This window comes from Actinomadura sp. NPDC023710, assembly GCF_040639875.1.
In the GTDB taxonomy this organism is placed as follows: Bacteria; Actinomycetota; Actinomycetes; order Streptosporangiales; family Streptosporangiaceae; genus Spirillospora; species Spirillospora citrea.
Map to the genome: position 1 here is coordinate 1 of NZ_JBFAGB010000036.1, position 56,890 is coordinate 56,890.

A 56,890-nucleotide genomic window follows, 5' to 3' on the forward strand; every position below is an offset into this window, starting at 1 on the left:
GCCCATCTCGGCGGCGTCGCGGCCGCGATCCGCGGCCGTTACCGGGAGGCCGCGGAACGGTTCGGGCACGCCGCGCGCCTCGGGCCGGTCCGGAACGCGTCGACGGGCGCGGGGTCAGACGCGCCAGGACTGGACGAGCGCGTCCAGCGTCACCTGGTCGTAGACGATGCCCTGGGCGCTCAGCTCCTGGGCGACCAGCTCGCCGTCGCCGTGGTGCTTGGCCAGCAGCCGGTACACCGCGTACGGGAACCAGTGGTTGTCGCTGATCCGCTGGATCTCGGCCTCGTCGCAGCGGTAGCCCTCGGCCCTGACCTCGGCGAGCGTCGCGGCGACGTCGCCGTGGCGGCGTTCGAGGATGTCGATGACGAGGGACCGCAGGTTCTCCGGCGGGGGCCCGGCGGGCGCGGCCTCCTCGGAGGCGGCGCGGTAGGAGCTGCGCCCGTTGAGGCTGCCGCGCGACGCGGCGCTGACCACGGCCAGCTCCGGCTCAGGCTCGGGGGCCGGCGCGGGCGCGGGCTCGGGGGCCTCGGTCGCGGCGGGGGCCGCGGCCGGAGCGGAGGCGGCCGGCGCGGCCGGGGCGGCCTCGCGCGCGGGCGCACCCTTGGCCTCCGCCCTGCCCGGGGTCCCGGACTCGATCGCCTTGCCGGAGTACCCGGGCACCTGGATCTGCGGGAACGGGCCGGTGTTGCGCAGCGGCATCAGCGTGATCTGGTTCAGCGTGACCGGCCCGGCGATCGCGCGCGTCTGCGGCTCGGGCTGCTTGGCCTCCTCCTCCTCGGTCTTCTGCGACACGTACCGGTGCAGCGTCCGCAGCAGGACGAACAGGCCGAGCATCGACACGATCGGCGGGACCGCGGCGGTCGCCTGGAAGGAGAAGGTCTTGTGGCCGACGTGGCCGACGTTGAAGATGAGGCTGGCCGTCCAGCCCGCGAGGGCGATGGTCAGCGGCAGGCAGAAGTCGAGCCAGCTCATCAGGGCCCGGCGCTTGATGACGAAGGCGTCGATGGCCAGCAGGAACAACCCGAGTTCACCGACGATGATGAACAGGTCGACCAGCAGGGGGAACGACTCGGCCTTCCAGCCCCGCAGGCCGTGTTCCAGGGCCCAGTGGTAGAGACCGGCATAGGACTGGGCGAAGCCACCGGCGGTGGCGGTCAGGACCGCGGCCGCCATGAAGGCGATGGCCCCCCACCGTGTGATGACCTGTGCCCGGTTGGCAGCGCTCATGCGGCGTGTGCTCCCAGATTTCTCACAACTAAAAGTGATCGGTGGGAGACTATCCATTCCTTTGCCGTTTCGTGGGCGATTCGCATCACGTCTCGGTCCCGTTCCCCGCGAAACGGCGGGGCGCGCCGGGGGAACCTCGCAAAAAACCGCAGGCGGGAGCCACCGCAGCGTCATAGCGGGAGCCCCCCGCCAAGGCGCGCCGGCGCCTTGGCGGGGGGCCGGGATTCCGCGGGAGCGGTGACGGAATCCGGCCGCGGAACCCCGGTCAGGGCACCTGCAGGACGAAGTCGAACTTCGCGGTGCGTCCGCTGGGACCGGTCTGGACCTTCATGAGCAGCGCGGGGTCGTAGAGCATGTCGGAGCTGTTCCGGGGCTCGTTCGGGAAGTACAGCTGCGTCGTCAGGATCTGCCGGTAGGGGGCCTGGGCCTTGACGTGGATGTGCCGGGTGCGGCCGGGGTAGAGGCCGGGCACGATCGTCGTCAGGGTGAATCGTCCCGACGCGTCCGTGTATTGATGTCCACGTAGCGTATAGCCGTAATTGTCGTAATTGCCGTAATAGTCCGCCTGCCAGAAGTCGAGCAGGGCGTGGGCCACCGGCCTGCACGACGTCGAGTAGACGATTCCGGACACGGTGAGGGGCGTCCCCGGCATGCCGGGCGTCACGATCGACGCGCGCTCGGGGGAGCCGGGCTTGAAGTAGGGGCCCTCCATCTGCGAGTGCGTCGGGGAGTCGTCCCCGTCGTCGCACTTGGGCGTGGGGGTGAGCGGCTGCTGCTCCGTGCGGGCCTGCGCGGGCGCGGCCACCGCGGACACGGCGGTGGGCAGCGCGAGCGCGCCGATGCCCGCCGCGCCCGCGGCGACGATGAAGTTCTTGCGGCTGAGGCCGTTCTCCTGGCCGTCGCCGGCACCGGGGTGGCCGGTGCCGGTTTCCTGCTCGTCCGCTGGCATGGGGTTCCTCTCGGGGGTCGTCCGGGATCTTCCGGTTGGCGGGGCTCCCTGGGAGTCGAGTCCGCGACATGTATAAGCCTCCGGGGAGGGGGCGGTCTTGCCGCTGCGTGCCGTGACTTTGGCGGCGAGTGCCAAAGCCCGCCCGAAGCGTCGTGCTGACTCGCTCATTGACCTTCCTGACGCGCCGTAGAAGCCTTGCGGGTGGCGTCCGAGACCCGCCCGCCGACCGGAGGAGCGTCATGCCCACGCTCGTTGACACCTCGGACCACCCTGCCCGCGACCAGGCGGACTTCTGGCGCCACCTGATCAGCTCGGCCTTCGGGCCGTTCCACGTGCAGCCGCGCCTGCCCGGCGGGTTCGCCGCCCGGCTGAGCGGCCGGGCGCTGGGTCCGGTGGAGACCGGCGAGGTGTACGCGCCCGCGCACGCGGTGCGGCGCAGCGCCCGGCAGATCGCCCGCGACACCCGCGAGTGCTACAAGCTCGGCCTGGTGCTGCGGGGCTCGTGCGTGCTGCGGCAGAACGGCCGCCGGGCCGTGGTCGGGGCGGGGGACGTGGTGTTCTACGACCTCACCCGTCCGGTCGAGATCTCCTTCGACGCCCACCACATCTTCACCGTCGTGATCCCGCACAGCGCCGTCCCGCTCCCGCAGGAGCGCCTCGCCGCGTTCGGCGGCACCCTGCTCGGCGGGCGGGCCCGGACCGGGCGGCTCGTCTCGTCCTTCCTCGGCGCCCTGGCCGAGAGCGGCGCCGAGGACGCCGGCGGGGGCGACGCCGCGAACGGCGCCGGGCCCGCCGCGGGGGACGGGGCCGCGGCCGACGACCTGGTCGGCACGGCCGACGGGATCTACGCCCGCCACCTCGGCGGCGCGCTGGTCGAGCTGGTCACCGGCGCGGCCGGCGAGTGGCTGGGCGCGCCCTCGTGCCCGTCGCCGGAGGGAGCGGAGATGCTGCGGGCGATCGAGGAGTGGATCGAGGCGCGCCTGCACGACCCGTCGCTGAGCCCCGCCGCGATCGCGGCCGCGCACCACATCTCCGTCCGCCAGCTCTACCGGGTGTTCGCGCCGACCGGGACGACCGTCGCCCGGTACGTCCGGACCCGCCGCCTGGAGCACTGCCGCCGCGAACTCGGCGACCCGTTCCTCGGCACGCAGCGGATCGGCGCGATCGCCAACCGCTGGGGCCTGCCGGACGCCGCGGCCTTCAGCCGCGCGTTCCGCGCCGCCTACGGGCAGACGCCCAGCGCCTACCGCGCCCGCACCACCGGCATCCGGCGTGACGCCTAGCGCCGACGAATCCCGGCCGGGTGCGAATCGATTCCCGTATCAAGGGAACGCGAAGAGGAGGACCAGCAACGCGATGGAGGACGCGAGGGGGGCGCCGCCATGCCACGCCGGGAAAGCCGCGCCGTGGTGAACTGGAGACGATGCCTACCGGCGTCGAATAGTCAGGCAGTCTGAGGAGCCGCGCCATGTCCTTGACCATGCAGCCGGGCCCGCTCGCCGGTTCGCCCGGCGACGAGGTCAACTTCACGATCGATGGGCCGGCGCACCGGTTGTTCATGCACGACTTCCCGCGCCGGGTACGTGCCCGGTTCGCGGGGGAGACGGTGCTGGACACCGAGCGCGGGAAGTTCTTGCACGAGACCGGGCTGCTGCCCGTGCTGTACGTCCCCGAGGAGGACGTGCGCTCCGACCTGCTGGAGGAGACCGCCCACACCACGCACTGCCCGTTCAAGGGCGACGCCGTGTACTGGACGGTACGCGTGGGCGACCGGGCGGCCGAGAACGCGGTCTGGGGATATCCGGATCCGAAGCCGGAGTCGGCGTGGCTGCGCGGGCACATGGCCTTCTACTGGGGCCGGATGGACGCCTGGTTCGACGAGGACGAGGAGGTCCACGGCCATCTGCGCGACCCGTTCCACCGCGTCGACGCCCGCGCCACGTCCCGGCGTGTGCGGGTGCTGCTCGACGGCGAGGTCGTCGCCGAGACCGGGCGGCCGAAGCTGCTGTCGGAGACCGGGCTGCGCAACCGGTACTACATCCCGGCCGAGGACGTCCGCCGCGACCTGCTGACCCGCAGCGAGAAGCGGACCTTCTGCCCGTACAAGGGCGAGGCGACGTACTGGTCGCTGGCCGGCGCCGAGGACGCCGCCTGGTCGTACGAGGAGCCCCTGGAGGACGCGGCGAAGATCGGCGGATACCTGTCCTTCGACCACGAGGCCCTGACGATCGAGCCCCTGCCGCCAGGGCCGGCCTGACGCCCAGGGCCGGCGGCGCGTGGACGCCGGAGCGTAATGCACTCGCGGAGCGGCGGTCTCCTGCCGCATGATTTCGGCATGGTCGATACCTCCCTTTATGCGGCGTTCGTTGTCGCCGCCCTCGCGCTCTGCGTCACGCCCGGCCCCGACATGATGTTCATCGTCGCGATGGGCGGGCGCGGCGGCCCGGGCACGGGCCTCATGGCCGCGGCGGGGGTCGCCACCGGCGCACTGACCCACGCGGTCGCCGCGACACTGGGCCTCTCCGCCCTGTTCACCGCGCTGCCGGCGCTGTACCACGTGCTGCGCTGGGCCGGTGCCGCCTACCTGCTCTACCTCGCGATCAAGTCGTTCCGGGACCGCGGCGAATCCGGCGAGGAGGACGCGGCCCCCGTCGGCCCGGGGCGGCTCCGCGCGTTCTGGCAGGGCGTCGTCACGAACCTGCTGAACCCCAAGGTGATCCTCTTCAACATCGCCTTCCTGCCGCAGTTCGTGAACCCCTCCATGGGGCATCCGATGGTGCAGCTGCTCGTCCTCGGGGTCACCCTCGTCCTGATCGGCCTTGCCGTGGACGGCTGCGTCGGCCTGCTCTCCGGCCGCCTCGCGAACCTGCTGCGGCGCAGCCGCCGCGTCGCCCGCGCCCTGAACATCTTCAGCGGGACCGTCTTCACGGGGCTCGCCGTGCGCCTTATCGCCGTCCCCAAGTGAGGGCCTGCGGGTTTACAGTTCAGGTAACCCTGAGCAAAGGAGGCGGCTGTTGGTACCGTACGCGGCGTCCTCTCCGCCTTCCGCGTTCTGGTCGGCGCTCGAACCCGAGCAGCGCACCGCTCTGCGCAACGCCGCGCGTCCTCGCACGTTCCCGGTCAAGGCGCCGCTCGTGTACCAGGGCGACGAGTCCGACCATGTGATCATCATCGAGCGGGGCTGGGCGAAGGTGACCTCCGCGACCGAGGACGGCCACGACGTGGTGCTGGCCGTGCGCGGCCCCGGCGACCTGCTCGCCGAGAGCGCGGTGCTCGGCGGGCGGCCGCGCGCCGCGACCGTCACCGCGCTGGCCCCGATCCGCGCCCTGGTCGTCCCCGCGGCACGCTTCACCGGGTTCCTGGACGCGCACCCGGACGTGTGGATGCTCGTCACCGGCACCTTCGTCCAGCGCATGGACGACTCCGACCGGCGGCTGACCGCCCACATCACGAGCCGGGGCCCGGAGCGCCTGGCGTCCCTGCTCGCCGACCTGGCGGAGCGCTCGGCCCACCACGCCCCGCCCGCCGAGGACGGGTCGATCGAGATCGGGCCGCCGCTGTCGCAGGAGGAGCTCGGCAGCTGGATGGACGCCTCCCGGGAGACCGTCGCCCGCGCGCTCAGCGGGCTGCGCCGCGAGGGCCTGATCCGCACCGGCTGGCGCAGGATCACCGTGGTGGACCTGGCCCGCCTCCGCGCGTTCGCCAAGGAACAGGACTGACGGCCCGCCCGTCCTCCCGCCCTAGGATCTCGGGCATGAGCGGTGACGGCTACCACCATGGCAACCTGAGGCGCGCCGTACTCGACGCCGCCATCGAGGCGATCGCCGAGGCGGGCCCGGCGACGTGGAGCCTGCGCGAGCTGGCGCGCCGCGCCGGGGTGTCGCACGCCGCGCCCGCCCACCACTTCGGCGACAAGGCCGGCGTGCTGACGGCCGTCGCCGCCGAGGGGTACACGCTGTTCGCCGACGCCCTGGAGGCCGCCGGGAGCGACCTGCACGGCGTCGGGCTCGCCTACGTGCGGTTCGCCGTCGAGCACCGGGTCCACTTCGAGGTCATGTTCGCGCCCGCGCTCTACCGCCCGGACGACCCGGAGGTGGCCGCCGCCCGAGACCGCGCCGGCCGGGCCCTCGCCGAGGGCGTCCGCGGCGCCGCGCCCGGCCGTGCCGCGGGGGACCGGACGGCCGGGATCGCCGCCTGGTCGATCGTGCACGGCTTCGCCCACCTGTGGCTGAGCGGCGCCCTGCGGGACCTCGGCGACGACCCCGTGAAGGCCGCCGACCCGGTCATCCGCCTCCTGTTCGAGCGGCCCGGGTCAGCGTGACGCGGCCTTCTCCTCGATCGCCGGCCGCTCGCCGTCGGATTCGACCGGGCGGCGTTCGGGGACGGCGGCCAGATCGGCCCGGAAGCGGCGGTTGAGGGCGGCGCGCATGCGTCCCATGGCGGTGCGGCCGCGGGGGCTGTCGATGCCGTCGACGGGCGGCGGGACGTCCAGGTCGGCGGCGGGGGCCGGGCGCGGATCGGTGATCGCGGCGATCGCCTCGTCCGGGAGCGGGCGCTCGACCTCGCTGAACCTCCCGTCCGGCGACTGGCGGATGACGCCGGTCTCCAGGCCGTGCTGGGCCAGGCCGAGGTCGCGGTGTTGCAGGCCGACGCAGATCCGGTAGGTGACGACGTAGGCCAGCACCGGTCCGAGGATGATGAGGAAACGGAAGAACCACGTCGTCCAGAACAGCGAGACGTCGAACTTGTGGGAGAGGACGTCGTTGCCGCCCGCGAGCCACAGCGCCCCGTAGAAGACCACGCCGCCGACGCCGATGCCGGTGCGCGCCGGGACGTCGCGGGGCCGGTCCAGCAGGTGGTGGATCTGCGAGTCGCCGGTCACCCAGCGTTCCAGGAACGGGTAGACGGCCAGGCCGGTGAAGAGCAGCCCGGGCACCACGAGGGCCGGGACGACCACGCTCATCGCGACGGTGTGGCCCCAGGCGCTGATCTCCCAGGACGGCATGATCCGCAGCGCGCCCTCCAGCCAGCCCATGTACCAGTCGGGCTGCGACCCGGCGCTGATCGCCCCGGGGTCGTAGGGCCCGAACAGCCAGATCGGGTTGATCTGGAAGAACGCGGCCAGCAGCGTCGTCACGCCCAGCACCCACAGGAAGAACGCCGTCGTCTTGGCGATGAAGACCGGGAAGAACGGGTAGCCGCGGACGGTCGTGTTCGAGCTGCCCTTGCCCGGGAACTGCGTGTGCGTCTGCCGCCAGGTCAGCACCACGGCGTGCAGCGGGATCAGCGCCGCCAGGATGCCGGGGATCAGCAGCACGTGGATGACGTACAGGCGCGGGATGATGTCGGTGCCCGGGTACTCGCCGCCGAACAGGAACATCACCGCGTACGAGCCGACCAGCGGGATCGACGCGAGCACGCCTTCCAGGATGCGCAGGCCCGTGCCGGAGAGCAGGTCGTCCGGCAGCGAGTAGCCGAACAGGCCGTTCAGCATCACGAGCATGAACATGGCGATGCCGATCAGCCAGTTCAGCTCGCGGGGCTTGCGGAACGCTCCGGTGAAGAAGTTGCGCAGCATGTGCACGAGGATCGAGCCCATGAAGATGAGCGTCGACCAGTGGTGGATCTGCCGGACGAGCAGGCCGCCCCGCACGTCGAAGCTGATCTTGAGTGAGGAGGCGTACGCCTCGCTCATCTCCACGCCCTTCAGCTTCGTGTACGAGCCGTTGTAGACGACCTCGTGCATGCTCGGCTTGAAGAACAGCGTCAGGTACACCCCGGTCAGCAGAATGATCACGAAGGAGTACATGGCGATCTCGCCGAGCAGGAAGGTCCACTGGTCCGGGAAGGCCTTGCGCAGCGCCTTGCGCGCGAATCCGGTGGTGCCGAACCGCTCGTCCAGCGCCCGAACCGTGACGTCCACTCCCTTGGGCGGCCTCCGTGTGCCGGCCCGCGCCCCGCCGGGCGCCGTCGTTCCCGCCATCGTCCGCATCCCTCCGTCGCGCTCTGGGCAGTCGCGCTTCTGGGAAAAAGACCGACCTCGGCCGGAAAATGTGACATTCCTGGATGTGGACCGCGTCACACGGCGGGGCGTTGACGCGCCGTCTCGGGCGGGCGGGGGTCAGGGCGCCGGGACGGCGAGCCTGCCGCGGCGCAGGTAGCGCGGACGCCAGCGCGCCCGGTAGCAGAGCCGGATCGGCGGCGGGAGCAGCCCCAGCACGGCGCGGCGGGTGCCGTCCGGGGCGCCGTCGAGCAGCCAGGGCAGGAACACCCCGAGTCCGCGAAGCCCCAGCCCGCGGCGGAACTCCACGTCGAAGGTGCCCCACTCGAACGGGGTGAGGGCCTCCTGGATCAGGGGCAGGGCGTTGGACTCCTTGAAGTCCAGCAGCGCGTCCACCGAGGCCCGCAGGTCGCGCGCGTACCCGGCGAACGCGGCGCGGTCGCGGTGCTCCAGCGCCGCGTCCACGCCGTCGATCAGCGGGACGGCCTTCAACGCCAGCGCCGCCATGGCGTCGAGGACCACGCCGATCCGACCGGGCCCGTCGGCGTCCTTGGCGTACATGACCGTCCAGAGGGCGTTCTTCTCGGCGCGGTCCTGGAGGCTCCAGTGGGAGGTGAACAGGGACCAGGTGCTCGCGGCCGGGGCCCAGCCGAGACCGGAGCCGGGCCGGGCGGCGGTCCGCGCCGCCGCCGTCTCCAACCGGGCCGCGTCGCGGCGGAAGGCGTCGTAGGCGGCGTACAGCATCGTCAGGTCGAACTTCCTCGCCACGCTGTCCATGCCGCCTCCCACGCTCTCCGCGCTCGCGCCGTTCACAGAGATAGAGGGGCGGTACGCGCCCGGATGTGACGCGATACGGAGCCTGACTTTGTGTGATCTGCCCCACGGGCGACGGGATATGCGGGGGAGAGGGCGGTGCGGCCTGCCGGACGGCGGGCGCCGTCGCCGTCCGGCCGGGCCGCCCGTCAGGTCACCGGGTTGTCGACCAGGTAGACCTTCGGGGACGGCGCGTCGCACGTCGCGGGGGCGGCGCCGGGTGCGCCGTCGAAGGACAGTTCGGCGGCGGCCGAGCCGAGCCCGACCGAGACGCTCTCGGCGCCGGAGGAGGGGGTGAACGGGCCGGCGGTCAGCGTGCCGGTGCCGGGCAGCGGCACCGTGATCTGCCCGTCGCGCACGAGCGGCGTCCTCGGGATGGCGATGCCGCCTGCGGGGATCACGTTCTGCCGGGCCGGCGTGCCGCCCTCCACCTCCAGGTTCAGGGCGGTGACCGTGCCGGACACCGAGCCGTAGCCCTTGTCGACCAGCCGGTTCACCGTACCGGCAGGGATCACCAGCGCGCCGCTCGCCTCGGTGAAGGAGAACGAGCCGCCCCGCCTGGCCACGAGCGGGATGCGGGCGCCGACCGCGATGCCGACGTCGAGCGGCTCGCCGCCGAGGGTGCACCTGTACGGGGCGTTGATGATGCCCACCAGCTCGTTCGACTTCGGCTCGGGGAAGTTCAGCGGGGCACCGGAGATCTTGGCGGGCGGCCGCCCCGGCGCACCGCCGACGCCGATCGTCAGCAGCGCGTTGCCGGCCGACGGCTTGCAGTCGGCCGTGATCGGCAGGCTGAACCCGGCCTGCGACTTCAGGTCCACCTCGGCGAACGCGTGGTCGAAGGCCAGCGTGACCTTGCCGCCGTCGGGCGCCTTGTACGGGCCGACGTCGAACGTCCCCGACAGGGGCAGGCCGACCTTGAGGGGCTTGCCGGCCTCGACCGGGATGTCCTTGATCTCGAACGGCTCGTCCTCGGCGATGTTGATGGCCGAGGGCGTGGAGTCGCTCGCGCCGATGGTGAGGTCGGTGACCCGGGCGTCGGCCCTGGTGATCCCCAGGATCGGGGCCAGTGCGGTCAGCCACTCGGGGAAGGTGATGCTCCCCGAGCCCTGGGTCAGCCAGAACTCCTGGCCGGGCCCGAGCTGGACGGGCGCCACGCCCTGCACGTCCACGTCCGTCGGCAGGTAGAACACCGGCAGCCCGGCGAGCGCGATCGTGCAGCCGATGGGCAGCTTGAACCGCCCGGTGTCGACGCCGATCCCGGGCACGTCCTGCGGGGGGAGCGCGTGCGCGGCGGGCGCCTGGACGAGGGCGAGGGCGAGGGCGGCGGCGCCCGCGAGGGCGGCGAGGCCGCGGCGCGGCCGCCCGCCGGAGCCCGGCGCGGCGGAATGTCGGAATCTCATGGGGGCATCCCTTCAGAAGTACGTTCCTGTGCTGATGGGTGCCGACATGGTGAACCCGGCCGTCCGGGACGCGATACGGAGGGCGTTGAGGAAAGCCGCGCCGTGATTGGCAGCCGCGCATACAAAGGGCTGACCACCCCGAGGGAGTGTTGACCACCCGCCCGTTCCGGTACGTTGCTGGACGTTTCCAGCGCACGAGGAAGGGGCCGGGCATGGCTGTCGACGCGGCGGGGGCGGACATCGCCTCCCTGGTTCTGCGGGTGTCCGTGGGCGGCACGCTGATCGCGCATGGCTGGAACCACGCGTTCGGCGGCGGGAGGATCGAGGGCACGGCGGGCTGGTTCGCGTCGATGGGGTTGCGGCCGGGGCGGCTGCACGCGTTGATGGCGACCGTCACCGAGCTGGGTGCGGGCGTCCTGCTGCTGCTCGGGCTGCTGACGCCGCCGGCGGCCGCGGGAGCGGTGGGCACGATGGCGGTGGCGTTCGTCATCGCCCATCTCCGCAACGGCTTCTTCATCTTCCGCCCCGGGCAGGGCTACGAGTACGTCGTCATGATCATCATGGTGGCGTGCGCCCTCGGTGCGCTCGGCGGCGGCGCGGTCTCCCTGGACCGCGCCCTCGGAATCGAGGACGACCTGTCGGGCTGGACGGGCCTGGCCGTCACCACCCTGGCCGGGGGACTCGGCGCCGCCCTGCTGCTGGCCGCCTTCTGGCGTCCCGGCAAGCGCCCCGCCGAGACGCCGGAGGGCTGACCGCGGTGCCCGCCCGGCCGGACCACGCCCGGGTCGGATAACGTCACGAGCGTGCGACCCTCGATCTCCGAAGAGCCCGAAGCGCGGTCGGAATCCCTTCATTCCGTCCTGGACCTGCTGGACCTGGAAGAGCTCGACCGGGACCTCTACCGGGGCGCCCTCGTCTTCGACGACCCGTACCCGCTGTACGGCGGGCAGGTCGCGGCGCAGGCGCTGCGCGCGGCGGGCGGCACCGTCCCGGAGGGGCGGCTGCCGCACTCGCTGCACGGCTACTTCCTGCGCGGCGGCGACGCGGCCCGGCCGACGATCTTCCGGGTGGACCGGGACCGCGACGGCCGCTCGTTCTCGGCGCGCCGCGTGGTGGCGCTGCAGGGCGGCGAGGTCATCTTCAACATGTCGGTGTCGTTCCAGCGGCCCGCCGACGACGAGGACCGGCAGGTGCACCCGGCGCCGCGGGTCCCGGGGCCGGAGAACCTCCCGGCCTCCCCGGTCCCGCGGCTGTTCTCCATGGAGAGCCGCGTGCCGCCGCAGCCCTACGAGGCGGCCGACTTCCCGACGCGGCTGTGGTCGCGCTGCACCGTGCCGCTGCCGGACGACGACCTGCTGCACGCGTGCGTGCTGACGTACCTGTCCGACATCTCCAGCGGGCTGATCGCGCTGCACGACGGCGCCGCGCGGTCGGGGTCCAGCCTCGACCACGCCGTCTGGTTCCACCGGCCGGTCCGGATGGACGACTGGGTGCTGATGGACCTCGTCCCGCAGACGGTCGCCGCCGGGCGCGGCTGGTACACCGGAACGATCCACACCCGGGACGGCGTGCTCGTCGCCAGTCTCACGCAGGAGACCCTCTTCCGCACGCCGCGCTCCTGACACGTGCCGGGGCCGGCCTCCGCCCGCGCGGAGGCCGGCCGCGCGGCGGCTATCGCCAGGTGTCGTCGGCGGTGCGGCTCGACGTGCCGGTCGTGTAGGTGCGGTTGGCCCCGCCCTCCCACGTCACGGCCCCCGCGTCGGTCTTCTTGACGTACTTGTATTCGATCTTGGTGTTGGCGGGCAGCGTGACCGTCCCGTTCCAGACCGGGTAGCCGGACGGGGACAGCCTGACCGCTTTGGCCGTGTCCCACGAGCCGAGCGCCGGGGTGTCGCCGACGAGGTAGACGCTCGTTCCCCAGGTCGTGGAGGCGGTGACGTTGAAGGTGTCGGAGACCGTTCCGGGGTCGGAGGTGGGCGGCTGGGTCTGCCCGGACCGGGCGTCCACGTGGATCGCGACGGCGCCGCCCGCGGGGATCGTCACGGTCGCCGTCCCGCCCGACACGGTGACGGCGGTGCCCTGGCAGCCGCTCCCACCGAGGCCGCCGGTGATGACGTCGCAGTAGACGCCGTCCGCGAGCCCGGTCCTGTAGGACGCGGTGGACGGGCCGGCGGAGTCGTTGAAGCCGATCCAGCCCTTCGAGCCGCGGCTGAACCCGATGACGTTCCCCGCGGTGGCCGTGAAGTTGCCGACCGCCGTGGCGGACGCTGTCGCGTTGTGCCAGCCGACCATGCCCTTCATCCCGGTCGAGCGGGTGAGGCACTGCCAGCCGTTCGAGCAGTTCGCGCCGGTGACGAACCCGCGGGAGTCGGCGGGCGGCGACTGCCCGGCCGACGACCAGGTGAACCCGTCGTACACCGATGGCCTGCCGTAGGGGTAGGCCAGCAGGAAGTAGGTCGCGAGGGGGTAGTCGGAGCCGTTCTTGTAGTTGAGCGTGGACCCGTCCCGCTCGGTGTCGTGGTTGGTGATCATCGTGTGGGTCCGGGAGCCGTCCGCGTCCAGCGACCAGGACGGGATGCCCGACAGGTTCGACAGCGTCCCGTTCTGGAACTGCGTCTTCAAGCCCTGGGCGTAGGAGAAGCCGAGCACGTCGCCGTTCGCGGTGAAGGCCGACGGCCTCAGGTCGGCCGCGGTCGACCCTGGGACGATCTCCTGTGCGATGTAGGGCGCCCTGCCCTCGGCCGTGGTGGTGTGCAGGGCGCTCTTGACGGCGGCGAAGTCGCCCTGGGCGATGTGCTTGGCGGCGTCGACCCGGAACCCGTCCACGCCGAGGCCGATCAGGTCGTTGAGATATCCGGCGATCTTGTCGCGCACGTAGCCGGACTGGGTCTTCAGGTCCGACAGCGAGACCAGTTCGCAGTTCTGCACCTCTGAGGTGTTGTTCCAGTCGTCGATGCCCGCGTCGTCGTCGTTGCAGTACCCGTCGTTGGCGTGGTGGAAGTCGCCGTACCCGTAAGGGACGGCCGGGTAGGCGAACCCGCCGGGATCGAAGGTCGACCCGCCGTAGGCGGTGTTCACCGTGTTGTTGTGGCCCGCCATGTGGTTCACGACCGCGTCCACGTAGACGCGGACGCCCGCGTCGTGGCAGGCGGTGACCATGGAGGAGAACTGGGCGCGGGTCCCGAGCCTGCTGGTCAGGCCGTAGGAGACGGGCTGGTACACCTCCCACCACGGGTGGGGGCCGTCGTTGGTCGAGGCCAGGCTGACCGACTCGGCCGGCGGCGCTACCTGCACGGCCCCGTACCCGGCGGGCCCGAGGTGCTCGGTGCACGCGGCCGCGACGGACGGCCAGTTCCATTCCCAGAGGTTGGCGGTGACGTCACTGTCGTTGAGGGAGGCGGCGGCACTGGCGGGACGGTCGGGGAGCAGGGCGGCGACGGGCGCCGTCCCGGCGAGGACGAGGAGGCCGGCGGCGAGCAGCGACCGGCGGCGGGGGGCTCTTGCGCGTGGGGCGTCGTTGGCAGACATTCGGCGAACTCCTGTCACAGGGCGCCTGGCGGGCGCCTGAAGGGGTGGGGGACGGCCGTCCGCGAGCAACGCGAGAATGCTCTCTTCTTGCAATCAGGTCAAGAGCTTGCGCAAGGTTTCAATGAACTTGCAGAAAGACGGCAGTCTCAGGAGGCGGATGCCGCGTCGCGTCCGGCGAGGCGTTCCCGCTGGGGAACGACGGTGTACTTGGGGTCCTCGGCCGACTGCACGCCCGCGTGGAAGACGCCGAAACGCGTGCAGGCCGAACTCGCCAGGAGGGCCGCCCCGCTCAATGCCGCCGCGGTCCGGCTGCGCCCGCCGAGCAGGACGCAGCCCGCGGTGCCCGCGGCGGAGAGGATCTCGCCCGCGCGCATGTAGGCCCCGCCCCTGCCGCGCTTGTACGGTTCGGCGGCCGGCCCTGCCCGGCGCTCCAGCACCTTCGCCGCGGCCAGTTCCAGGCCGGCGCCGAGCACGGCGGCGGTGCGCATCGGGGCGTTCTCCCGGACGGGCGCGGCGACCAGCGCCATGCCCGCCGCCGCGGCGGCGGCCGAGCCGACGAAGACGAACGGCAGCTCGCGGTGCGCCTCGTGCCAGGCGGGGACGGCGGTGTCGGCAGCGAGCACGGCGGTGTAGGCGGCGACGGCAGGGCCGAGCACGGCGGCTCCGGCGGTGGCGGCGCGTCCGAGGCGCGGGAACAGCCCGGTCACCTCCAGCGCGGCGGCGGCGCCCGCGGAGGGGCCGTATGCGGCCAGCAGCCAGGAGCCGACGCTCATCGGCGACGTCGGCTTCATGACGCGCAGCATGTTGTAGAACCGCTCCGGGCGCCCGAGGTCGTGGACGAGCGCGGCCGTGGACCCGCAGATGGCGGCCAGCGAGGAGATCTTCAGCGCCCGCGCGGCCGCCGGCCGCCCGGTGAGCTGGGCGCCGGCGGCGAGCACCGACCCCGCGCCGGCCAGCCCGCCGAGGAAGAAGTACCCCGCGACGTCGAAGGACTTCCACACCGGCGGTTTCAGGATGGGCCTGCCGTAGTAGGAGGTGAACTCGGCCTCCGGCACCATGGCCTTCTCGCCGCGCCCGCCCCGGCGCCCTCCGCGCCGTCCCCGGCCGCGCCGTCCCCGGCCGCGCAGCCCCTTGCCGATCTGGGCCTCCCGGCCGGGCCGTTCGCCGCGCACGCCCTCCTTGCCGACCTCCGACGAGCTCATCGCGCGCCCCCCTTGCGGCCGTGCGCGGCGAAGACGGCGGCGAGCCCGCCGAGCAGCGTGGCGGCGGCGACTCCGGCGTGCCGCCACATGGACGGCAGGTCGCGCGTGGTGACGACCGGGTCCGGTGGCAGCCCGTACACCTCCGGCTCGTCCAGCAGGAGGAAGAAGGCGCCGTCGCCGCCGACGCCGTCGTCCGGGTCGTGCCCGTAGAGGCGCGCGTCCTCGACGCCCAGGTCGTGGAGCTGGTCCACGCGCAGCGCGGCCCGCTCGCGGAGCTCGTCCAGCGGGCCGAACTGGATCGAGTCGGTCGGGCACGCCTTCGCGCACGCGGGTTCCTGCCCCACGCCGATCCGGTCGTAGCACAGGGTGCACTTCCAGACCCGCCCGTCGCCCTTGCGCTGGTCGATGACCCCGTACGGGCAGGCGGGCACGCAGTAGCCGCAACCGTTGCAGATGTCCTGCTGGACGACCACCGTGCCGAACTCGGTGCGGAACAGCGAGCCGGTGGGGCACACGTCGAGGCACGCGGCGTGCGTGCAGTGCTTGCACACGTCGGAGGCCATCAGCCAGCGCATGCCGCCCGCGCCCGGCGGCGCGCCGTGGTCGACGCCGGTCTCGTTCTGGCCGATCGGCTTGCTCTGCTCGATGAACGCGACGTGCCGCCAGGTGTCGGCGCCGAGGCCCTGGGTGTTGTCGTAGGACATGCCGGTGAACTCAAGGCCGTCCTCGGGGACGGCGTTCCATTCCTTGCACGCCACCTCGCACGCCTTGCAGCCGATGCACACCGACGTGTCGGTGAAGAACCCCATGCGGGGCGGGTGGTCGGCGTAGCCGGAGTCGGCGGCGACGTCGGGATCGGCTCCGGCGAGCAGGTTCCGCCCTATCAGGCTGCCCATTTCCACGACTCCCATCGACGACACCGGCCCCTACCCGACTTCCCGGGGACGCGTCGCCTACACCCCGTCCCGCCGGGTCCCGGGGGCGGCGGGAGCCGTCAGGCGCTCATCGCCTTCCACTGGCGGTCGGCGACGGGGCGCCAGGTGTCGTGCCGCTCGTGGAAGAGCGCGACCGCCTGCGCGCCGCTCCAGTCGTCGGGCAGGAGCGCCGCCGGCAGGCCGGGGTCGAGGAACGGGAACCGGCGCCATTCCTGGACGAGCCTGGTGTGCGCGGCGAACGTCCCCGGGTCGTCGGCGGGACGCAGCGCGCCGACGGCGTCGAGGAAGTCCTCGTAGGCGAGCCCGATCTCGTCCAGGTCCCACGCCTGGCGCGCCACGCGCCGCGCCTCGGCCAGGTCGCCGAGCCGCCCGGTGAACAGCGTGGAGCCGTCCGCGACGCCGATCCCGGCGAGGACCTCCCGGACCTCGGGCTCGCGCTCGGGGTGCGGGCTGACCCACACGCCGGGGGAGAGGTTGCCGAGGCCGCTCCAGGCGAGCCGGGTCCGCAGCAGGTGGCGCAGGCGGCGGCTGGTCTCCGGAACGGTGGCGAGGACGAGCAGCCAGCGCCCGTCCCACGCGCCGACCGGGCGGCCGAAGCCGTAGATCCGCTCGGTGCCGTCGGTGAGGAGCCGCTCCCCGGACGGGGTGAGCCGCCAGGCGGTGCGGCGGCCGTGCCGCTCACCGGCGAGCCAGCCCTCGCCGGCGCTGCGGGCGAGCGCCTGCCGGACGGCCTTCTCCTCGACGCCGAGCTGCCCGAGCGCGCGCAGGAACGTCGCCGTCCACACCGGCTCGCCGCCGGGCAGGACGAACTCGCCCAGCACGGTGAGCAGGAGCGACCGCGCGCTCGCCGCGCCGAGTTCGCGCCGGCGCCGGAATCTCGGTTCCGGATGCGCCGCGTCCTCGCCGGTTCGGGCCATGTGCTCCTCCTCCGGGCACTGATGGGCGCGCCCGTCCAGCCGCGGGGTGGCAGGGACGCCGTCCAGTATCGCGCGGGTCCGGCCCGGGTTCCGCGCGGGTACCGCCCAGACTCTCATCGTTCCACAAGTCTATTGACTAGCGTTTCGTCTATGTAGAGCATTGGGGGCACGGTTCCCGGCGAGGGGAGACCTCGATGACCGCTGAAACGGCGACCGCACCGGTCCCGCCCGACACCTTCAACGCTTCCGACTACCTGCTCCGGACGGCGTCCGGGCCCGACGGCGGCCGGGCGGCGCTGACCGGTCCGGGCGGTGATCTGAGCTACGCCGAGCTCGCCGAACTGGCCGGGAACATCGCCTCCGGCCTCGAACGCTGGGGGCTGCGCGCCGAGGAGCGGGTGGTGCTGTTCATGGCCGACGGCCCGCTCATGGCCGCCGCGATCCTGGGCGCGATGCGGCTCGGCGCCGTTCCGGTCCCGGTGTCGACGATGCTGACGGGCCCCGAACTCGGCGGCCTGCTGGCCGACGCGCGCGCCAGGGTGCTGCTGGTGAGCGACCGGTTCGCGGTCGCCGCAGAGGCGGCCCTCACCTACGCTCCGGGCGTCCGGCGCGTGGCGGTCGAGGGGGACGCGGCGCTCCGGGCCCCGGCGGGGGTGCGGGTGGACCCGTTCGAGGACCTGGTCCGCGAGGGGCGCGCCCACGGCGGCGCGCCGGCGGAACCGTACGCGACCTCGGACGACTCCAGCGCCCTCTGGCTCTACACGTCCGGGACGACGGGCCGGCCGAAGGGCGCCGTGCACCGGCACGCCAACATCCGGCACGTCGTGGAGACCTACGGCCGGCAGGTCCTCGGCATCCGGCCGGACGACCGCTGCTACTCGGTCGCCAAGCTGTTCTTCGCCTACGGGATCGGCAACTCGCTGTTCTTCCCCCTCGCCGCCGGCGCGACCGCCGTCCTGGACCCGGACCGCCCGACCCCGGCCTCGGTGGCCGGGCGGCTGGCCGAGTACCGGCCGACCCTGTTCTTCGCCGTCCCGACCTTCTACGCCGCGATCCTCAACGCCGAGGTCCCGGTGGAGGCGTTCGCGTCCGTCCGGCTGGCGGTGTCGGCGGGGGAGCCGCTGCCCGCCGAGCTGTGCCGCCGCTTCACCGAACGGTACGGCGTGGAGATCATCGACGGGATCGGCTCCACGGAGTGCCTGCACATCTTCCTGTCGAACCGGCCCGGCCGGGTCCGCCCGGGGACGACGGGCACCGCCGTCCCCGGCTACGAGCTGCGGGTCGTCGACGCCGCCGGGGCCGACGTCGGGCCGGGGGCGCCGGGCTCACTGCTGGTGAAGGGCGAGTCGATCGCGACGGGCTACTGGTGCCGCACCGAGACGACCCGGAAGGTCTTCCAGGGGGAGTGGCTGCGCACGGGCGACACCTACGTGGTGGACGAGGACGGCTACTACACCTGCCTGGGCCGGACGGGAGACATGCTCAAGGCCGGCGGCATCTGGGTGTCGCCGGCCGAGGTGGAGGGACGGCTGCTGGAACACCCCGCGGTGGCGATGGCCGCCGTCGTCGGGCTGCCGGACGCCGACGGCCTGGACAAGCCGGTCGCCTGCGTCGTGCTCAAGGAGGGCGCGACCGCCGAGCCGGCCGAGCTGATCGGGTTCTGCCGGGCGGGTCTCGCGTCGTTCAAGCGCCCCCGCGAGGTGCTGGTCGTGGACAGGCTGCCCACGACGCCGACCGGCAAGCTGCGCCGCTTCGCCGTCCGCGAGCTCGCCTCGGCCCTGCTCGCCGCGCCCTGACCCGGTCCCGGGGCCGCTCCCGCCCCCGGCGGCCGGGCGACTTGAAGTGCTACAAAGTCTTGACGTAAAGAGTGAAATCTGTAGAACATGATGGAGACGGCACCGGCGGAAGGACAGCCCATGACCAGCCCGCACGTGGAGTTCCGGGTGGACCCATCCGGCTACCGGCACTGGCGCCTGGACGTCGACGGCCAGGTCGCCACCCTCACGATGGCCGTGGACGAGCAGGGCGGGCTTGTCCCCGGGTACGAGCTGAAGCTCAACTCCTACGACCTCGGCGTCGACATCGAGCTGTACGACGCCGTCCAGCGGCTCCGCTTCGAGCACCCCGCGGTGCGCGCGGTGGTCGTCACCAGCGGCAAGGAGAAGATCTTCTGCGCGGGCGCCAACATCCGGATGCTGGCCGCGTCCCCGCACGCCTGGAAGGTCAACTTCTGCAAGTTCACCAACGAGACCCGCAACGGCATCGAGGACGCGACGGCGAACTCCGGCCAGACCTACCTGGCGGCGCTCAACGGCACCGCGTCCGGCGGCGGATACGAGCTGGCCCTCGCCTGCGAGCACATCATGCTCGTCGACGACCGCTCGTCGGCGGTGTCGCTGCCGGAGCTGCCGCTGCTCGGCGTCCTGCCGGGGACCGGCGGCCTGACCCGCGTGTCGGACAAGCGGCGCGTCCGCCGCGACCGCGCCGACTACTTCTCCACCAAGGCCGAGGGGCTCGGCGGCGGGAAGGCCGTCGCCTGGGGGCTGGTGGACGAGGCCGTCCCGCGCACCGCCTGGGACGAGACGGTCGCCGAACGCGCGCGGGAGCTGGCGGCCCGCTCGTCCCGTCCGCGCGACGCCGAGGGGATCGCGCTGACGCCGCTCGGCAAGGAGCGCACGGACGCCTCGATCGCCTACCGGCACGTCTCGGCGGAGCTGGACCGCGCCGCGGGCGCCGTCGAGATCACGATCGCGGGTCCGGACGCGCCCCCCGGCGGATTCCGCGGCGCGGACTTCTGGACGCTCGCCATGACCCGCGAGCTGGACGACCTCATCCTCGACCTGCGGACCAACGAGCCGGAGCTCGGCACGTGGGTGTTCCGCACGCGGGGGGCGGCCGAGCACGTCCTCGCCCATGACCGGCTGCTGCTCGACCACGCCGGCGACTGGCTCGCCGACGAGATCGTGCTCTACCTCAAGCGGACCCTGAAGCGGCTGGACGTCACCAGCCGCAGCCTCATCGCCCTGATCGAGCCCGGAAGCTGCTTCGCCGGCTCCCTCCTGGAGGTCGCGCTCGCCGCCGACCGCTCCTACCAGCTCGACGGCGTCTTCGAGGACGTCGACCCGGACGCCGACCCCGCCGCGGTCACCGTGGACGCGATGAACCTCGGCCCGCTCCCGATGGGCAACGGCCTCACCCGCCTGGCGACCCGGTTCCTCGGCGACGGCGCCGCGCTGGCCGCCGCCGGCGACGCCGCGGGCAAGCCGCTGGAGGCCGCCGACGCCGAGCGCCTCGGCCTGGTCACCTTCGCGCCCGACGACATCGACTGGGACGAGGAGATCCGCATCGCCGTCGAGGAGCGGGCCGGCTTCAGCCCCGACGCGCTGACCGGCCTGGAGGCCAACTACCGCTTCCCCGGCCCCGAGACCCTGGAGACCAAGATCTTCGGACGGCTGTCCGCCTGGCAGAACTGGATCTTCACGCGCCCGAACGCGTCCGGTCCGGACGGCGCCCTGCGCCGCTACGGCACCGGGCGGCGCGCCGACTTCGACCGAAAGCGAGTCTGAGCGATGGCGATCACCGCCGACTACACCGAGAAGATCCCCAACAACGTCGACCTGCACGAGGACCGGCGCCTCCAGCGCGCCCTGGAGTCGTGGCAGCCGAACTTCCTGTCCTGGTGGGAGTCGATGGGCCCGTCGCTGCCGACGCGGGAGGTGTACCTGCGCACGGCCGTCGACGTCGGCCGCGAGGGCTGGGCGCACTTCGGGCACGTCGCCATGAGGGACTACCGGTGGGGCATCTTCCTGGCCGAGCGCGACGGCGACCGCCGCATCGGCTTCGGCGCCCACAAGGGCGAGCCCGCCTGGCAGAAGGTCCCCGGCGAGTACCGCGCCGACCTCCAGCGCCTCATCGTCATCCAGGGCGACACCGAACCCGCGTCCGTGGAGCAGCAGCGCAACCTCGGAGCCACCGCGCCCAGCCTCTACGACCTGCGCAACCTGTTCCAGGTGAACGTCGAGGAGGGCCGCCACCTGTGGGCGATGGTCTACCTCCTGCACGCCCACTTCGGGCGCGAGGGGCGCGAGGAGGCCGAGGAGCTGCTGCGGCGCAACTCCGGAAGCGAGGAGTCGCCGCGCATCCTCGGCGCCTTCAACGAGGAGACCCCCGACTGGCTCTCGTTCTTCATGTTCACCTACTTCACCGACCGGGACGGCAAGTACCAGCTCGGCACGCTGAAGGAGTCCGGCTTCGACCCCCTGTCGCGCACCTGCGAGTTCATGCTCAAGGAGGAGGCCCACCACATGATGGTCGGCACCACGGGCATCGACCGGGTCGTCGAGCGGACCGTCCAGCTGATGAAGGAGCACGACACCGACGACGTCGCCCCGCACGGCGGGATCTCCCTGGACGTCGTCCAGAAGTACCTGAACTTCCACTACTCGGTGTCGCTCGACCTGTTCGGCTCCGAGACGTCCAGCAACGTCGCCAACTACTACACGGCCGGGCTCAAGGGCCGCTGGATGGAGGAACGCCGCCGGGACGACCACCGCCTCACCGACGACGCCGTCATGGTGGACGCCCTCGTCGACGGAGGCATCGGGCAGACCGAGGTCGCCGCGCTCGTCGGCCTCAACACCGACCTGCGCCGCGCCTACATCGCCGACTGCCAGAGCGGCGTCAACCGCTGGAACCGCATCCTGTCCGAGGCGGGCCTCCCGCAGCGCCTCCGCCTGCCCAGCATCGCCTTCAACCGCAAGGTCGGCGCATTCGCCGGCATCGAGGCCGCGCCGGACGGCGAGATGCTCGACGCCGCCGAGTGGGAGCGGCGCATGGGCGCCTGGCTTCCGACGGAGGTCGACAAGACGCACGTCCGGTCGCTGATGCGGCCCGTCCACGAAACCGGCAGGATCGCCGCCTGGATCGCGCCGCCCCGCAACGGCATCAACGGTCAGCCCTTCGACTACGAGTACGTCCGCCTCTAGCCGGCGGCCGGGAAGAGCCGCAGCCAGGCGTCGCCGGGGTCCGGCTCGCGCACCTCGACCGGCTCGAACTCCGGTCCGGCCCCGGCGATCCCGCGGTGCACGGCCGCGGAGACGATCAGGCCGATGACGGCCGCGACGGCCGAGAGCCGCCGCCGCAGGACGTCCGACTCCAGCAGCCTGGCGGCGCGGGCGAGCGCCGCTCCGGTGACCCCCTCCGGCCCTGCGTGCACCGGTCCCGTGTCGACCGCGACCCGCACCTGGAAGCGCCGTCCCCCGGCCGCGCCCCCGTTGTACCGGTCGATGCGCTCGGCGAGCGCCCGCACCAGCGGATCCGCCGGGGCGCTCACCGGAACCCCCGGCGGGACGACGAGCAGCATGCCGTCCCCGCGGTCCTCCCGGTGGCAGGCCGCCCAGGCCACTCCGGCGGCGGCGAACGACTCCTCCAGGGACTGGAACAGCACCCCCCGGATCACCGCTCGGTCCGCCTCGGTCCGGTCCGGGGAGCCGAACCCCACCACATCGGCGAACACGACCGTGCAGTCCTGCCCCGTGAGGAACAGGGACCCGGACACCGCCTCCGGGCGAGGCTCGCCGCCCGCCGTGAGCCGCTCCAGCCGGACCGGGTCGAGGACGTCGATCGTGCCGTCCCCGGCATGGACGAGTCCCGCGCCGTCCCACTCGTTGAGCACGCTGGCCACCGCCGCGGGCGACGACGACGTCCAGCCCGCCAGCTCGGTGCCCGTCAGCGGGAGCGCCCCGCCGCGCGCCCGCGCCAGCGTGGTGAACAGCGCGGCCAGCTGGCGCTCGGTGTCGGCGAGTTCGGTGCCCGAGGTGCGGGCCGCCGCCTCGACGGTGCGGTCGTGGGCCTGCTTCTCCAGCACCGACTGCACACCGGCGTGGCGTTCCACGACCCCCCGGAAGTCCGCCGCGCCGACGACGAGCGCCTCCACGGTGTCGAGCGCGATGACCGTGGCCGACCAGGCATCGCCCTCGAACAGCGCCCGCTCGCCGATGAGGTCGCCGGGACCGCGGACCGCCACGATCCGCTCCTCGCCCGCCCGGTCGACGCGGACCTTCGTCCACCCCGAGCGGAGGACGACGACGTAGTCGGCCGGATATCCCTGGCGCAGGATCGGCGCGCCCGGCCCGAAGGTGCGCGGACGCGCCACGCCGCGGACGGCGTCGCGCTCCTCCGAGCCCAGCGCGTGCCAGAAGCTGTCGCGGAGGTTCTCGGCACGGTCGGCGGACCGCGCGCGGGCCCCCTGCGCCAGGGCCGACGCGGCCCTGGCACGTGCGAACCCGGCCAGTGGCGCCACGAACAGGGCCAGGACGGCGAACGTGAACGCGGCGAGCAGCGCCGCCGCGAGCGTCCCGGTCTCAGCGGCGGCCCACGCCGTGCACACCGCCCCGAGGACGCCGAACGTCACGACCCCCCGCGCGAGCGCCCGCACCGGATCCGCCGCGGGCGCGGGCCCCGCCCCGTCCGCGGCGAAGGCGGGCGATACGTCGGAGAACGCCTCCAGCAGCCGCCGGGCCCGGCCCGCTCCGCCCGGCGGTACCGCGCTCGGCCCTCCGGTGGCCGGTGCGTCCGAGAACGCCTCCAGAAGCCCGCGCCAGCCGCGATCAGGATTCGGCATCCCATCCCCCATTCATCCGGCCTGGCCGGGCCCGTCGTCCTCACCGTCGCCGCCCGGGCCCGGCGGCAGGGCCCAGAGCGCGTACCGGCCGAGCTTCGCCATGACGGCCGGGGCGCTCGCCCCGCACGCGAACGCCAGCCACGGCGTGTTGATCAAGTCGCTCGCCGCGGCCGCCGCCGTCACCATCGCGGCGAGCATGCAGTGCAGAGCGCAGGCGAACAGGTAGTACCGGCCGCCCGGCCCCTTGGGGTAGCGCCAGGGCGGCCCCTTCACGCGCCGGTTCGCCTCCAGGAACGCCAGCGTGCGGTTGGCCGCGGCCCCCATGAGCCCCCACACGACGAACTGCCACATGACCCGACGGTAGGTTCCGGGCCGAGGGCAGACCGTGACACGCTGCACAAACCGCGCACAAACCCATCGCCCGGTCTCGCGACGGGGTTTCGATACTCTGCGCCGCATGGGTCCTGAGGAAGCCGGCGCGAAGGTCAAGCTCGCCACCACCCGGTACGAAGACCTCGCGGAGCAGCTCGAAGCCGCGAAGGAACACCTGTTCGACGCCTACGCGGACGCGGCCCGCAAGGGCCTCGGCCCCGAGGAACTGGCGGACGGCTCCCCGTTCACCGCCGACTACATCGCCCGCAGGCTGCGGGAGCGCGGCGTCGGGCCCGGCTAGCGGACCTGCGGCGATGGCATCCGCCGGCGACCTGCGCCTGGCCGGGTTCCCCCGGCCGGGACGGCGCGGCTGTGCGCCGACCCGGAGAGGGCGCCCGGATGGCGCTGCGGATCGCCGGCGGGTTCGAGCAGGGGGCGGGGCTCAGGCCGCGGCCCCCACCATGCCGTGCGGGTCGAGGATGTACTTGCGCGCTGCGCCCCGGTCGAACTCGGCGTAGCCCTGCGGTGCCTGCTCTAGCGGGATGACCGACGCGTTGACGTTCCGGGCGATCTGAACCCGGTCGTACAGGATCGCCATCATCAACTGCCGGTTGTACGTCATCACCGGGCACTGGCCCGTGACGAAGTACTGCGACTTGGCCCAGCCGAGGCCGATCCGCAGTCCGAGTTGGCCCTCCTTCGCGTTCTCGTCCGACGCGCCCGGGTCACCGGTGACGTACAGGCCGGGGATGCCGAGCCCGGCGGCGGGGCGGGCGACGTCCATGAGCGTGTTGAGGACGGTCGCGGGCTGCTCCGTCCCCGCACCCTCGTGCCCCTGGCCGCGCGCCTCGAACCCGACGCAGTCGACGGCCGCGTCCACCTCGGGAACGCCCAGGATCTGCTCGATCTGCGCGCCCACGTCGGCGTGCTCCGACAGGTCGATCGTCTCGCAGCCGAAGCCCCGGGCCTGCTCCAGCCGCCGCTCGTTCATGTCGCCGACGATCACAACGGCGGCGCCGAGCAGGAGGCAGGCGGTCGCGCACGCGAGGCCGACCGGTCCCGCGCCCGCCACGTACACGGTCGAACCGGTCGTGACGCCGGCGGTGTGGGCGCCGTGGTACCCGGTGGGGAAGATGTCCGACAGCATCGCCAGGTCGGGCAGCTTCTCCATCACCGTGTCGCGATCGGCCGGGAACTTGAGCAGGTTGAAGTCGGCGTACGGGACGACCGCGTAGTCGGCCTGGCCGCCGTGCCAGCCGCCCATGTCGACGTACCCGTAGGCGGCGCCCGGTCGTTCCCGGTTGACGTTCTCGCACACGCCGGTGTGGCGTTCCTTGCAGTTGCGGCAGCGGCCGCACGCGATGTTGAACGGGACGCTGACGAGGTCGCCCTCCTTGATGAACTCGACGTCCCTGCCGGTCTCGATCACCTCGCCGGTGATCTCGTGCCCGAGCGTGAGCCCGGCTGGCGCGGTCGTCCGGCCGCGCACCATGTGCTGGTCGGAACCGCAGATATTGGTGGCCAGTACCTTCAGGATGACGCCGTGCTGCAGCTTGCGCCCGCCCTGTTCGGCCAGTTCGAGCTTGGGGAAGTCCAGGTCTTCGACCGTGACCTCGCCCGGCCCCTGGTACACGACGCCTCGGTTGGTGTCCGCCACGTCCTCTCCCTCCCTTGCAGAGAGTCGGCTCGCAGGCGCCCGGAACGTCGGCCCGTGCTCGCTGCCCCGTTCTCGGACGTCACCGAGATCCATGATGGGTGTGTCCTATATATGCCCAGTTCATGGCCGTTAGACCGATTTTCGGCCGCCGCAATCGCTCAAGTTGCGCGCGGTCGCGCCGGAAGCCCGCAGGTCAACGCGTCGGCTGGCGGGCGAGGTGGCGGGAGATGACCAGGCGCTGGATCTGGTTGGTGCCCTCGAAGATCTGCATGACCTTGGCCTCGCGCATGAAGCGCTCGACCGGGAAGTCGCGGGTGTAGCCGGCGCCGCCCAGGACCTGGACGGCGTCGGTGGTGACCTTCATGGCGTTGTCGGTGGCGACCAGCTTGGCGACCGACGCCTCACGGCCGTAGGGGCGGCCCGCGTCCTTGAGCCGGGCGGCGGACAGGTAGGTGGCGCGCGCGGACTCGACGGCGGCGGCCATGTCGGCCAGGACGAAGGCGAGCCCCTGGTGATCGATGATCGCCTTGCCGAAGGCCTCGCGCTCCATGGCGTAGGCGACGGCGGTGTCGAGCGCGCCCTGGGCCAGGCCGGTGGCGACGGCGGCGATGCCGAGGCGACCGGCGTCGAGGCCGGCGAGGGCGATGGCCAGCCCCTGGCCCTCCTGCCCGATCAGGTGGTCCGCGGGGACGCGCGCGTCCACCAGGCGGACGGTCGCGGTGGTGGAGCCCATCAGGCCCATCTTGTCCTCGGGCTCGTCGAACTCCAGTCCGGGGGTGTCGGCGGGGACGTGGAAGCAGGAGATGCCGCGCGACTTCTCCTGCGATGTGCGGGCCATGACGGTGTAGAAGTCGGCCTCGCCGCCGTGGGTCGTCCACGCCTTGGCGCCGTTGAGGACGTAGGAGTCGCCGTCGCGGACGGCCCTGGCGCGCATCGCGGCCGGGTCGGAGCCCGCGTGCGCCTCCGACAGGCAGTAGGCGCCGAGGCGCTCGCCGGAGAGCATGCCGGTCAGCCACCGCGTGCGCTGCTCGTCGGTGCCGAAGGCGAAGAGTGGGAAGCAGGACAGGGCGTGGACGCTGACACCGACGCCGACGCTCGCCCAGGCCGCCCCGATCTCCTCGAGGACCTGCAGGTAGATCTCGTAGGGCTGGTCGCCGCCGCCGAACTCCTCCGGGTACGGCAGCGTCAGCAGGCCCGCCCGGCCCAGCGTCGTGAACACCGCGCGGGGGAACGTCCCGGTGCGCTCGGCGTCCGCGACGTGCGGCGCGAGCTCCTTGGCCGCGATCTCGCGGGTGAGCGCGATCAGGTCCTCGGACTCGGAGGTCGGCAGGTGCCGGGTGGCGGGCATGGGCGGACTCCTTTCGGCACCGCCAACCGTACCAAAAGCAGTACCGGCGAACCCGATTTGGTACTGTCGCCGTCATGACCTCGGTGGACGAGCGGGCGACCCGGGCGTCGCGGCGGCGCGAGACGCTGATCGACCGGCTCATGGACCTCTTCCTGGAGCGCGGGTTCGCCGAGCTGGGCGTCGCGGACCTGGCCGCGCTGCTGCGCTGCTCCAAGAGCACGCTCTACTCGGTCGCGGCGAGCCGGGAGCAGATCATCACGGCCGTCGTGCGGGCCTTCTTCCGCCGCGCCACCGACCGCGTGGAGGCCGCGCTCGACGACAGCGCCGACCCGCGTGAGCGGGTCGGCGCCTACCTGCGGGCGATCTCGGGCGAGCTGGCCCCCGCGTCCGCCGCGTTCTTCGCCGACCTGGACGCGTTCGCCCCCGCGCGGGAGATCTACAAGAGCAACACCCGGTACGCGGTGCGGCGCGTGCAGGGCCTCGTGCGAGAGGCGGCGCCCGGCGGCGACGCCGCGTTCGTCGGCGCCGTCGCCGGCCAGGTGATGGAGTCCATCCACCGCGGCGAGATCAAGGCGCAGACCGGCCTGGACGACTCGGCCGCCTACGCCGCGCTCGCGTCCCTCATCGTGGCCCGGATGGCGGCCGGCTAGCCGCGGTCCGCCTGCAGGGCGTGCTCGACGAGCGCCACCAGCACGCCCCGCGCCACCTCCCGGCTCCGCACGTCGCACATCATGACCGGGATCTCCGGGTCGACGTCGAGGGCGTCGCGGATCTCCTCCACGGTGTAGCGGCGGGCGCCCTCGAACCGGTTCGCCGCGATGACGAACGGGAGCCCCCGCTGCTCGAAGAAGTCGATGGCCGCGAAGCTCGTCCTGAGCCGGCGGGTGTCGACCAGCACGATGGCGCCCACCGCGCCGTAGGCGATCTGGTCCCACATGAACCAGAACCGCTCCTGGCCGGGCGTGCCGAACAGGTACAGCCGGACGCCGCCGGAGAACGTCAGCCGGCCGAAGTCCATCGCCACGGTCGTGGTGGTCTTGCCCTCCACGCCGCCGAGGTCGTCGACACCGACGGACGCGTCGGTGAGCATCTCCTCGGTGCGCAGCGGGCGCACCTCGCTCACCGCGCTCACCAGCGTCGTCTTGCCGACGCCGAAGCCGCCGGCCACCAGGACCTTCAGGGTGTGGAGCGGGACGTCGTCGTCGCGCCCGTGCGCGGTGGCGGTCGGGTCAAAGGCGGCGGAGTTCATCGAGCACTCTCATGAGGATGCGGGGGTCGGGGCGTTCGGTCTGCGCGGCCTGGGGCATCTCCTCGATCAGGCCGTACTGGTGCAGGTCCTCCAGCAGGATCTGCACGACCCGCAGCGGCAGGTCGGTCTCCGAGGCGAGATCGGCGGGCGTGGAGGGCCGCCCGCACAGCTCCAGCAGCCGCCGCTGCTCGCGCGACAGCCAGATCCGGTCGGCCGGGGTCCGGCCGGTCGCGACGAGGACGGTCACCAGGTCGAGGACGAGCCCGCGGGGGCGGGTGCGCCCGCGGGTGACCGCGTAGGGGCGGACGACCGGGCCGGCGTCCGGCCCGACCCAACGCTCTCTCGGGCTCTCCACTGCCGGCTCTAGCCTGACGCGCCCGAGCGCACCGGCGGATCCTGCGACTCGGCACCGCGCGGCTGGGCCGCCAGCGTGCGCCGCACCCGCTTGATCAGCATGGTCGTCTCGTAGGCGACCAGCCCCGCGTTGCCGCCGGCGTCGCTCAGCACGGCGAGGCAGCTCCCGTTGCCCGCGGGCATGACGAAGAACAGCATGCCGTCCAGCTCGACGACGGTCTGCCGCACCTGCTTGGCCTGGAAGTGCTCGCGGGCCCCGTTGGCCAGGCTGTGGAAACCCGACGACAGCGCCGCGAGGAACTCGGCGTCCTTGCGGGTGACGTCCCCTGAGGCGCCCATGACCAGGCCGTCCCTGGACAGCAGGACGGCCTGGCGGACCTCCCCGACCCGCTGCACCAAGTCGTCGAGCAGCCAGTCGAGCTCGCCGGAAGCGTTGCCCTGCCGCATCATGACTCCCCCCATTCATCACGTGGATCCGACTCGCCCGGTTCGTCGTCGACCCTGCCGCGCAGCCATCCCGACTGCAGCGACGCCATCAGGTCGCGGCTGAGCTCCGGGCTCGGTTCTTCGAAATCGTCCTCGCCCGCCGCCGCGGCGGGCTGGGCGTGCCGCGGCGCGGACCGTCCGCGCAGCTGCGGGGCCAGGGAACGCTGCCGCACCCGGCGCGGGAGCCGTCCCGTGACCTCGCTGTCCTCCACCCCGCCCGGCGGCGGCTCGGCGCCGTTCGGCCGGGCCCGTCCCGCGAACGGCTCGGGCGGATCCGGCGGCGGGGCGAGGGGCGGGTCGGAGGGCGGCGCCGGCGGCGGCACCGCCGGCCCGGCGGGCAGGCCGGCGAACTCGTCGGACGGCTGCGCCTGGACGATCCTGCCGGGCAGTGCCGGACGCGCCGGGCGGCCGAGCCGTGCCGGGCCCCCGCCCCCGAGGACCGCCGACCCGACCGGCTGCGGCGCCCCGGCCCCGCGGCCGCGCGCCGTGTGCCAGTCGTCGTCGAGGACGACCAGCGCGTGCGGCACGAGGACGATCGCGGTCGTGCCCCCGTACGGGGACGGCTGGAGCGACACCTGGATGCCGTGCCGGGCGGCGAGGCGCGCGACGACGAACAGGCCGAGCCGCTCGGTGTCGACGAGGTCGAACTCGACGGCGCTGCCGAGCCGCCGGTTCAGCTCCGCCAGCTCGTCGGGCTCCAGGCCGACGCCCCGGTCGACGACCTCGACGGCCAGCCCGTTGGCGACGGTCTCGACCTTGACGGTGACCTCCGTGGCCGGCGGGGAGAACGACGCCGCGTTCTCGATCAGCTCCGCCAGCAGGTGGATGACGTCGGCGACGACGTCGCCGGTGACCGCGGCCGAGGACGCGCCGGTCACCTCCACCCGCGTGTAGTCCTCCACCTCGGCGATCGCGGCGCGCACCACGTCCTCGGCGGCGACCGGGTGGTCCCAGGCGCGGACGGTCGGCGACCCGGACAGGATGACCAGGCCCTCGGCGTGCCGCCGCATGCGGGTGGTCAGGTGGTCGAGGCGGAACAGGTCGTCCAGCTCCTCGGGGCTGGACGCGCGCCGCTCCATCTGGTCCAGCAGCCGCAACTGCCGGTGCAGCAGCGACTGGCTGCGCCACGACAGGTTGATGAAGACCCGGTTGATGCTGGCGCGCAGCTCGGCCTCGCCGACCGCGGTGCCGACGGCCGTGCGCTGCACGGCGTCGAACGCGTCGGCCACCAGGGCGATCTCCCTCGTCCGCCCCGGCTCCGGGCGCGGGGCCTCGGCGTCGACGTCGACCTTCTCGCCGCGCCGCAGCCGGGCCACGACCGCGGGCAGCCGCTCGTGCGCGAGCCGCTGCGCGGACGCCTGCAGGTCCCGCAGCTCCCGCGCGAGCCGCCGGGCGAACAGCACCGACAGCGTGACCGATGCGGCCACGATCAGCAGGCCCACGACGCAGGCCAGGTAGAAGCGCAGCATGATGCGGTGTCCGGCGGGCTCGACCAGGTCGTCGTTCAGGGCGTCGCCGAGGCGGGAGGAGGAGGTGAACCACTTCGGGGCCAGCTCCTGCGTGCCCGCCCGCCACTGCTGGACGCCGGGAGTGAGGCCCTGCCGGCGGATCTGGCTCTCGATCAAGGTGAAGCTTCCGTAGGCGGGCGATGTGGCGAGATCCTCGACGATCCGGGACAGCTCGCCGGTCACCTCGGTGCGGGCGAGCGAGAAGAACTGCTCGCGGTTGCCGGCCCAGCCCGCGAAGGCCATGCGCTCGGCCGCGCTCAGCCGGCGCGCGCCGGCCGCGGACATCAGCGCGTCCTCGCGCAGCATGAAGTCGCTCGCCCATGAGAAGTGGGTGATGCCGGCGCTCTGCCGGTACACCGCGGTGTCGTTGACGCTGATGAACGTCGTCAGCAGCCGGAACGTCGAGTCGGAGAAGCCGCTGTAGGCGTCGATGGCCTGCACCGTGCTGGCCGCGCCCTGGTCGATCTGGGTCCGCAGCGGTTCGAGCTGGTCGAGGCTGTCGTCCAGCGCCTCCATTCGCTGCCAGAGTTCCGGGCCCATCGCGTTCCTGAGGCGGGGCTTGAAGGCCGCCGAGCGGAAGTTCGCCACGGCGGCGTCGGTCTTGGCCGCGAGGTCCGCGTAGGCCCGCCTGCCGGCGTCGGTCCGCGCCGTCAGGACGGCCACGGCGGTGGCGCGCTCGCGCTGGAGCGCCCCGATGACGGTCCCGGCCGGCAGCCCGACGTCCTTGTACATCCGCGTGAACTCCGACCGCTGCAGCGCGGCGGACAGCGTCGTCCCCGCCGAGAACACCCACAGCGCGACGAGAGCGGCGAGCGGAATGGCGAGGAGCATCGCGATCCGCCGCCCGACCGGCCGCGTGCGCGGCCGTTCATGGGAGCCATGAACCTGTTCGGGCTTGGTCACCGGCCCACACTCCTGATCGTCTTCGTCCCCGGTCGTCCCCGACCGACCTGGCGGGACCGGAGCATACTTAGTTCGATTTGCCGGAGACCAGAGGTCTTACCTGCGGCGACTTGTGATCTCTCGCGTGCACCGCGTGAACGATCGCTTCCCGGGCGTGTGCGCGGCGGTTTGCGGGCACTGAGCCGCCGCGGCCGCTCCCGCCGCGCACCGCCCGCCCTTTCCCGAGTGTCGTCGCAGGTCAGTGCGTCGACCGCAATTGAATGATCTTGTAATTGATTGGTCTTCCGGTTCTTGCCGAGCACATCGCATGGAGGCCATGAAGGGCTGCGGGGGGAATCGGCGGAGACATGTCAACCGTGTTAACACGGTGAAAAACTAGGCCAATATTGGCCGTTTTGATGCGGAGTCGTGTCTTGTTGCAGAAAATGACACATGTCAAGCTTCGGTTTACTTTGTCCCCCCCACCAACGGAGACCGAGCATGCGCAGAGCCGCGCTAGCCGTCCTCGCCGGGCTGTCGCTCGCCGCCACCACCGTGGCCGCGGCGCCCGCCCAAGCCGCCGGCCCGGCCCAGTCCAAGCTGGCCAAGCTCGTCAAGCTGAGCGACGTGCGGCACCACCAGCTGAACCTGCAGAAGATCTCGGACGCCAACGGCGGCAACCGGGCCGCGGGACTGCCCGGTAACAAGATCACCATCAAGTACATCGCGGACCAGCTCAAACGGGCCGGATACACGCCGACGATCCAGAACTTCGAGTTCGACTTCTGGCAGGAGCTGTCGGAGCCGGTCCTCGCCGAGACCGCGCCCGATCCGAAGACGTTCGCGCCGCACGGCGACTTCGAGACGCTGCAGTACTCCGGGTCGGGAGACGTCACCGCCCCAGCGACCCCCGTCGACCCGGGGGCCACCGGATCCGGCAGCGGGTGCGAGGCCGGCGACTTCGCCGGGTTCCCGAAGGGCCACATCGCGCTGATCCAGCGCGGCGGCTGCTTCTTCTCCGTCAAGACCGACAACGCCATCGCCGCCGGCGCGGCCGCCGTCGTCATCTACCAGCTGCCCACCGAGCCGGGTCCGGTCGGGGGAACGCTGTCCACGCCGTACGAGATCCCCGTGGTCGGCCCGACGAACGCGGTCGGCAAGGCCCTCGTCCAGCAGGCGCAGAACGGCGGCGTCACGCTGCGGGTCAGGACCGACACGCAGAACGACAAGCGCCAGGCCGCCAACGTCATCGCCGACACCAGGCGCGGCAGGGCCGACAACGTCGTGGTGGTCGGCGCGCACAATGACAGCGTCGCCGCCGGGCCCGGGATCAACGACGACGGCTCGGGCACCGCGGCGCTGCTGGAGATGGCCGCGCAGATCAACAAGCTCGGCTCCAAGGTGCGCAACAAGGTGCGGTTCGCCTTCTGGGGCGCGGAGGAAGAAGGACTGCTCGGCTCGCAGTACTACGTCGACACCCTTCCGCAGGCCGAGCGCGACAAGGTCGCGCTCATGCTCGACTTCGACATGCTCGCCTCGCCCAACTACGTGAACTTCGTCTACGACGGCGACAACAGCGCGGGCGAGAACAACGTCGAGGCCCCGGCCGGATCCGGCGCGATCGAGAAGGCGTTCGTCGACCACTTCGGCCGGCGCAAGCTGCCCACCGACCCGACTCCGTTCAACGGGCGCTCGGACTACAACGCCTTCATCACCGTGGGCATCCCCGCCGGCGGCCTGTTCACCGGCGCCGAAGGGATCAAGACCCCCGAGCAGGCGAAGCTGTACGGCGGCACCGCGGGCCTCGCCTACGACCCGTGCTACCACCAGGCCTGCGACCGCTACGACAACGTGAACCTGAAGGGCTTCGACCAGATGATCGACGGCACCGCCGCGGTCACCGAGCTGTTCGCGCACAGCACCCTGACGGTCAACGGGAACGAGCTCGCCCGCAGGCGGGCGCAGCCCGGGAAGCGCGCCACGCCGGACGTGATCGGCAACTACGCGACCCGGTAGGACCCGTCGCACCGAGGGACGCGCCCGGACCCGGGCGCGTCCCTCGCCATGTCCGCCCCCGCGGGGGCGGTGCGCCGGGTCAGAGCGGCGGCCCGGTCACAGCAGCACCTCGGCGATCGACCGAAGGGCGGGACGAGGATCGCCGCCGGGCTCGGTCAGCACCTGGACGGCGACGTTGTCGGCGCCGGCCTCCAGGTGGGCGGCCAGCCGCGCCGCGACCGCCGCCGCGTCGCCGTGGGCGACCAACGCGTCCACGAGCGCGTCGCTGCCGCCGTCGGCGAAGTCCTCGGCGGTGAACCCCAGCCGCTCGAAACTGGCGACGTAGTTGCGCAGGACGAGATAGCGGCCCAGGGCCTCCCTGGCGATGGCGCGGGCGCGCACCGGGTCGGGTTCGAGCACGACCTTCTGCTCCGGCGCCAGCAGCGGGCCCGCCCCGAGGATCTCTCGCGCCGACCTGGTGTGCTCGGGCGTGGTCAGGTACGGGTGGGCGCCCGCTGCCCGCTCGGCCGCCAGCCGCAGCACCTTCGGCCCCAGCGCGGCGAGGACCCGCCCCTCGGCCGGGACGCCCTCCGCGTCCAGCCGGTCGAGGTAATCCACGATCGTCTCGTACGGGCTGCGGTACGCCTGGTTCTGCTCCCGGTGGCCGATGCCGGCGCCGAGCAGGAACCGGCCGCCGTGCGCGTCGTTCAGCCGGCGGTAGCCCGCGGCGGCCTCCTCGGCCGGGGTGCTCCACATGTTCACGATGCCGGTGGCGACCACGATGCGGTCGGTCGCGGCGAGGAGCCCCCCGGCGATGTCCGGATCGGCCGGCGAGGCGCCGATCCAGATCGCGCCGTAGCCGAGGTCCTCGACGTCCCTGGCCAGGTCCGGGCTCAGCTGCGGCCACGGGCGCCAGATGCCGAGCCGTCCTAGTTCGATCTTGGTCATGCCGCCCCCAACACCCTCGCCGCCGGTTTCATGCCCGGTACCCCGGGTGCCAGGATGTGACACATGACCGACCGGCCCCGCCTGCTGCTCCTGGACGGCCACTCGCTGGCCTACCGGGCGTTCTACGCGCTGCCGGTCGAGAACTTCACCACCACCTCCGGGCAGCCGACCAACGTGGTGTACGGGTTCGCGAACATGCTCGCCAACGTGCTGCGGGACGAGCGCCCCTCGCACGCGGCCGTCGCGTTCGACGTCTCCCGGCAGACCTTCCGCACCGAGGAGTTCCCCGAGTACAAGGCCACCCGGGCGCGGTCGCCGAGCGAGTTCGGCAGCCAGCTGCCGATCCTGGACCGGCTGCTCGCCGCGATGAGCGTGCCGGTGCTGCGGGCGCCCGGCTACGAGGCCGACGACGTCATCGCGACGCTGGCGACGGCGGCGGAGGCGGACGGCATGGACGTGCTGATCGTCACCGGCGACCGGGACGTGCTGCAGCTCGTCAGCGACCACGTCACCGTCCTGTACTTCTACCGGACGGCGTCGGAGATGATCCGGTACACGCCCGGCGCGGTGCGGGAGCGGTACGGGCTCACCCCGGCGCAGTACCCCGACTTCGCGGCGCTGCGCGGCGACCCGTCCGACAATCTGCCGAGCATCCCCGGCATCGGGGAGAAGACGGCCGCCAAGTGGGTCCGCGACTACGGGTCGCTGAAGGTCCTGCTGGAGAGCGCGGGCGAGGTGAAGGGCAAGGCGGGGGAGAAGCTGCGCGCCGCCGCCGACACGGTCGCGCTGAACCGGCGGCTGACCGAGCTCGTGCGCGACCTGGACCTCCCGGTGGCGCCCGCCGACCTGCGGCGGCGCCCGTACGACCTGACCGCCTTCACCTCCCTGCTGGACGAGCTGGAGTTCCGCAACGCCAGCCTCCGGCAGCGCCTGTTCGCGGCCGACCCGGGGGGTGGACGTCCCCCGGAGGACGCCGAACCGGAGCCCGTCCAGGGGCGGGAGCTGGGGCCGGACGAGCTGGCCGGCTGGCTGGGGTCGCACGCGACGGGTCTGACCGGGCTGGCCGCCGACTCCACGTGGGCGCGCGGCGCGGGCGACATCGAGCGGATCGCGCTGGCCACCGGCGACGGGGAAGCCGCGTCGTTCGAGCCGTCCGGCCTCACCGCGAAGGACGAGCGGGCCTTCGCCGCCTGGCTGGCCGACCCCGGCCGGCCCAAGGCGCTGCACGACGTGAAGGCGCTGCTGCGCTTGTTCGGCGAGCGCGGCTGGCACCTCGACGGAATCGCCACCGACACCGCGATGGCCGCGTACCTGCTCCTGCCGGGCCTGGCCGCCTACGGGATCGCCGACCTCGCGGGCCGCCATCTCGGGCGCCGCCCGTCCGCCGAGGGCGCGGCCGGGCTGATGCTGAGCGCCCGCGCCGTCCTCGACCTCGCCGGCGTGTTCGCCGCCGACCTGGCGTCCACGGGCATGGACGAGGTCCTGCGCGACGTCGAGCTGCCGCTGTCGCGCCTGCTCGCCCGCGCCGAGCGCGCCGGCGTGCACGTCGAGGCGGGTCTCCTGCACGAGCTGGAACGGTACTTCTCCGCCGGGATGGAGCGCGCCGCCGACGAGGCCGCCGAGATCGCCGGGCGCCGCTTCAACCCCGGCTCGACCAAGCAGCTCCAGGAGGTGCTGTTCGGCGAGCTCGACCTGCCGAGGACCAAGAAGATCAAGTCGGGGTACTCCACCGACCTGGACGCACTGACCTGGCTCGCCACCCGGACCGACAACGGCCTGCCGCAGATCCTGCTGCGCCACCGCGACCAGGCGCGGCTGCGCTCCACGGTCGCCGGGCTCATCCGGGAGATCGGCGCGGACGGCCGCATCCACACCAGCTTCCAGCAGACCGTCGCCGCGACCGGCCGGCTCAGCTCCGCCGACCCGAACCTGCAGGTCATCCCCATCCGGACGGAAGAGGGGCGGCGCATCCGCCGCGCGTTCACGCCCGGCGAGGGCCACGCCTCGCTGATGACGGCCGACTACGGCCAGCTCGAACTGCGCGTCATGGCGCACCTGTCGCAGGACCCCACGCTGCTGGCGGCGTTCGCGTCCGGGGAGGACCTGCACACCACGATGGCCGCGCAGGTCTTCGGCGCCCGCCCGCACGCCGTCACGCCGGACATGCGCCGCAAGATCAAGGCGATGTCGTACGGGCTGGCCTACGGGCTGTCGGCGTTCGGCCTGGCCAGGCAGCTCGGCATCCCCGTGGCCGAGGCGCGCCCGCTGATGGACGCCTACTTCGAGCGGCTCGGCGGCGTCCGCGACTACCTCGACCACGTCGTCGCCGAGGCCCGCGCCACCGGCTACACCCGCACGGTCCTCGGCCGCCGCCGCTACCTGCCCCATCTGAACAGCGACAACCGGCAGCGCCGCGAGACGGCCGAGCGGATGGCGCTCAACGCCCCCGTCCAGGGCTCCGCCGCGGACATCGTCAAGATCGCGATGCTGCGGGTGGACGAGGCGCTCACCGCCGCCGGGCTGGCCAGCCGCCTGCTGCTCCAGGTGCACGACGAGATCGTCCTGGAGGTCGCGCCCGGCGAGGCGGACGCGGTGCGGGAGATCGTCCGCACCGGGATGACGACGGCCTACCCGCTCGCGGTCGGCCTGGAGGTCGCCATCGGCGCCGGCCCCGACTGGAACGCCGCCGCCCACTGAAGTGGCGGGAGGCGACTGGTGGGTAGTGCTCCCCTGGGGAGGGATTCATGGAGATCGACATGATCGTCGAGATCCCCCGGGGATCGCGCAACAAGTACGAGATGGACCACCGGCTCGGCCGCATCCGGCTCGACCGGATGCTGTTCACCTCGACGCAGTATCCGCTGGACTACGGCTACATCCCGGGCACGTGCGCGGAGGACGGGGATCCGCTGGACGCGATGGTGCTGCTGGAGGAGCCCACCTTCCCCGGGTGCGTGATCAAGGTGCGCAGCATCGGGGTGTTCTGGATGCTCGACGGGGGCGTCCCCGACGGCAAGATCCTCACAGTGCCGGCCGGGGACGTCCGCTACGCCGGGATGCGCGACCTGCGGGACGTCCACGAGCACGTCCTCGACGAGATCGCGCACTTCTTCGACATCTACAAGAACCTGGAGCCCGGCAAGGGCACCGATGTGCGCGGCTGGCAGGACAGGCGGGTCGCCGACCAGACGATCGAGCGGGCCGCCGCGGAGCGCGCACGGGAGGTGGCCGGGAACGCCCCGACGTGATCAGGTGGACGCGTGAGGGACAGCGAACCGGTCGTCGTCGTGGGCGCGGGTCCCGTCGGCCTGGTCACGGCGCTGCTGCTGGCGCGGCACGGCGTGCCGTCCGTGGTGCTGGAGGCCGCCGCCCGCCGCGATCCGTCCGGGTCCCGGGCGATCTGCTTCCAGCGCGACGTCCTCGACGTGCTCGACCGGGTCGGGTGCGCCGAACCGATGATCGCGCGCGGCGTGACGTGGACGACCGGCCGCACCTACTACCGCGGGGACGAACTGTTCGCCGTCACCTTCCCCGACGCCGGACGCAGCGCCGTGCCGCCCTGGATCAACATCTCCCAGGCGGAGGTCGAGGCGTGGCTGCGAGACCGGGCCGCGGCCGAACCGCTGGTGGAGGTCCGGTACGGGCAGCGCGTCACCGGGCTGCGCCAGGACGGGGACGGAGTCGAGGCCGACGCCGGGGTCACCGTGCGCGGCACCCATCTGGTCGGAGCGGACGGCGGGCACAGCGCCGTCCGGGACCTGCTCGGCATCGGCTTCCCCGGCCGCACCTTCACCGACCGGTTCCTCATCTGCGACATCCGGGCGGACCTGCCGTTCCCGAGCGAGCGGCGGTTCTTCTTCGACCCCGAATGGAACCCCGGGCGCCAGGTCCTGGTCCACCAGTGCCCGGACGGGACGTGGCGCATCGACTGGCAGGTCCCCGCCGACCACGACCTCGACGCCGAGCGCGGGTCGGGGGCGCTGGACGCCCGCATCCGCAGGATCACCGGGGACGTCCCGTACGAGGTCGTGTGGGCCACCGTGTACCGGTTCCACGAGCGGTGCGCGGCGGCGTTCGCGTCCGGCCGCGCGTTCCTGGCCGGGGACGCCGCCCACGTCTACGCGCCGTTCGGCGCCCGCGGCCTGAACTCCGGCGTGCAGGACGCGGAGAACCTCGCCTGGAAGCTCGCGTTCGTCCGGCACGGCTGGGCCCCGCCCGCGCTGCTGCGCAGCTACGACGCCGAGCGCCGGGCCGCCGCCGGGGAGAACCTGCGGGTGACCACGCGGACGATGGAGTTCCTCGTGCCGCAGACCGCGCGGCAGCGGGCCCGGCGGCTGGAGTCCCTGGAGGCGGCCCGGACGCACCCGGACCCCCGCACGATCATCGACTCGGGCAGGCTCGCCGAGCCGTTCTGGTACCTGGACTCGCCGCTGACGACCCCGGCCGGGCCGGTGGAGGACTTCCCGCGCGGTCCCGGGCTCGTCCGCCCGCCGCTGCCGGGCGTCCTCTGCCCGGACGGCCCGTGCGTCGTGGACGGCGAGCCGACCCGCCTGCGCCGCCTGTTCGGCACGCGGTTCGTGGTCCTCACCCAGGGCGTGCACGGCGGGAGGTTGCCGACCGGCGTCCCGCACCAGGTCCTCGCGCTGGACTCCATCGACGCCGACGGGGTGCTGCGGACGGCCCTGCACGCCGGCCCGGACACGGTGCACATCGTCCGCCCGGACGGTCACCTTGCCGCCGTGCTGCCGGCCTACGACCCCGCTGCCGCGGTCGCGGCCCTGCACCGCGCCTGCGGGCGCTCCTAGCCGGCGTCCAGGACGGCGCGGGCCGCGTTGTGGCCGGGGATCCCGCTGACGCCTCCGCCCCGCCTGGCGCCCGCGCCGCACAGCAGCACGCGCGGGTGCTCGGTCTCGACGCCCCACCGCCCGCGCTCCCCGGCCGCCTCCGCGAACGGCCACGACAGATCGCGGTGGAAGATGTGCCCACCCGGGAGGCCGACTCCGTTCTCCAGGTCGACGGGCGTCTTGGCTTCCAGGCACGGCGTGCCGTCCGGGGCGCGCAGGAGGCAGTCCTCGATCGGCTCGGCGAGCACCGCGTCGAACGACGCCAGCGTCGCGCGCAACGCCGCGGCGCGCGACCCTTCGGGGTCCGACCGGAACAGCCGCGCCGGCATGTGCAGGCCGAACAGCGTCAGGGTGTGCGCCCCGGCCTCCCGCAGTTCCGGTCCGAGGATGGACGGGTCGGTCAGCGAATGGCAGTACACCTCGGCGGGCGGGACGGCCGGAACGCGGCCGTCGCGGGCTTCGCGATAGGCCCTGTCGATCTGCTCCCGGCCCTCGTTGATGTGGAAGGTGCCCGCGAACGCCTCCTCCGGCCGGACGGACGGGTCGCGCAGCCGCGGCAGCCGCGAGAGCACCATGTTCACCTTCAGCTGCGACCCCTCGGCCGAGCTCTCACGCGGCATGTTGACCAGCACCCACCTGGCCGAGACCGCGTGCTCGGCGCCGTCCGCGTCCCGGAACGTCACCTCTCCGGCCGGGTCGACGTGCAGGACCTCCATGCCGGAGCGCAGCTCGGCCCCGGCGGCGCGGGCGGCGTCGGCCAGGGCGCCGGTCACCGCGCCCATGCCGCCGACCGGCACGTTCCAGTCGCCGGTCCCGTTCCCGATGACGTGGTAGAGGAAGCACCGGTTGGCCAGTAGCGCGGGATCGCGGGTGTCGGCGAACGTGCCGATCAGCGCGTCGGTGAGGACGACGCCGCGCACGGTGTCGTCGGTGAAGCGCTCGTCCACGACGTCCCCGATGGGGCGCTCGAACAGCTCGCGCCACGCCTCCCCGTCGTCCACCGCCTCCCGGAGCCCGGCGCGGTCGCGCAGCGGTTCCAGCAGGGTCGGCGCGACGCGTTCGGCGACGCGCCCGGCCATCGCGTAGAACCTCCGCCATGCGTCGGCGTCGGCCCTGAGGGACGCCGCCGTCCGCGCGGGATCCTCGTTGTCGATCAGCAGGCCGCCGTCGCCGACCGGCGTGTACGAGGCGAACCGCCGGCCGCGCAGCTCGACGCGCAGGCCGAGGTCCCGGACGATCCGCGACGGCAGCAGGCTCACCAGGTAGGAGTACCGCGAGAGCCGCGCGTCCACGCCGGGGAAGACGCGCGCCGAGACGGCCAGCCCGCCGAAGTGCCCGAGCCGTTCCAGCACCAGCACGCGCTCGCCGGCGCGAGCCAGGTAGGCGGCCGCGACCAGGCCGTTGTGCCCGCCGCCCGCGATGATCACGTCGTACATGCCCTCAGAAAACCACACGGGTCGCCGGATGCGGGGAAATCCGTTGGCCGGTGCGGCCGCCGGGAGGAAGATGGGGCGAATGAAGATCCGGCTTTCTGGGGGAGTGGTGGCGTCCGGGCGCCATGCCTGGATCGCCCGGCCCTCCGGACCGCGACGGCTGCTGGACCAGGCGGACGCGCGGCCGGGGACGCCCGTCGCGCTGGGACCCGAGCGGGCTCCGGCCGGGGACGTGGCGAACGCCGTCCGGGAGCTGTCGGTGCTCGTCGCCGACGGGGGCGCCGTCGCCGCGGGCGCGGGCGTCGACCTTGGCGGCGGGTTCCGTTCCGCGCGGCTGGACGGGGCGCGCGGGGACCAGCGGGACGCCGTCCTTGCCGCGCTCCGGACCGTCGGCCTCCACGGCGCGGACCGCCTCGGCGAGCGGGCGGGGGTGCTCGTCGCGCTCTTCGGCCCCGCGGTCACCAGGCGGGTCGGCGCGGCCGCCGCGCGGGCCGCCGAGGAGGGGCGCTGGGCGGCGCTGCACCTGGCGTCCGCGGCCAGCGACGTCCTCGGCCCCGAGCAGCTCGAACGGGTGCTCGCCCTGGAGGCTCCCGAAGGCGTCGACCTCACCCCCGGCGGATCGCCGTCGGTGCTCGCGGGGTACCTGCGGCAGGTGCTGGAGCAGGTGGCCCCGCCCCGCAGGCTCGCGCTGATCCTGGACCTGTGGGAGCGGGTCGCCGAGCGCCGGACGGGGCTCGCCCGCCGGGACGCGCGACTGGCGACGCAGAGCCGCCGCGACCGGGTCGCCGACCTGCGCAAGCGCCGCCGCCACGACGACGACGAGCACATCCTGTGGCAGGTGCGCATCGACCTGGAGAACGAGCAGCCCTCGCTCGCCGACATCGCGCGCTGGACCCCCGGCCGCTGGTACTGGCACGAGCGCCTCCAGCGCGTCTTCGCGGACGCGATCGCCGCCACCGCGCTGCTCCGGACCGCCGCTGCCGTCGCCGACCACGGCCTGGAGGACGGCCTTGAGCGGTCGGCCCCGGTGCTGCGCGCGGCCGCGTCCCTGATGCCCGACTGGGCCGCCGGGAAGGCGGCACGGCGCGTGCCGGGGCTGACCGGCCTCCCCGTGCGTCCCGGCGCCTACGTCCGCGACCTCGCGCGCAGGCTGGCCGCCGGCAAGCCGATGGACGCCAAGTTCGCCGCCTACACGAGGCCGCGCCTGGCCTGCGCCCGCGACTTCGCGCTCGTCGTCATCGAGGACGTCGGACGTGTGATGGGCGACATGGTCGGGACGCACGACGACCTGCTGCGCGAGTGGTCGCCCAGCCTGCAGAGCTGGCGCGAGGGGGCCGGGTACGGCCGCCCTCCGGCCGAGTGGGACGGCATCGCGCCGTGGACCGGGCCGATGCTGGGAGACCTCGAACCGCTTCGCCGCAGGCTCACCCCCGATCAGGACCCGGCGACCGCGGAGACCGCCGCCGACCTCCTCTGGTACGCCGACCTGGTCGACGCCCTCGCCCGGCTGTACGGGCACGAGCGGGCGCAGCCCACCCCCGGTACCGGCGATCCGTGGTTCGACCACGACCCGCCTCCGGCCGGCGAGCCGCTGACCCCGCGCCTCGACTCGGTCATGGGCGCGGTCTCCGGTGCGGCGCAGCTGGTCGCGCTCGGGGGCGTCCCGCCCCGGGCGCCCCGCATGTGGGCGGCCCTCACCGCGGGCCTGATGTCGGCGACCGCGATCGCCGAGGCGCTCACCGGCGACTTCGCCGTCCCGGCGCCGCTCGCCGCGCTGGACGGCACGACGGTCCCCGGGACCCGCCTCCGGCTCAAGATCGCCCGCAGTGCCCGGGACGTCGCCGGATGGGCGGACTACATGGGCAACTGCATCGCGGGACCCGCCTACGTCGAGGAGGCCAGGGAGGGCCGCAGCGGACTCGCGGGCCTCTACGACGCCGACGGCCTGCTGGTCGTGAACGCGGAGCTGGTCGCGCTGCGGCCCGCGTCCCGGGGCTGGCGCGTCGCCGAGATCGCGGCGAGGTTCAACGACGCGCCGGACGAGGCCCTCGAACAGCGGTTCCGCGACTGGGTCGCCGCGGTACCCGGTGCCGTCAGGGACGAGACCGCGCAGGCGCCCGACGAGCTCCCGCCGCCGCGTCCGGCGCGGCGGCGCGCCGCGCCCCGCCTCGTCGAGGAGGCCGGCCCCGCCCTCGGCGAGCTCGCGCTCCGGTCGTGGGCGCAGGCCGCCCCGGAGGCGCTCGGCGCCCTGTCCGCCGTGGCCGGGACCGGGACGGACGCCGCGCTCGCCCGGCTGCGCCGCTTCGGCGCCCCGCAGCTCACCGGGGCCGTCGGCCGCGCCCTGGACGAGGGCGCCACCGATCTGGTCCGGCTCTGGACGGCCTCCGGCCTCCGCCCCCTGCGCTCCGCGCTCGACGCCCTCGACCCGGCGCTGCGGGGCCGCTTCGACCAGCTTCCGCTCCTGCTCGGCGAGCCGCCGCTGCCGAAGACGCTGCGCAGGCTCGTCAAGCTCCCCGCCGTCGCCGACGCCTATTCCCTCGACCTGGTGGCGCGCCGCGTCCGCCGCGCGATCGGGCTCCTCGCCGTCCGGGACGACCCGGTCATCGCCCGCGCCTTCGCGAAGCCGACGGCCGAGCCGCTGCTGTGCGCGCTGACCATCGCCACCACCTGCGCCGGGCCGGACATCCGCCTCGTCCCCGTGGCGCCGCCGCGCACCACCTCCGTCCCCGGCTACCCCGCCACGACGCTGGAGGACGAGGAGGGCCCCTGGCAGCGGGCCCTGCCCGCCGCGCGCGAGCTCGGAACCGACACCGCCGTGTTCTGGGACGAGATCGCCGAGCACGGCCTCCGCGTCCCTGAGTCCTGGCTGGCGCACGGCGGCTGGGCGGCGCTCTGGTCCCGCGCCCACGCCCGCCGCCGCTGATTCGCGCGGCCCGCCTCGGAGCCCGGAAAGGTGCTACGGGCGCAGGGCCGGCCGGCGGAAGATGGTGACGGAGTACCCGACCTCGTCGATCGGCTCGCTGCCGCGGATCAGCGGCATCAGCCGCGGGTCGTTCTTGACGATCCAGCTGTCGGAGACCACCAGCAGCCCGCTCACCTCGCCGGGCGGCGCGGTGAGCGGGTCGCGTGCGCGGATGCCGTAGGCGGACGGGAGGCCACTGCCCTTGAAGACCAGCCAGACCGGCTCGCCCGGATACCGCTCCCGGAGGCGGTCGGCGAGCCGTCCGAGGTCCTGGCCCCAGTCGACGTTGGAGTCGTGCAGGCGCAGGTGGGTCTTGGACGGGCCGCCGAACGCCTCGTTGGAGTACGGCAGGTAGTAGGGGAAGGCCCGCAGCGAGCTGACCGCGACGAACAGCAGCAGCGCGACCGTCGCGGCCCCGGCCCACCGCCACCGGACGAGGACCGCGCCGCCCGCCGCCACCGCCAGGAAGAGCGGGACGAAGATGGCGTAACGGACACCGAGGTCGCGCGACCCGGTCATCGCCACCGCCAGCAGCACGGCCGTGGGCGCGAGCAGGTACGGCGCGGCCGGACGCAGCCGGGGCAGCGCCGCCATCGCGGCGACGCCCGCCGCCCACAGGACGAGCATGCCCAGCGGCGTCTTCACCAGCAGCGCGGCGGGCAGGTAGTACCAGCGAGAGCCCCGGTAGACGTCACCGAACAGGAAGCCCGTCCACCGCATGTTCTCGAATCCGAACTGCGCGCGCATCCCGTCCTGGAAGGGCCGGGGGAACGGCAGCCAGCCTGCGGCGAGCCCGCGCAGCCCTCCGGCGGACGGCAGGTCGGCGGGCGCCGCCCAGCGCAGGCGCGGGTCAACGGCGAGGTAGCTCGCCCACACCACCGCGACGGCCAGGACGCCGGCCCCGGCCGCCGACAGCACGGCGGTCGCGACGGGACGGCGCGGCGGGCGGGACGTCCAGACCGACACCGCCGCCAGGACGAGGAGCACCGGCAGCGCGGGAAGCGCGCTCATCTTGGTCGCCATGGCCGCGCCGAGCGCCACCCCGGCGAGCGGCAGGTAGAGCCGCGGCCTGCGCCTGGCGCGCCAGAGCAGCCACACCGACGTCAGCAGGAGACCGGCCGCGGGGACGTCCAGGGTGGCGAGCGACCCGTGCGCGATGACGTCGGGGGAGAAGGCGTAGAGGGCCAGTGCGGCCAGGCCGCCGGCCGAACCGGCGAGGTCGCGGGCGAACGCGAAGACCACCAGCCCGAACAGCAGGGTCAGCGCGATGACGGGCAGCCGCCCGGCCAGCAGCACCCGTTGCGCGTCGTTGCCCCACCGGTACAGGAACTGCCTTCCGAGCCTGTAGTCGCTGCCGGTGAAGGGGGCGCGCAGGTGCGGGCCGGCGAGCATGGCCCCGGCCCCGATGACCAGCTTGCCGAGCGGCGGGTGCTCGGCGTTGTGGCGCAGGTCGTGCTGGCGGAGGTAGACCACGCCGGTGCTGATGTAGACGGGCTCGTCGACGGTCGGGCTCTGCTGCACGGCCGTGGTGACCATCGCGGCGGCCATCTGGGCCAGCAGCGCCGCCACGACCGCCGCGAGCAGCCAGCGCCGGTGCAGCGCGCGGAACCGGCCCGGCGGCTGCTCGGCCGAAGGCGCCGCGGGCCGTCCGGGCTCCGCGGACAAGGAGGTCACGCCGCCACCCTTCCCGGAGACCGTCCCCCCGATCTCCGTTCAGCCTCCGAACGCGGTCAAGAATCGGTCGCGGAACGCGCTCATCGGCCACACCGGGGTGTCCCTGCCAGGGCGCAGGCCGTCCTGCCAGCCCCACCCGGAGATCCGGTCCAGGACGGCGCCGTCCTTCGCCACGATGGTGATCGGGACGTCCCGGCCCGCGCCCGGCCCGGTGATGAGCGGCGCGGGCTGGTGGTCGCCGAGGAAGACCAGCACGGTGTCCTTGCCGCCGTAGGTCTCCAGGTAGGAGACGAGCGTGTTCAGCGTGTACTCGATCGACGTGCGGTACTCGGCGCGGATGCGGCCGGGCGCGGGCCACGCGGCGTCATAGCCCTTGCCCATCCCGTTGAAGACCGAGCCGTCGCCGACCTGGTCCCACGGGACGAGCCGCGGGATGGACGCCCATGGGGCGTGGCTGGACACCAGCGCCGTCTCCGCCATCACCGGCGCCCGGTCCTCCTTCGCCAGCTCGGTGCGCTGGAGCGTCGACAGGGTGTACTGGTCGGGCATCGTGGCGAAGCTGAAACGCGGTCCGCGGTAGCCGAGGTTCCGGTCGTCGTAGACCGTGTCGTAGCCGTAGAAGGACGCCTCCGGCCAGGCCCGCGTGATCGCCGGCATGAGCGCCACCGTCCGGGAGTCCGCGCGGTGGAACGCCCCGTTCAGCGTCAGCCGGTCGCTGTTCACCAGGGCGCGGTACCGCTGCTGGTTGTTCACCCACAGGCCCGACAGCAGCGTGGCGTGCGCCAGCCAGCTGCCGCCGCCCGCCGTCGAGGACGTGAGCCAGCCGCTGCGCGCGGAGAACCCCGCCTTGCGGAGCCGCTGCGTCCCCTGGTCGAGCACGGCGCCGACCTGCGGCGCGTACTGCGGGCTCTCCACGGCCGACCGCCCGTAGCTCTCCACGAACGCCAGGACCACGTCCTTTCCGCGCAGCCCGGTCAGCAGCTTGTCGGAGGGCGTGTCGCGGAACCTGTCGACGGCGGCGGCCTTGGCGAACTCCTTGCGGTCGTTCAGGCTCGTCCGCACCTGCCGCGCGTGGTCGTAGGCGAGGACCGCCGCGCTCCTGGACGCCACCGGCACACCGTGGACGAACTGCGCCCCGAGCACGGCGCAGGCGAGCCAGACCGTCCCCAGCACACCGGCGGCAAAGGACGCCGGGCGTCGGTGCCGGACCGCCACGCCGCTCAGCCGCAGCGTCGACAGCGCCGTCAGCACGACCACCGCGACCGCCAGCGCCACCGCCAGCACGACGGCCGCGACCGCCCCCGCCTGCCCGGACGACTCCTTGACGAACTCCACGGCCGGCCCCAGCAGCGGCCAGTCCAGCACCAGGTCGAACGGCCGGACGAGTACCGCGTCGAACCCGATGTCCAGCACCTTCAGCACGAGCACCAGCCCGAGGACGGCGCCCGCCGCGCCCGCCGCGTACCGTCTCGCCTTGGCCGGGAGCACGAGGACCAGCGCGACGCCGACCACGCCCTCGATCGGGACGCGCACGAACGCCCCCGGGGCCAGGCGGGCGAACTCGGCCGGCGCGACCAGCGCGACCAGCACGAGCAGGAACGCCGCTCCTGTCACCGTCCTCGCCGCGACCCGCCGCCGCCTCGACGGCCCACCCGCCTCAGGGGCGTCGGCCGGCACGTCCTCGTCTGTGGTCCGCTCCAAGCGGCTGTCAGTGGTCAGCTCGTCCTCCCGGGTTCGGCCTTGCGCCGCGCACGCGACACCTCACAGCACGTCCACCCCACGGCCGCGGGTTCAATGGATTTCATCTTCTTGGGCCCGGGATGTCGAGAACGTGGGCGCCGCTCCGATCCAATGGTGAAGGCGCCACGGGGGCGCCGGCCTAGGAGGCACCGCAATGAGCAAGGTCACCTGTGACATCGGGGTATCGGTCGACGGTTTCGCCGCGGGCCCGAACCAGCGACTGGAAGAGCCGCTCGGCGACGGCGGCGAGCGGCTGCACCGGTGGATGTTCGAGGAGCAGGAGGCCAACGCCGAGGCGATCGCGAAGATCACCTCGGCGGGGGCCTACATCATGGGGCGCCACATGTTCGGCCCCGACCGCGGCCCGTCGTGGAACCCGGACTGGACGGGCTGGTGGGGCGACGAGCCGCCCTACCACGCGCCGGTGTTCGTGCTGACGCACCACCCGCGCGAGAGCGTCGAGATGAAGGGCGGCACGACGTTCCACTTCGTCACCGAGGGGATCGAGTCGGCGCTGGCCCGGGCGCGGGCCGCCGCGGGAGACGGGGACGTCGCGATCGCCGGGGGAGCGAGCACGGTGAACCAGTACCTCGCGGCGGGCCTGCTGGAGGAGCTGCGCCTGCACATCGCCCCCATCGTCCTCGGGGCGGGCGAGCGCCTGTTCGAGGGCGTCGGCGACCTGGCGCTGGAGCCGGTCGCCGCGTCACGGACGCCCCTGGTCACCCACGTGACCTATCGCGTCGGCCGCCCGCTCGGATGACGTGCAGCAGCCGGGCGACCTCGGCGGCGACCGCGTCGCGGCCGGCGGAGACGTAGCGGCGCGGGTCGACCAGGCCGGGATCGGCGTCCAGCCGCGCCCGGACGGCCGCGGTGAACACCTTGTTCAGCTGCGTCGCCACGTTGATCTTGGTCATGCCGTGCTCGACGGCGGCGGCGAGCCCGTCGTCGGGTACCCCGGACGACCCGTGCAGGACCAGCGGGACGGGCACCGCCGCGTGCAACCGGGCGATGAGCGCGAGATCGAGCACGGTGTCGCGGGTCAGCATCGCGTGGGACGTGCCGACCGCGACGGCCAGGGCGTCCACGCCCGTGGCGGCCACGTACCCGGCGGCCTCCTCCGGGTCGGTGCGGGCGTGCGGGGCGTGCACGCCGTCCTTCCCACCGATCTCGCCGAGCTCCGCCTCGACCCACACCCCCTCGGCCCGGCAGCGGGCGGCGACCTCCGCCGTACTCGCCACGTTCGCCTCGTGCGGGAGGCCGGACGCGTCGAACATCACCGACCCGAACCCGAGGGCGACCGCCTCGCGGGCGAGGTCCGCCGAGGTGGCGTGGTCCAGGTGGACGACGACCGGGACCGACGCGGCGCGGCCGAGCGCCAGCACCGCACGCCCGATCGGGGCGAGCGCGCCGTGGTAGGCGACGCAGTTCTCGCTGACCTGGAGCACCACGGGCGCGCCCGCCCGCTCCGCGCCGGCGACGATCGCCTCGGCGTGCTCCAGCTGGATCACGTTGAACGCCCCCAGCCCGCGGCCCTGCGCGGCCGGTGCGGCGATGACCTCACTCATGGGGGCGAGCGGCATGGTTCTCCTCGGTCCGGAGGGTGACGCGGGGCAGCAGCGCGGGGAGCCCGGCGGGGTCGATCTCGCCGGCGACGGGGGAGCGGACCGCGCAGGCGGCCAGCGCGACGGCGCGGCGGAGGCGGTCCGGCCAGGGCAGGCCGGCGGCCAGGCCCGCCGCCAGCCCCGCCACGAGCGCGTCCCCCGCGCCCGTCGGGTTGCCCGGGACGGGACGGTCGAGCGCGGCGCGCAGGACGCCGTCCGGGGTCGCGGCGAGGACGCCGCCGGCGCCGAGCGAGGCGACCACGGCCCCCGCGCCCGCCTCGCGCAGCGCGCGGATCCCCGCGGCCGTGTCGCCGGTGCCGCTCGCGCGGGCCAGCTCCTCGGCGTTCGGCTTCACGATGCCGGGGGCTCCGGCGAGCCCGAGGCGCAGCGCCTCCCCGTCGGCGTCCAGGATCACCGGGCCGGGCGCGAGGCGGGCGAGCCGTGCGTAGGCGTCCGGGGGGACGCCGGGCGGAAGGCTCCCCGACAGGACGACCACGGCGGCGTCCCGGGCCAGGGACTCGAAGCCGGCGAGGAACGCCGCCCACTCGGCGCCGGTCACCTCCGGGCCCGGCTCGCAGAACATCGTCGCCTCGGCGCCGACGATGGTGACCGTCCGGCGCGACTCCGCGGCGACCGGGGTGAACGCGGTGGGCACGCCGAGGGAGCCGAGCCCCTCCTCGATGCGCCGCCCCGCGGCGCCGCCGGCCAGGCCGGCGGCCACGACCTCGTGTCCGAGGGCGTGCAGCACCCGGGCCACGTTGACGCCCTTGCCGCCGGGCCGCGAGTGCACCGCGGCCACCCGGTGGACCGCGCCGAGCCGCGCGTCCGGCACCTCGTAGGTGTCGTCGAGCGCGGCGTTCAGCGTGACCGTGAGGATCATGCCGCCGGACCGCCGGGCGCGGCGTCCAGGATGACCGAGCGGGTGAGATGGCGGGGACGCTCCGGGTCCAGGCCCGCCGCGCTCGCGCGGGCGACCGCGAGCCGCTGCACCCGGACCAGCTCGGCGAGCGGGTCGGCGCCCGCGGCGCGCAGCAGCCCGCCGGTCGCGGCCACCTGCTCGCCGAGGCCGTCCGGGAGGCCGCCGAACATCCACACCGCCCGGCCGGGGCCGGTGATGCTGATCGGCCCGTGCCGGTACTCCATCGCCGGGTAGGCCTCCGTCCAGAAGCACGCCGCCTCGCGCATCTTCAGGGCGGCCTCCTGCGCGAGGCCGACCGTCCAGCCGCGGCCGAGGAAGGTGATCTGCTCGACGTCCAGCAGCTCGGGCGGGACGGGGTCGGCCACCGCGTCCTCGGCGGCCGCGATGGCGGCCGTCAGGTCCTCGCCGAGGTGTGCGCGCAGCAGCGCCAGCTGGGTGGTGGCGAACCGGGTCTGCACGACCGACTCCTCGTCGGCGAAGTCGAGGACGATCAACCGACCGGCGCTGCGGGACACCGGCGTGTCCGGGTCGGCGGTGATCGCGGTCGTCGGGACCGAGCCGCCGAGCCGGTCCAGGACGGCGAGGACCTCGGTCGTCGTCCCGGACCTGGTGAGCGCCAGCACCCGGTCGTAGCGGCGGCCGCGCGGCATCTCCGAGGCGGCGAACGCGTCGGTCTCCCCGTGCCCGGCGTCCTCCCGCAGCGCCGCGTACGCCTGCGCCATGAACAGGGAGGTGCCGCATCCGACGACCGCCACCCGCTCCCCGCGGGCCGGCAGCGCGTCCCGCAGTCCGTCGGCGAGCCCGGCGGCCCGCCGCCAGCACTCCGGCTGCGCGGCGATCTCGGTCATGATGCGGTTCCCGGCCATGAGCCCCTCCCGGAGTTCGATCTGTTCTGAGACTTTATGCTCACTACTGCTCGAAACAGAAGAGTACAGAGCAGAAAACATCATGAACGTGCGGGGGGCTGCACCCGCACCACCCGGACGAAGCGCACGTCCAGGTCGCCGCCGGGGCCCGTCGCGATCCGGAAGTCGGTGCCGCCGTTGAGGCGGCTCGCGAACGCGGGCCGGGGGAGCCGGAACGTCGCGGTCTTCCACGCCCCGTCGCCCATGCGGCGCACCGCCGGCGAGCGTCCGCCCTGGTGCTCGACCCACCAGTCGCCCCCGCCCGCGTCCCGGTACGTCACCTTGATCTGCACCGGCTCGTGCCGCCCGCGCAGGAACCGGTCGTCGAGATCGAAGTACAGGGACGTCTGCCCCTTCGCGCGGTCGGTGCGCAGTCCCTCGTAGGCGGTGCCGTTCTCCGGTCCGAGAACACCGCTGTGGACGTCGGCGGTGGAGCGGCGGGCCCTGCCGTCCGGACCGGCGTCCCGCTGCACGAGCCAGCGTTCGAGGTTGCGCACCCACGGGCGCCCCGGCCACTCACGGGCGCCGGTGAAAGGCCCCGTCGCGTTCTTCCAGTAGGTGTCCTCGGCATCGCGTAGCGCGGCCCATGCGTCCGGTGAATCGGAGGCGGTCTTGCCGATGCTCAGCCGCACCCATCTCCAATGCTGCGGATACTGCTTCATGTAGGACGGGCCCGGCACCACGTAGACCCAGTTCGTCCGCAGTTGCAGCGCCTTGAGGTTCGCCTGCCGCACGGCGTAGTACGGCTCGTCCGTGCGGTAACCGCAGTCGTTGAAGCACTCGTTCTCGGTGGCGGCGACATGCCGTCCGTCATGGACGGGCAGGGACTCGTCCACCGTCATGTGCTCGTCGGGCTCGATGCGGCTGCCGTAGGACGGAGCCTCGCTCAGATGGAAGTCGAACACCTCGGTGATGCCCGTCCGGATGCCGAGCCCCGCGTCGACGGCCTGCTTGGCGAACAGGTCCGTCTTCGACCCCCACGGCCCCCACGGATAGTCCTCGCCGGTGAACACGAGTTTGGTGCTGTAGGGCCCGAAGAGGGCGGTCAGATCCCGCCAGGCGTGCCGGTACCACGACCGGTACTCCTCGAACGTCAGCCCCTGCTCGGCCGCCTTGCCGACCATGTCGTAGTCGTACTCCGCCCACGTGAACGCACCCGGGACGTAGACGAGCCGCAGCCGCGGGTCCGCGCGCAGGCCCTCGTCGACGAAGACCCTGCGGTAGAGCGCGAGCAGCCGTCCCCACACGCACTCGTTCCAGAGGGGCAGGTGGTACTGCCCGTCGTAGTCGGGGCCGAGCGGCTCGACGCCGCACTCGTCCGCCACCCATGCGGGCGCCCACCGCGAACCGCTGGCGAAGATGCGCACCCAGAAGGGCCGCCGGTCCGCGAGCTGCCGACTCAGTGGCGGGAAGCCCATGTCCTGGGCGAGGCCGGCGGTGCGGGTGTCCAGCGTCCCCGGGCCGTCGGGCTGGAGCTGGCGCCAGCTCAGGTCCAGGCTGCGCGTGCCGACGCCGAACTCCGGGGCGGCCGTCTCGGAGAACAGCCCCGAGTTCGCCGACGGACGGACCCAGCCCGGCAGCGTCCAGTCATCGCCCGGCCGCACCTGTACGCCGCCGGACACCGCGCTCGTCGGCGCGGCGCCCGCCACGGTCGACAGGACCAGCAGCCCGGCGAGAACTGCCACGAGCCTTTTCACGCCCGGCCTCCCGGCCCTCGCCCTCCGCGCTTCCGCATGCGCGTTTCCGTTCGAAAAACATGCTCATCCTTCTTGTATGAGCATGGAAGGGCAATCCGTGACCGGAGGCCCGCGGGCCCGCCCGGAGGCGGGCCCGCGGGGACGCCAGAGTGGATCAGGGGTAGCCGACCACGTTGGCCGGGACGGTGTCGGTACCGGAGGCCTCCGGGCCCGTGTCGTTGACGACATGCCGGATGACCCCGTTGCCGCCCAGCGAGACCGTGAGCAGGTCGTGGAACCGCACGCCCGGCCGGTCGGGGACCTCGAAGCCGCGCGCCGCCACGATCGACGGGTCGACGTTGAAGTAGCAGTAGCTGCCGAGGCCCCAGCCCTCGTGCGCGGTGACGGAGTCGGCGACCTTGTAGGCGGCGTAGCCGTCGGGGGAGTCGCTCCGCCAGGCGGACTGGTTCGGCGGGTCGTAGGGCATCTCGTTCTGGAAGAAGACCGTCCTGCCGCGCTCGCCGTTCCAGACGAGCTGGTACTTCTGGTAGTGCTCGACGAACAGCCCGTAGGCGGTGACGTCGTCTCCGTTGACGACCACGCCGTTGGCGGCGGTGTTGACCGTCCAGCCGACACCGCTCCCGTGGTCGGCGCGCCACGCCCAGATGTGGTCGAGCAGGGCGTCGTCGCTGTTCACCACCAGGCTCGTGGCCGCCTTGCCGGGCCCTGCGCCGCCGATCCGGAAGAAGACGTCCTGCACCGACGAGGGGTCGCCGGCGTGGTCGGCGCTCGCGCCGTCGGGGCCGAGCCGCAACAGCACCGGCGATTCGGCCGTCCCGGCGTCGAACAGTATCCCGGCCAGCTTCACGCCGTCGACGTCGGCCACGCTCATCGCCGCCACGCCGTTGTCGGGGACCAAGGTCGGGTACCCGATGCCGAGCACCACCGTGCCGGGACGCGTGACGTTGATCGTCTGTCCCAGGTGGTAGACGCCGGGCGTGAACAGCAGGTTGAGGCCCTGGCCCAGCGCGGCGTTGATGGTGGCGGCCGAGTCTCCGGGCTTGGCCACGTAGAACTGCGACAACGGGATGGAGGATCCGGGCGTGGAGCCGCCCGACCAGGTCGTCCCGCGCGAGTCGCGCCGCAGCGCCGGGACGAAGACGCCGTACGCCCCGGACGCGTCGGTGTACAGGTACGGCTTCTCCCTTGTCACAGGGCTGGTGTTCAGCGTGGTGTAGGGCGGGTTCGGGAAGCTCTGGGCCGGCGCCCCCTCGACGCCCGAGAACACCATGTTCCACACGCCGTTGAGGTTGCCGCCGATCCGGCTGTCGCGCGTCAGCCACTGCTGCTGCGAGTACGGCTGCACCTGGCCGTCCACCCTGGAGTCGGCGATGTAGCCGCCACTGGCCCAGCCGTAGCCGGTGGGAGCGAGGTTCAGGTCACCGCGCACGTGGATGCGGCGGAACGGCGCGGCCTGCGACACCGCCCATCGGTCCGCCCCGCCGGACGGGGTGATCGACAGGTTCTCGGCGGACCGCCAGAAGTTCTGCGTGGCGTTGCCGCCGAACCAGCCCGCGTCCACGGTCACGCCGCCGTTGATGGTGACGTCGTCGGGATTGCGGCCGAGGCCGGCGATCGAGGTGTAGAAGCCCAGGTCGGCGTTGACGTTGTAGTTGCCCGGCTTGAACAGCAGCGCGTACCGGGCCGTCCCGAACTGGTTGCTCTCCTGCTCGCGGAAGACCGCGTCGAGCCTGCCCTGGACGTCGGACGTGCTCATGGACGGATCGAACACGAGCACGTTGGGCCCGAGGTCGCCTCCGCCGGGGAGCGTGCCGCCGCCGGAGCCGGTGTGCACGGCCATCCCGAACAGCGAGTATCCCCACTGGGTCGCGCGGGCGGTGCCGTACATACGGACGTAGCGGCCCTTGCCGGCGACGTTGAGGGTCTGGCTCCCGCCCGTGCCGGCGGTGGTGGAGTAGAGCGAGGTCCAGTTGGCGGCGTTGTCGGAGACCTGGATCTGAAAGCCCTCGGCGTAGGCGCCTTCCCAGGTGAGGGCGACCTGGCAGATGTCCTGGGCTGTGCCGAGGTCGACCTGGAGCCATTGCGGGTCACCGAAGGTGCTCGACCAGCGGGTCGCGGGATTCCCGTCGACGGCGGCGGAGGCGGGGAAGGACGCGTTCTCGGTGGACGAGGCGGTCGCCGGCCGGTTCAGCGCCGCGTCCGACGAGCCGCACGCCGCCGCGGCGGCGCGACCGGCCGGGCCCGGCGCGGCGAGCGCGACCACGACCAACAGGGCGGAGACGGCGGCCGGCCAGGTTCTCCTGGACGGCCCTCGGGGTGGGACGGGATGCATGCGCATCTCCTTCGCGTGGGTGGGTGAGCGGGGGCCCTCAGAACACGCGCGTTATTTCACATCATGATTTAAGGTCGGAATTATGTGGTCGTCAAGGGTCCTCTTTGTGCTGGTTTGACCTTCCGTCCTGACAGCCCGCGCGGCGGCCTGCGGACCCTCCGCCCGCACCGTCTATGGAACGTTCCGAGCCCTCGACAGCGCCCGCTGACTTCACCACCGTCCTGACCGTGTCCGCGCACGTCAGAGAAGCGAATGACGGACTTCGAGCAGGTTTCCGCCAGGGTGATGACGGATGTCGAGCAGCGGTGTTACCTTCCACCGCGTGACATCGAGCATCCGACGGGCGCAGATCGTGTCGTCCCTGCGTGCCAAGGGCGCCGCCTCCGTCCGGGAGCTGGCTGAGACCCTTCAGGTCAGCGAGTCCACGATCCGCCGCGACCTCGACGTGCTCGACCGCAACGGCGAGCTGATGCGCACCTACGGGGGAGCGGCGCTGTCCCCGCGCCCGGCGGCGCCGGAGATCTCCTTCGCGGCGTCGGCCGAGCACGACAGCGCCGAGAAGGCGGCGGTCGCCGAGCGGGCGGCGGAGCTGGTGGAGGACGACATGGTCGTGGTCCTCGACATCGGCACCAGCACCCGGCTCCTCGCCCGGCACCTGCGCGGCCGGCCGGTCACGGTGATCACGGCCAACCTGGCCGTGCTGGACGAGCTGCGCGACGACGACGCCGTCCGGCTGTGCCTGCTCGGCGGCGTCGTGCGGCGCAACTACCTCTCGCTCGTCGGCTCGCTCACCGAGACGGCGCTCCGCCAGGTCCGCGCCGACCTGGTGTTCCTGAGCTGCACCGGGGTGCGGCCGGACGGCCACGTCATGGACGACATGGAGGTCGAGACGCCGATCAAGCAGGCGATGCTGGAGTCGGCGGACCGGGTGGTGCTGGTCGCCTCCGAGGCCAAGTTCCCCGGCACCGGCTCGCTGCGCGTGTGCTCGATCGACCGTGTCGACGCGCTGGTCACGACGGCCGGGGCCGACCCCCGGACTCTGGAGGTCTGCCGCGAGGCGGGCGGGAAGGTGTACATCGCATGAAGCTGGCCATTCTCGGCGGTGGCGGGTTCCGGGTGCCCTACGTGTACCAGGCCCTGCTGCGCGACCCCGGCTCCCCGCGCATCGAGGAGGTCTGGCTGCAGGACTCCGACGCCGGCCGCCTGGCCGGGATGGCCGAGGTCCTCGCGGCGCTCGCCGCCGGAGCGGAGGACGCCCCGCGCGTGTTCACCAGCACCGGGCTCGACGAGGCGCTGGAGGGGGCCGACTTCGTCTTCGCCGCCGTCCGGGTGGGCGGCCTGCGGGGGCGGGTGTGCGACGAGCGCGTGGCGCTGGACCTGAACGTGCTCGGACAGGAGACCACCGGCCCCGGCGGGATCGCCTACGGGCTGCGCACCATCCCCGTGATGCTCGACATCGCGCATCGCGTGAAGGCCCTCGCGCCGGACGCCTACGTCATCAACTTCACCAACCCGGCCGGGATGATCACCGAGGCGATGCAGGGCGTGCTCGGGGACCGGGTGCTCGGCATCTGCGACACCCCGTCCGGCCTCGGCATGCGGGTGGCCGCCGCGCTCGGCCTGGACCCGGACCGGATCCGGCTCGACTACGTCGGCCTGAACCACCTCGGCTGGATGCGCCGCATCCTGCACGACGGCGTGGACGTCCTGCCCCGCCTGCTGGCCGACGACGACCTGCTCGGGACGCTGGAGGAGGGCGTGGTCTTCGGCCGCGAGTGGCTGCGCGACCTCGGCCTGATCCCCAACGAGTACCTCTACTACTACTACTTCAACCGGGAGGCGGTCCGCGCCACCCTGGACGCCCCGCAGACGCGCGGCGAGTTCCTGCTCAAGCAGCAGGAGGCGTTCTACGAGCGGATCGCGGCGGCCTCTGCCGGCGCGGCCATGGAGCTGTGGCGCGAGACGGTCGCCTCCCGCAGCGCGAGCTACATGGCCGAGATGAAGGGCGCCCGGACCGGCGAGGCGCTCGACGACCACTCCGGCGTCGACCCCGCCGAGGAGGGCTACGCCCGGGTCGCGCTGAACGTGATGGCCGCGATCAGCCGCGACGAGCCCGCCACCATGATCCTCAACGTGCGGAACGGCGCGACCGTCACCGCGCTGCCCCCGGACGCCGTCGTCGAGGTGCCCGTCACCGTCGACGCCGGCGGCGTCCACCCGCTCCCCCTCGACCAGCCCGACCTGCACCAGGCCGGGCTGATGCAGCAGGTCAAGGCCGTCGAGCGGCTGACCGTCGGCGCGGCGGTGACCGGCTCGCGGACCGAGGCCGCCAAGGCCTTCGCCCTGCACCCCCTGGTCGACTCGGCGCGGATCGGCCGGCTGCTGCT

46 protein-coding genes (1 of these 46 cut by a window edge) are annotated in these 56,890 nt (G+C 73.3%); 20 read left to right on the forward strand and 26 right to left on the reverse strand.

All coding sequences use genetic code 11. From position 1 onward, the window contains the following. Positions 1-114: 114 nt before the first annotated feature. The gene (locus AB0H37_RS33335; protein WP_360616805.1) at positions 115-1,227 is read right to left on the reverse strand and encodes a DUF2637 domain-containing protein; all 1,113 of its coding nucleotides are present in this window, start codon (positions 1,225-1,227) and stop codon (positions 115-117) included. Between the two features lie 265 nt (positions 1,228-1,492). Then, the gene (locus tag AB0H37_RS33340; protein ID WP_329089041.1) at positions 1,493-2,176 is read right to left on the reverse strand and encodes a dioxygenase; all 684 of its coding nucleotides are present in this window, start codon (positions 2,174-2,176) and stop codon (positions 1,493-1,495) included. A gap of 239 nt (positions 2,177-2,415) precedes the next feature. Between AB0H37_RS33340 and AB0H37_RS33345 the strand changes: the two genes are divergently transcribed. From AB0H37_RS33345 to AB0H37_RS33365, 5 genes are all read left to right on the forward strand, one after another. Next, entirely contained in the window at positions 2,416-3,459 is a 1,044-nt protein-coding gene (locus tag AB0H37_RS33345; protein ID WP_360616806.1) for a helix-turn-helix domain-containing protein, read from the forward strand. Between the two features lie 185 nt (positions 3,460-3,644). Next, positions 3,645-4,433, forward strand: a complete 789-nt coding sequence (locus AB0H37_RS33350) for a DUF427 domain-containing protein (RefSeq protein ID WP_329089045.1) — start codon at positions 3,645-3,647, stop codon at positions 4,431-4,433. Between the two features lie 78 nt (positions 4,434-4,511). After that, entirely contained in the window at positions 4,512-5,141 is a 630-nt protein-coding gene (locus tag AB0H37_RS33355) for a LysE family translocator (protein WP_179835798.1), read from the forward strand. Positions 5,142-5,190: 49 nt separating this feature from the next. Further along, positions 5,191-5,895 carry a Crp/Fnr family transcriptional regulator gene (locus AB0H37_RS33360; RefSeq protein WP_229810390.1) on the forward strand — a complete coding sequence of 235 codons (705 nt, stop codon included), beginning with the start codon at positions 5,191-5,193 and terminating at the stop codon, positions 5,893-5,895. Positions 5,896-5,930: 35 nt separating this feature from the next. After that, positions 5,931-6,497 carry a TetR/AcrR family transcriptional regulator gene (locus AB0H37_RS33365; protein WP_179835797.1) on the forward strand — a complete coding sequence of 189 codons (567 nt, stop codon included), beginning with the start codon at positions 5,931-5,933 and terminating at the stop codon, positions 6,495-6,497. Here AB0H37_RS33365 and AB0H37_RS33370 read toward each other — a convergent pair. The 3 genes from AB0H37_RS33370 to AB0H37_RS33380 all read right to left on the reverse strand — a co-directional run bounded on the left by AB0H37_RS33370 (position 6,489) and on the right by AB0H37_RS33380 (position 10,393). Next, positions 6,489-8,159, reverse strand: a complete 1,671-nt coding sequence (locus AB0H37_RS33370; RefSeq protein ID WP_329089052.1) for a ubiquinol-cytochrome c reductase cytochrome b subunit — start codon at positions 8,157-8,159, stop codon at positions 6,489-6,491. The genes AB0H37_RS33365 and AB0H37_RS33370 overlap by 9 nt on opposite strands. A 138-nt stretch (positions 8,160-8,297) precedes the next feature. Next, a complete protein-coding gene (locus AB0H37_RS33375; protein ID WP_360616807.1) occupies positions 8,298-8,954 on the reverse strand; it encodes a hypothetical protein in 657 nt (218 codons plus the stop codon). Positions 8,955-9,139: 185 nt separating this feature from the next. Continuing rightward, a complete protein-coding gene (locus AB0H37_RS33380; RefSeq protein WP_360616808.1) occupies positions 9,140-10,393 on the reverse strand; it encodes a hypothetical protein in 1,254 nt (417 codons plus the stop codon). A 212-nt stretch (positions 10,394-10,605) separates the two neighbouring features. Here AB0H37_RS33380 and AB0H37_RS33385 point away from each other — a divergent pair, with 212 nt between their 5' ends. Further along, positions 10,606-11,145 (forward strand): DoxX family protein, encoded by a 540-nt coding sequence (locus tag AB0H37_RS33385; protein WP_360616809.1) that lies wholly within the window; start codon positions 10,606-10,608, stop codon positions 11,143-11,145. Between the two features lie 51 nt (positions 11,146-11,196). Continuing rightward, a complete protein-coding gene (locus AB0H37_RS33390; protein WP_229810388.1) occupies positions 11,197-12,015 on the forward strand; it encodes an acyl-CoA thioesterase domain-containing protein in 819 nt (272 codons plus the stop codon). Between the two features lie 49 nt (positions 12,016-12,064). Here the strand turns inward: AB0H37_RS33390 and AB0H37_RS33395 are convergent, their stop codons facing one another. The 4 genes from AB0H37_RS33395 to AB0H37_RS33410 form a co-directional block, all read right to left on the reverse strand. Further along, positions 12,065-13,921, reverse strand: coding sequence for a carbohydrate-binding module family 20 domain-containing protein (locus tag AB0H37_RS33395; RefSeq protein WP_360616810.1), 1,857 nt, complete (start codon positions 13,919-13,921; stop codon positions 12,065-12,067). Positions 13,922-14,067: 146 nt separating this feature from the next. Further along, entirely contained in the window at positions 14,068-15,123 is a 1,056-nt protein-coding gene (gene nrfD / locus AB0H37_RS33400; RefSeq protein ID WP_360616811.1) for an NrfD/PsrC family molybdoenzyme membrane anchor subunit, read from the reverse strand. Beyond that, the gene (locus tag AB0H37_RS33405; protein ID WP_229810407.1) at positions 15,120-15,932 is read right to left on the reverse strand and encodes a 4Fe-4S dicluster domain-containing protein; all 813 of its coding nucleotides are present in this window, start codon (positions 15,930-15,932) and stop codon (positions 15,120-15,122) included. The genes nrfD and AB0H37_RS33405 overlap by 4 nt, the downstream gene beginning before the upstream one ends. 185 nt (positions 15,933-16,117) lie before the next feature. Beyond that, positions 16,118-17,092: a PaaX family transcriptional regulator C-terminal domain-containing protein gene (locus tag AB0H37_RS33410; protein ID WP_360616812.1), complete on the reverse strand. Its 975-nt coding sequence runs from the start codon at positions 17,090-17,092 to the stop codon at positions 16,118-16,120. 77 nt (positions 17,093-17,169) lie between these two features. Between AB0H37_RS33410 and AB0H37_RS33415 the strand changes: the two genes are divergently transcribed. From AB0H37_RS33415 to boxB, 3 genes are all read left to right on the forward strand, one after another. After that, positions 17,170-18,771, forward strand: coding sequence for a benzoate-CoA ligase family protein (locus tag AB0H37_RS33415; RefSeq protein ID WP_360616813.1), 1,602 nt, complete (start codon positions 17,170-17,172; stop codon positions 18,769-18,771). A 120-nt stretch (positions 18,772-18,891) separates the two neighbouring features. Then, on the forward strand, positions 18,892-20,541 hold the full coding sequence (gene boxC / locus AB0H37_RS33420) for a 2,3-epoxybenzoyl-CoA dihydrolase (RefSeq protein ID WP_179835788.1): 1,650 nt from the start codon (positions 18,892-18,894) through the stop codon (positions 20,539-20,541). Positions 20,542-20,544: 3 nt separating this feature from the next. Further along, positions 20,545-21,960 carry a benzoyl-CoA 2,3-epoxidase subunit BoxB gene (boxB, locus tag AB0H37_RS33425; protein WP_360616814.1) on the forward strand — a complete coding sequence of 472 codons (1,416 nt, stop codon included), beginning with the start codon at positions 20,545-20,547 and terminating at the stop codon, positions 21,958-21,960. Here boxB and AB0H37_RS33430 read toward each other — a convergent pair. Both AB0H37_RS33430 and AB0H37_RS33435 read right to left on the reverse strand, forming a co-directional pair. Further along, the gene (locus AB0H37_RS33430; RefSeq protein WP_360616815.1) at positions 21,957-23,597 is read right to left on the reverse strand and encodes a cyclic nucleotide-binding domain-containing protein; all 1,641 of its coding nucleotides are present in this window, start codon (positions 23,595-23,597) and stop codon (positions 21,957-21,959) included. The two genes, boxB and AB0H37_RS33430, sit on opposite strands and share 4 nt — an antisense overlap. A gap of 12 nt (positions 23,598-23,609) precedes the next feature. After that, complete coding sequence (locus AB0H37_RS33435; protein ID WP_329089070.1) at positions 23,610-23,948, reverse strand: hypothetical protein; 339 nt, start codon at positions 23,946-23,948, stop codon at positions 23,610-23,612. 106 nt (positions 23,949-24,054) lie between these two features. On the opposite strand from AB0H37_RS33435, the gene AB0H37_RS33440 reads away from it, so the two are divergent. Further along, on the forward strand, positions 24,055-24,270 hold the full coding sequence (locus tag AB0H37_RS33440) for a hypothetical protein (protein ID WP_329089072.1): 216 nt from the start codon (positions 24,055-24,057) through the stop codon (positions 24,268-24,270). A gap of 141 nt (positions 24,271-24,411) precedes the next feature. Here AB0H37_RS33440 and fdhA read toward each other — a convergent pair whose 3' ends face one another. Both fdhA and AB0H37_RS33450 read right to left on the reverse strand, forming a co-directional pair. After that, the gene (gene fdhA, locus AB0H37_RS33445; RefSeq protein WP_329089074.1) at positions 24,412-25,626 is read right to left on the reverse strand and encodes a formaldehyde dehydrogenase, glutathione-independent; all 1,215 of its coding nucleotides are present in this window, start codon (positions 25,624-25,626) and stop codon (positions 24,412-24,414) included. 193 nt (positions 25,627-25,819) lie between these two features. Continuing rightward, complete coding sequence (locus AB0H37_RS33450) at positions 25,820-26,974, reverse strand: acyl-CoA dehydrogenase family protein (RefSeq protein ID WP_360616816.1); 1,155 nt, start codon at positions 26,972-26,974, stop codon at positions 25,820-25,822. Positions 26,975-27,048: 74 nt separating this feature from the next. Between AB0H37_RS33450 and AB0H37_RS33455 the strand changes: the two genes are divergently transcribed. Continuing rightward, a complete protein-coding gene (locus AB0H37_RS33455) occupies positions 27,049-27,624 on the forward strand; it encodes a TetR/AcrR family transcriptional regulator (protein WP_329089077.1) in 576 nt (191 codons plus the stop codon). Here the strand turns inward: AB0H37_RS33455 and AB0H37_RS33460 are convergent. Genes AB0H37_RS33460 through AB0H37_RS33475 form a run of 4 tightly spaced genes read right to left on the reverse strand, consistent with a single transcriptional unit; the run spans position 27,621 to position 31,474 of the window. Then, positions 27,621-28,223, reverse strand: coding sequence for an ATP/GTP-binding protein (locus AB0H37_RS33460; RefSeq protein ID WP_360616817.1), 603 nt, complete (start codon positions 28,221-28,223; stop codon positions 27,621-27,623). The two genes, AB0H37_RS33455 and AB0H37_RS33460, sit on opposite strands and share 4 nt — an antisense overlap. Continuing rightward, positions 28,204-28,578: a DUF742 domain-containing protein gene (locus tag AB0H37_RS33465; RefSeq protein ID WP_179835780.1), complete on the reverse strand. Its 375-nt coding sequence runs from the start codon at positions 28,576-28,578 to the stop codon at positions 28,204-28,206. The genes AB0H37_RS33460 and AB0H37_RS33465 overlap by 20 nt, the downstream gene beginning before the upstream one ends. Positions 28,579-28,586: 8 nt before the next feature. Then, positions 28,587-29,027 (reverse strand): roadblock/LC7 domain-containing protein, encoded by a 441-nt coding sequence (locus AB0H37_RS33470; RefSeq protein ID WP_205718435.1) that lies wholly within the window; start codon positions 29,025-29,027, stop codon positions 28,587-28,589. Beyond that, entirely contained in the window at positions 29,024-31,474 is a 2,451-nt protein-coding gene (locus tag AB0H37_RS33475; RefSeq protein WP_360616818.1) for a nitrate- and nitrite sensing domain-containing protein, read from the reverse strand. Before AB0H37_RS33475 ends, AB0H37_RS33470 begins: the two co-directional genes overlap by 4 nt. 480 nt (positions 31,475-31,954) lie before the next feature. On the opposite strand from AB0H37_RS33475, the gene AB0H37_RS33480 reads away from it, so the two are divergent. Beyond that, complete coding sequence (locus AB0H37_RS33480) at positions 31,955-33,469, forward strand: M20/M25/M40 family metallo-hydrolase (protein ID WP_179835778.1); 1,515 nt, start codon at positions 31,955-31,957, stop codon at positions 33,467-33,469. 96 nt (positions 33,470-33,565) lie between these two features. On the opposite strand, the gene AB0H37_RS33485 is transcribed toward AB0H37_RS33480, so the two are convergent. Next, positions 33,566-34,396: an LLM class F420-dependent oxidoreductase gene (locus AB0H37_RS33485; protein WP_360616819.1), complete on the reverse strand. Its 831-nt coding sequence runs from the start codon at positions 34,394-34,396 to the stop codon at positions 33,566-33,568. 63 nt (positions 34,397-34,459) lie between these two features. Between AB0H37_RS33485 and polA the strand changes: the two genes are divergently transcribed. Genes polA through AB0H37_RS33500 form a run of 3 tightly spaced genes read left to right on the forward strand, consistent with a single transcriptional unit; the run spans position 34,460 to position 39,201 of the window. Beyond that, positions 34,460-37,093, forward strand: a complete 2,634-nt coding sequence (gene polA / locus AB0H37_RS33490; RefSeq protein WP_360616820.1) for a DNA polymerase I — start codon at positions 34,460-34,462, stop codon at positions 37,091-37,093. Positions 37,094-37,140: 47 nt separating this feature from the next. Then, complete coding sequence (locus AB0H37_RS33495; RefSeq protein ID WP_329089088.1) at positions 37,141-37,644, forward strand: inorganic diphosphatase; 504 nt, start codon at positions 37,141-37,143, stop codon at positions 37,642-37,644. 12 nt (positions 37,645-37,656) lie between these two features. Further along, complete coding sequence (locus tag AB0H37_RS33500) at positions 37,657-39,201, forward strand: FAD-dependent monooxygenase (protein WP_360616821.1); 1,545 nt, start codon at positions 37,657-37,659, stop codon at positions 39,199-39,201. On the opposite strand, the gene AB0H37_RS33505 is transcribed toward AB0H37_RS33500, so the two are convergent. After that, complete coding sequence (locus AB0H37_RS33505) at positions 39,198-40,676, reverse strand: NAD(P)/FAD-dependent oxidoreductase (RefSeq protein ID WP_360616822.1); 1,479 nt, start codon at positions 40,674-40,676, stop codon at positions 39,198-39,200. The two genes, AB0H37_RS33500 and AB0H37_RS33505, sit on opposite strands and share 4 nt — an antisense overlap. 79 nt (positions 40,677-40,755) lie before the next feature. On the opposite strand from AB0H37_RS33505, the gene AB0H37_RS33510 reads away from it, so the two are divergent. Further along, positions 40,756-43,596, forward strand: coding sequence for a hypothetical protein (locus AB0H37_RS33510; RefSeq protein ID WP_360616823.1), 2,841 nt, complete (start codon positions 40,756-40,758; stop codon positions 43,594-43,596). 33 nt (positions 43,597-43,629) lie between these two features. Here AB0H37_RS33510 and AB0H37_RS33515 read toward each other — a convergent pair whose 3' ends face one another. Continuing rightward, a complete protein-coding gene (locus AB0H37_RS33515; protein WP_360616824.1) occupies positions 43,630-45,309 on the reverse strand; it encodes a phospholipid carrier-dependent glycosyltransferase in 1,680 nt (559 codons plus the stop codon). 39 nt (positions 45,310-45,348) lie between these two features. Further along, the gene (locus AB0H37_RS33520) at positions 45,349-47,010 is read right to left on the reverse strand and encodes a sulfatase (RefSeq protein ID WP_360616825.1); all 1,662 of its coding nucleotides are present in this window, start codon (positions 47,008-47,010) and stop codon (positions 45,349-45,351) included. A 193-nt stretch (positions 47,011-47,203) separates the two neighbouring features. On the opposite strand from AB0H37_RS33520, the gene AB0H37_RS33525 reads away from it, so the two are divergent. Beyond that, complete coding sequence (locus AB0H37_RS33525; RefSeq protein ID WP_360616826.1) at positions 47,204-47,809, forward strand: dihydrofolate reductase family protein; 606 nt, start codon at positions 47,204-47,206, stop codon at positions 47,807-47,809. On the opposite strand, the gene AB0H37_RS33530 is transcribed toward AB0H37_RS33525, so the two are convergent. From AB0H37_RS33530 to AB0H37_RS33550, 5 genes are all read right to left on the reverse strand, one after another. After that, positions 47,769-48,614 (reverse strand): class II fructose-bisphosphate aldolase, encoded by an 846-nt coding sequence (locus AB0H37_RS33530; RefSeq protein ID WP_360616827.1) that lies wholly within the window; start codon positions 48,612-48,614, stop codon positions 47,769-47,771. The genes AB0H37_RS33525 and AB0H37_RS33530 overlap by 41 nt on opposite strands. After that, positions 48,607-49,530, reverse strand: coding sequence for a hexose kinase (locus AB0H37_RS33535; protein WP_329089105.1), 924 nt, complete (start codon positions 49,528-49,530; stop codon positions 48,607-48,609). The genes AB0H37_RS33530 and AB0H37_RS33535 overlap by 8 nt, the downstream gene beginning before the upstream one ends. Continuing rightward, positions 49,527-50,435, reverse strand: coding sequence for a sugar isomerase (locus AB0H37_RS33540; protein ID WP_360616828.1), 909 nt, complete (start codon positions 50,433-50,435; stop codon positions 49,527-49,529). Before AB0H37_RS33540 ends, AB0H37_RS33535 begins: the two co-directional genes overlap by 4 nt. An 80-nt stretch (positions 50,436-50,515) precedes the next feature. Beyond that, on the reverse strand, positions 50,516-52,171 hold the full coding sequence (locus tag AB0H37_RS33545; protein ID WP_360616829.1) for a hypothetical protein: 1,656 nt from the start codon (positions 52,169-52,171) through the stop codon (positions 50,516-50,518). Positions 52,172-52,325: 154 nt separating this feature from the next. Further along, entirely contained in the window at positions 52,326-54,503 is a 2,178-nt protein-coding gene (locus tag AB0H37_RS33550) for a discoidin domain-containing protein (RefSeq protein WP_360616830.1), read from the reverse strand. A gap of 322 nt (positions 54,504-54,825) precedes the next feature. Between AB0H37_RS33550 and AB0H37_RS33555 the strand changes: the two genes are divergently transcribed. Both AB0H37_RS33555 and AB0H37_RS33560 read left to right on the forward strand, forming a co-directional pair. Then, the gene (locus tag AB0H37_RS33555) at positions 54,826-55,587 is read left to right on the forward strand and encodes a DeoR/GlpR family DNA-binding transcription regulator (RefSeq protein WP_229810384.1); all 762 of its coding nucleotides are present in this window, start codon (positions 54,826-54,828) and stop codon (positions 55,585-55,587) included. Continuing rightward, positions 55,584-56,890, forward strand: partial view of a 6-phospho-beta-glucosidase gene (locus tag AB0H37_RS33560; protein WP_179835765.1) — the 5' portion only. It continues 64 nt past the right edge of the window; 1,307 of the gene's 1,371 nt are visible here — the first part of the coding sequence; its start codon is at positions 55,584-55,586; its stop codon lies beyond the right edge, outside the window. Before AB0H37_RS33555 ends, AB0H37_RS33560 begins: the two co-directional genes overlap by 4 nt.

Excerpts from the sequence above, each read along its gene's own strand:
- AB0H37_RS33350 (WP_329089045.1), top strand. The coding sequence starts at position 3,645 with ATGTCCTTGACCATGCAGCCGGGCCCGCTCGCCGGTTCGCCCGGCGAC.
- AB0H37_RS33335 (WP_360616805.1), bottom strand. The coding sequence starts at position 1,227 with ATGAGCGCTGCCAACCGGGCACAGGTCATCACACGGTGGGGGGCCATC.
- AB0H37_RS33535 (WP_329089105.1), bottom strand. The coding sequence starts at position 49,530 with ATGATCCTCACGGTCACGCTGAACGCCGCGCTCGACGACACCTACGAG.
- AB0H37_RS33480 (WP_179835778.1), top strand. The coding sequence starts at position 31,955 with ATGCGCAGAGCCGCGCTAGCCGTCCTCGCCGGGCTGTCGCTCGCCGCC.
- AB0H37_RS33470 (WP_205718435.1), bottom strand. The coding sequence starts at position 29,027 with ATGATGCGGCAGGGCAACGCTTCCGGCGAGCTCGACTGGCTGCTCGAC.
- AB0H37_RS33540 (WP_360616828.1), bottom strand. The coding sequence starts at position 50,435 with ATGGCCGGGAACCGCATCATGACCGAGATCGCCGCGCAGCCGGAGTGC.
- AB0H37_RS33530 (WP_360616827.1), bottom strand. The coding sequence starts at position 48,614 with ATGAGTGAGGTCATCGCCGCACCGGCCGCGCAGGGCCGCGGGCTGGGG.
- boxB (WP_360616814.1), top strand. The coding sequence starts at position 20,545 with ATGGCGATCACCGCCGACTACACCGAGAAGATCCCCAACAACGTCGAC.
- AB0H37_RS33550 (WP_360616830.1), bottom strand. The coding sequence starts at position 54,503 with ATGCATCCCGTCCCACCCCGAGGGCCGTCCAGGAGAACCTGGCCGGCC.
- AB0H37_RS33345 (WP_360616806.1), top strand. The coding sequence starts at position 2,416 with ATGCCCACGCTCGTTGACACCTCGGACCACCCTGCCCGCGACCAGGCG.
- AB0H37_RS33495 (WP_329089088.1), top strand. The coding sequence starts at position 37,141 with ATGGAGATCGACATGATCGTCGAGATCCCCCGGGGATCGCGCAACAAG.
- AB0H37_RS33435 (WP_329089070.1), bottom strand. The coding sequence starts at position 23,948 with ATGTGGCAGTTCGTCGTGTGGGGGCTCATGGGGGCCGCGGCCAACCGC.
- AB0H37_RS33450 (WP_360616816.1), bottom strand. The coding sequence starts at position 26,974 with ATGCCCGCCACCCGGCACCTGCCGACCTCCGAGTCCGAGGACCTGATC.
- AB0H37_RS33385 (WP_360616809.1), top strand. The coding sequence starts at position 10,606 with ATGGCTGTCGACGCGGCGGGGGCGGACATCGCCTCCCTGGTTCTGCGG.
- AB0H37_RS33455 (WP_329089077.1), top strand. The coding sequence starts at position 27,049 with ATGACCTCGGTGGACGAGCGGGCGACCCGGGCGTCGCGGCGGCGCGAG.
- AB0H37_RS33485 (WP_360616819.1), bottom strand. The coding sequence starts at position 34,396 with ATGACCAAGATCGAACTAGGACGGCTCGGCATCTGGCGCCCGTGGCCG.
- AB0H37_RS33340 (WP_329089041.1), bottom strand. The coding sequence starts at position 2,176 with ATGCCAGCGGACGAGCAGGAAACCGGCACCGGCCACCCCGGTGCCGGC.
- AB0H37_RS33415 (WP_360616813.1), top strand. The coding sequence starts at position 17,170 with ATGACCGCTGAAACGGCGACCGCACCGGTCCCGCCCGACACCTTCAAC.
- AB0H37_RS33410 (WP_360616812.1), bottom strand. The coding sequence starts at position 17,092 with ATGAGAGTCTGGGCGGTACCCGCGCGGAACCCGGGCCGGACCCGCGCG.
- AB0H37_RS33525 (WP_360616826.1), top strand. The coding sequence starts at position 47,204 with ATGAGCAAGGTCACCTGTGACATCGGGGTATCGGTCGACGGTTTCGCC.
- AB0H37_RS33405 (WP_229810407.1), bottom strand. The coding sequence starts at position 15,932 with ATGGGGTTCTTCACCGACACGTCGGTGTGCATCGGCTGCAAGGCGTGC.
- AB0H37_RS33355 (WP_179835798.1), top strand. The coding sequence starts at position 4,512 with ATGGTCGATACCTCCCTTTATGCGGCGTTCGTTGTCGCCGCCCTCGCG.
- AB0H37_RS33375 (WP_360616807.1), bottom strand. The coding sequence starts at position 8,954 with ATGGACAGCGTGGCGAGGAAGTTCGACCTGACGATGCTGTACGCCGCC.
- AB0H37_RS33505 (WP_360616822.1), bottom strand. The coding sequence starts at position 40,676 with ATGTACGACGTGATCATCGCGGGCGGCGGGCACAACGGCCTGGTCGCG.
- AB0H37_RS33430 (WP_360616815.1), bottom strand. The coding sequence starts at position 23,597 with ATGCCGAATCCTGATCGCGGCTGGCGCGGGCTTCTGGAGGCGTTCTCG.
- nrfD (WP_360616811.1), bottom strand. The coding sequence starts at position 15,123 with ATGAGCTCGTCGGAGGTCGGCAAGGAGGGCGTGCGCGGCGAACGGCCC.
- AB0H37_RS33440 (WP_329089072.1), top strand. The coding sequence starts at position 24,055 with ATGGGTCCTGAGGAAGCCGGCGCGAAGGTCAAGCTCGCCACCACCCGG.
- AB0H37_RS33370 (WP_329089052.1), bottom strand. The coding sequence starts at position 8,159 with ATGGCGGGAACGACGGCGCCCGGCGGGGCGCGGGCCGGCACACGGAGG.
- AB0H37_RS33380 (WP_360616808.1), bottom strand. The coding sequence starts at position 10,393 with ATGAGATTCCGACATTCCGCCGCGCCGGGCTCCGGCGGGCGGCCGCGC.
- AB0H37_RS33365 (WP_179835797.1), top strand. The coding sequence starts at position 5,931 with ATGAGCGGTGACGGCTACCACCATGGCAACCTGAGGCGCGCCGTACTC.
- AB0H37_RS33460 (WP_360616817.1), bottom strand. The coding sequence starts at position 28,223 with ATGAACTCCGCCGCCTTTGACCCGACCGCCACCGCGCACGGGCGCGAC.
- boxC (WP_179835788.1), top strand. The coding sequence starts at position 18,892 with ATGACCAGCCCGCACGTGGAGTTCCGGGTGGACCCATCCGGCTACCGG.
- AB0H37_RS33510 (WP_360616823.1), top strand. The coding sequence starts at position 40,756 with ATGAAGATCCGGCTTTCTGGGGGAGTGGTGGCGTCCGGGCGCCATGCC.
- polA (WP_360616820.1), top strand. The coding sequence starts at position 34,460 with ATGACCGACCGGCCCCGCCTGCTGCTCCTGGACGGCCACTCGCTGGCC.
- AB0H37_RS33395 (WP_360616810.1), bottom strand. The coding sequence starts at position 13,921 with ATGTCTGCCAACGACGCCCCACGCGCAAGAGCCCCCCGCCGCCGGTCG.